This window comes from Aneurinibacillus thermoaerophilus (assembly GCF_900099925.1).
Lineage (GTDB): Bacteria > Bacillota > Bacilli > Aneurinibacillales > Aneurinibacillaceae > Aneurinibacillus > Aneurinibacillus thermoaerophilus.
The window spans coordinates 57,096-114,766 of sequence record NZ_FNDE01000007.1 but is presented as its reverse complement, the minus strand read 5'-3'; the positions used below and the strand labels follow the sequence as shown (position 1 = coordinate 114,766).

The window sequence follows — 57,671 nt, the reverse complement described above, 5'->3', positions numbered from 1 at the left end:
CATATTCCCCCCCGGTCATCGCCGCGACAAGGGTATCGATCGCCACCTGTCCGAAATCGTTTTCCGCGCTTCCTGCGCGTTTTAAACTATACGCCTCATCAATAAACAACACCCCGCCAACCGCGCGCTGCACCGCTTCCATTACTTTCTGCTCCGTATGCCCTACATAAGAACCCACCAACTGGGAACGATCCACCTCAATAACGGAAGAGCGTTCCAGAAGCCCAAGTTCATGGTAAATTTCTGCCAAAAGACGGGCTATCGTCGTCTTGCCCGTGCCTGGATTTCCCATGAGAATCGCGTGCAGTCCAATCTCGTCCTGCATCTTGAATCCAAGCTCTCGGCGCTTTGTTAAATAAAGCAAAAAATAATACAAATCATGAATCCGCTTTTTGATATCTTTCATACCGACAAGCGCATCCAGACGTTCCAATGCGGAAGGCGACTGTTTCGCTTCCCTTCGGTAGCCGACCATCGCCGTGTTCCAGTCTTCGAAATAAGCGTTTAGTCTCTCAAGCGCTTCGTTAAACTCCCGCAACATCTCTTCGGGCGCATACAAGCCACTAATGGACTGATGGTAGGCCATAGCGCACGCTTCCACTTCGCGCACCAATTCCGACAGTCCAGCCAGCCAGGCGGATGCTTCCTCCCATACAATATCTTTTGCAGCAAGATGTTTCTCCGTTGCTTTCCCTTCTGCAATCCACCGCTCGGCCAGCTTGATTTTTTCCCCGGTAAGACGCTCAATACCCTGAAGAACTTCAAGTGTTTTCTGTTTACGACGCTCGGACGGATCTACCTGGCGCAGCGGAAAAAAGGAAATATCGTCAAACAGAGAAGCAAGTTCGGCAAGCAGCACAAGCTTCATGTATTTCCATGCCTTTTCCAATTCTGGTGCCAAATCAACCGCCCGACGCAACCAGCTTTCCGCTCCTTTTCCTTCTGGCTGGCTATTCCACTGTAAAATCCCAAGGCATGTGTACAACATCGCTTCCCACGGACGAAGCTGCTCCTCATCCATTTGCTCTTTCCACCGAGACAGCTGGGCATACAATTCAGCAGCACGCGCTTCAAAGCGTTGTGGAGCTTGTTCGATTTCATGAAACAGCCCCCCGACCGCTTCCGTCCATTCATCAAACTGCAATATCCGGTTCATACACACCCCTCTTCTCTATTCCAGCAAAGGATTGTGAAACTCAAATCCATACTCTCCTAAATATTTATTATGCGATAACGTTCCTCCCTCGAAATACCAAGCATCGCTTGCCCGGATAAAGAATCGAATACCTCCCACCTCAAACACAGCATCTCCTGCCTTCATTTCATTCTGCGAGCTTTTTTCGATAGCATAAAACAGTCCACCCGCACCAGGACCACCAGTACGTACATACAACCGGTAGCAATCCCCTTCCCGAAATCCCGCATATTTTTTGTAGGCCTGTACCGCTTCCGGTGTAATCGTAAAATTCATTCTTCCGCCTCCTGGGTTTCAAATTGACAACAAATGTAGAAAAAACCGTTCCTAAATAACGGAACGGTTTCCTTATAAGATCATATATCGGCTATAAGAAGTGCTGTAAGCCAGGTTTTGTACTTCCCGTACTCATCACGGCAGCCAGCCTGGTACATGGAAGCGACAGTCATCTATCTACGAGACTCCTGTCCCGTCTATCCTCCGGTTCATTTCCCTTCGGATAGTGCCCCTACCAAAATTTGGGTTGCTCGCTTGCGGGGTTTACCTCGTTCCACCCCTACTGTTTCCAGTAGAGCTACGTCACTGTGGCACTTTCAGGCTATTCTCGGCATATTCCAAAAGGAACGTAGCCGATTTCACCGCCGTCAGCCGCTTGCGCGACTGCCCTGCCTTGCGGCAGGCACAAACACTCCGAGCCTCTCAGCCCGGGCGAGCCTGGACTTTCCTCTATCCATGCAAAAGCATGAACAGCGACTGTCCGCACTTCTTATGTTATACATTTATCAACAATATATTAAAAACCAATTCATTCGTTACATGTTATAAAAAAAATGGTGCGGATGAAGGGACTTGAACCCCCACGGTGTTGCCACCACTAGAACCTGAATCTAGCGCGTCTGCCGATTCCGCCACATCCGCATAAAAATGGTGAGCCATACTGGACTCGAACCAGTGACACCCTGATTAAAAGTCAGGTGCTCTACCAACTGAGCTAATGGCTCCTTGCTGGCGTCCCAGGAGAGATTCGAACTCCCGACCGACGGCTTAGAAGGCCGTTGCTCTATCCAGCTGAGCTACTGGGACATGATTTCGTGTCTTCTTATATAGCAGCGACAGAATTTATAATATCACATAAGGCTTCTAATGCGCAAGATTATTTTTTGGAAAAACAGAAAAAATGTTTTAGAAAAAACGGCAGGGCGAAAGCAGCGCCCTACCTATTCTTGCGCATGCAGGCCCGGAGACAACCAGCCCGACGCAGATTCATAAACGTGCCAGTATCGCTCCCACTTGATGATAAATTTCTCCATCATCTCAATCCACTTGAGCAACCGCTCCCGCTCGCGGGCCAGTTCGGCAATTCCTTGCATGTCACTTTCCTGAAAGCAGAGCCGAACTTCTTCTTCTATCCACTTCACCTGCATCCGCTTGCTCTCCACCACCAAGCGTAAGCGCTCAAAGCGACGATGCAGGCCGTCAAGCTCTTCAATCGCTTCCATTGATACGGTCATCCTTATTTCTCATTATTTGTTTACGATTTCAATAACTTTTTCAAGCGCAGCAACAATCGCTTCACATTTTTCTTTTTCCGCCACAAGTTGAGAAATGGCGGACATGTTGTTGCTCTTGAAATGCTCAAGCACTTCTTCCTCCATTTCTTTAATACGGAGTTCTAACTTCTCAGTCGAATCCTGGGCATTTACCAATACATCTTCAAATACGCTTGCTGTTTTCAATTCATTTGCCATTGTTACAGCAACCTCCTCTTCCCTTTGAATATTCTCATTCACAATGACATCTTCTTGTTCTTGCTCCTGCAGCACATTCACCTGTACTTCTTCCGCTTCAGGCTGTGGCTCGCTTTCTCTTTCATAACTGACGATAACCAAACCTTCAACTATGTGAAAACGTGGGTCTCCCTCCGGTACAAATACGTATTCGCGGCGCGACAGATTCAATTCATGCTCCATCATTAGCAGCAGTTGCGCCAAAGGCAGTTGTTTAACCTGTTTGTCCACAAGGAAACGGTAAATGTGGTCATTGGCTATCTCCCAGCGGGCCAAATACCACAAGTCTGATCCGATAAAACGGACAAACCGAGGGTCTTTGTACAGAGGAAGCTTGTTTTCAGCGTAGCTGTAGGAAATTATGTTATGCCAGCGCAGCTTTTTTAAACATTGTTCTGCCGTCAAAGGCCCTTTGTTTTCAAGGAAATAACGCACCAGCTCTTCGGCGATATGATCGCGGAACGGCGCATCCATCTCGACCACCGCGTGAGAACTTCCCACATGAAAAGGCGAAGCTTCTTCAGCAAGCGCTTCCTCAATCACTTCGCCCGGCGATTGGCCTGTGCGTTGTAAGCTTATGCCGTATGTATTCTGCAGGCGACTTTCTAATTCCTGCCTAGAAAGCGAGCGCTCTCCATTACGGAATACCTTTTTTAACATGCTGCTTGCTGTATATACTAACTCACTCATTTTAAGACCCCTTTGCACATGTCTTATCGTGTATTATCATACCATGTTCCACCTCTGCATGGGCGGTAATTTTAGTCTTTTGCCCATTTTTCCTACGGTTTTGTTTCTATAAGACCAGAATATTTCTTTCCCACGATTCTTCACTGTTAAGCGCCACCATATCAAAACCACCTTGTCCATTCTTATAAAAATACATTTTATCCAATTTACATCCTAGACATATCAAAGACAAGAGTGTATATTTATTATTATAAATTCGATAATTATACATATTCTTAATTACATATACACAATATTCTCATGGAGGGATAGCTATGTTAATCCGAAAGGCAAAAATACAAGACCTTGACGGGATGATGGCTTTAATTAACGAGTACGCACAGCAAGGGCTAATGCTGCCCCGTTCAAAGCTATCACTCTGTGAAACGTTGCATTGCTTTTCCGTTGTCATTGACGATATAGGGGAAGTTGGCGAACCAGGTGAAGTTGTGGGTGTGGGCGGTCTTCACATTCTGTGGGAAGATTTAGCTGAAGTACGCTCGCTCGCCATTTCAGAAAAAGCAAAAGGAAAAGGTCTTGGAAAGAAATTGGTGAACCATCTCATAGATGAAGCGAGAGAACTTGGTCTCCGTCGTGTCATGTCATTGACATATCAGCAGGAGTTCTTTGAGAAGTGTAAGTTTTACGTCGTAAAAAAAGAAACACTGCCACACAAAGTATGGAAAGACTGCATTAATTGCTCAAAATTTCCAAGCTGCGATGAGATTGCGATGATAAGAGAACTTGCTCCCACACCGGTCGGGGTAAAATGAGAGCGAAGCATGAAATGATGTTCCCAAAACAAGCTCTGGCATAAAAACAATAAGGGAAGGAGGTAAGCCCCTTTTCTTCCCTTATTCTCACTTTCCATCCTCCGTTTCCTGTCCCATGATATCTTTCTTCTATTTTCGCTTTTTCAACACGTTTTTTATCATTTCAAATCGGCTTTTGCCGACGAGCGAATCGGCTTTGCTTAGTACATCACGAATAATACCGACAACGTTTTTATCTCCGTTCCAGTGTTCGTGAATAATCTCTTCGTCCACATCTACCAACATTTTGTTCAGCGCCAGAACAGCGAAAATAATATCGTCAATAAAACCACCGGGGCCAGCGATAAATTCCGGAATAATATCAAGCGGTGACATAAAGTACACAAGCGCGGCCAACGCGATCGATTTCGAGCGCAGCGGCACGCGTCTATCTTTGGCCAGCCGGGCAAGCAAAACGAATAAATCTGGAGCAAGCAGCAAGTACGGTGCGATTTTTTCCGCCCGGGTATCCCCGATTTTTTCACGCATATATTTTTCAATTCTTCCGCGTAACTGATCGTAATATCGTTCATGCTCACGATTCAGTACGATCAATTCACCACCTGTATGAACTTCCGTTTCTCCGCTCTCAGAAGATGGCTCCACTTCTTCCATCGATTTCATCCAGTCGAATTCCAAAGCCTCAGGTGCAAGTTCCGGCGGTACTGTGATTTCCAGATGAAGCACCCCTTCTTCAAAAATCAGTTTGTCCACCTTAATATCCTGCAATACCGGATACATGTTTACCAATGGGGCCAGTTGGATAGTAACCCGATTATCCGAAACGTGAACCTCCCGTTTGTTTCCCAACGCGTTCATTAATAATGTTTTACCCGTTACGTTCTTGGCCAGAAACATTTCCGTTTCGTGCGACAGCTTTTGCGTAAGTGATACTTTTTCTCTTTGTACATCTTCTGTATAAATAAATGACACATACCGGCCGGATAGATCAAAACGGAACGCATCGAGTTTAAGCGTATACAGGACAGGAAGCCACTCCCCTCTTGTCCGTACCTGAGCATTTACAACTGCGTATCCTTCATACGAATGAAACGAGTTTATATACATGTTTGACAGGAGTTGATTAAGCCGTGGCACTACTACAGCATTAAGGATTTGTTCGTTTATCTTCATTCGTCTCTCGACTCCTTTTCTGGATTCGCTGCTATACATTATCTTACCCTTCTATACGGACAATGGAACGCGGCAGTTTCATGAAGAAAAAAGCAGGTGCCACCCTACAAAAAAAACATTCCGACTTTTATCCGGAATGTTTTTTCCCAGCTCATTTATTTAAACCCTCGCTCGTACTGACGCGGCCCTTCATATTCACGGTTCCGTTGTTTCGCGGCTTGCAATACCCAATACGGATTACGTAAGAGCACACGTCCCAAAAAAACAAGATCCGCCCTTTCGTTGCCAATAATTTCATTAGCCAGCGAAGGATCATCGATCAATCCAACGCACCCTGTCGCGATGCCGGCTTGTTTACGGATTGCTTCCGCGTATGATACTTGATAACCCGGAAAAATTTTCTTTGGTACAACAGGTAGGATGGCGCCAGACGAGCAATCGATCAGATCAACACCTGCTTCTTTAGCCATTCCGGCGATTTTGATACTGTCTTCAATCGTTAATCCGCCCTCCACGTGATCAACCGCCGAAATACGCAAATAAAGCGGATTTTCCTCCGGCCACTCCTGCTTTACCGCTTCGATCACCCGCTTCAAGAAAAGAAAACGTCCCTCCAAACTTCCACCATAACGATCAGTCCGTTTGTTGGCAAGCGGTGACAAAAATTCATTAATTAAATAACCGTGCGCGCCGTGAATTTCCACAATGTCAAATCCCGCCTCACGCGCGCGCCGGGCCGCCTGCCGCCAGGCGTCTAACACTTTTTCAATTTCTTCTTCGCTCAGTTCTTGCGGCACAGGCGAATTCTCGTCAAACGGAACTGCGCTCGGCGCCACAATCGCATCTTTCACCTGCGCTTTGCGTCCGGCGTGCGCCAATTGAATCGCAGCCGCTGCTCCCTGCGCCTTCACGAAGTGTACAATTCGGCGCAACGGTTTGATATGCTCATCACTCCAAATTCCAAGATCCTGATGGCTAATGCGGCCTCTGCTCTCTACCGCCGTTGCCTCCAGCATCACCAGGCCAACCCCACCGACCGCACGCGTACCGTAATGTACATAATGCCAATCGGTCGCTTTACCGTCATCACCTGCCGTATACATGCACATTGGTGACATAACAATACGATTACGCAATGTTACATTTTTTTGTGTGAATGGAGTAAAAATTGACAATGTCTCACGCCTCCTTTATTTATCAACATATACGCCTTCTTACATTATAAATGATACTATAAAAATCAAAGAAATACTAACATTCCATGTGTTTTTTCGCTATAATAATACATAATACCCTAATGATCGGCTAAGCATTTTGCATAAGAAACGGAGAATCTCTATGCTAAAAAAACTTTACCGGAAAATGAGATATCAATATTTAAAATTGCTTCGCTCCAAAGGAGCGCCTTCGATTGTGGCCCGCAGCTTTTCGCTCGGTATTTTCATCGAGTTTATCACGCTGCCAACACTTGGCTCAGCATTCTTGCTCCTTTATCCGCTTAACTTGTTAATTCGCGGCAATTTCGCTGCTTCGCTTATCGGGTTCGTGATGGGTAAATTCATTTTGCCGCTGTTTTTCGTGCTTAATATGAGCGTAGGCAATCTGTTGGTCGGAAACAAATTTGGGCAGGACGTAAGCGAACAAATGAGCCATATGGGTTTTATGATGCTTTGGCAATTTATAAAAGAAAAAGGAATTGCATTTTTTGTCGGCAGCGCCGCTAACGGTTCGATCGTCGCGATCATTTGCTATGTTCTGGTGTTCTACGCGCTCCAATTATATCGAAAGAAACGGCAAGGTCGGCGCCTTGCTCTGCAACTTGAAAAAGACGTCAAATAAAAAATCCCCGGATTTATCGGGGATTTTTTATTACGTTATGCGAACCACTAAGCAAGTATCGCCCTATCACTGGCAAACTTTTCGCCGCACAAACGCTGAAATTCAGCCAGCAATCGTTCGACTGTCAAATTTTTCTTCTCCTCTGACGGAACATCAAGAATAATGGAGCCTTTGTCCATCATAATCAGCCGATTTCCCAAATCGAGCGCCTGCTGCATATTATGCGTAACCATTAGTGTTGTTAGCTTCTGCCTGGTCACAATTTCTTCTGTTAATTCGGTAATTCGCTGCGCACGAGCGGGATCAAGCGCCGCCGTATGCTCGTCAAGCAAAAGCACTTTCGGCTTTGTAAACGTTGCCATGAGCAAGCTCAGCGCCTGACGCTCCCCACCAGACAATAGCCCGACTTTCGCACTCAACCGGTTTTCAAGTCCAAGATGAAGCGTCTCCAGGTAAGTCCGGAACTCATCGCGCCGTTTGGCTGTCACCCCTTTGCGCAACGTGCGGCGTTTGTCACGCGCATACGCCAGTGCTAGATTCTCTTCGATCGTCATCGAAGGGGCTGTACCGGCCATCGGGTCTTGGAATACGCGGCCAATCATCGGCGCCCGTTTATATTCCGGAAGATGAGTAACATCTACTGCATCGATCTCTACCGTGCCGTAATCCGGTTTTAACACGCCTGAGATAATGTTCATTAGCGTGGATTTTCCCGCACCATTACTGCCAATAATCGTCACAAAGTCACCTGGCTTTAGGTGAAGATTGACATAGTTCAGCGCCACTTTTTCATCAACGGTCCCTTCATTAAACACAACATAGAGATCCTTTAACTTAAGCATGCTTCTTCACCTCGCCTCCTTCAAGCACTGCCGGCCGCTGGCCATGGTTTTTCGCACGCGCAGCACGGCGCTTACGTTCCTTATAATTTGCAGATATGCGCGGCATGATAAGTGCAATAATAACGATTAAAGACGTCATCAACTTCATATCAGACGGGTCGAGACCAATTTGCATCGCCAGCGCCACAACCATCCGGTAAATAATCGCTCCCCCAATAACCGCAAATGTAGCCCAGACAATGGTGCGGTTACCAAAAATCGCTTCTCCAATAATAACGGACGCAAGGCCAATAATAATCATCCCGATTCCCATCGATACGTCGGCGAATCCCTGATACTGGGCGTACAGCGCTCCAGCGAGCGCCACCATCCCATTGGAGAGACTTAATCCGATGATGATCATGCTATCCGTGTTCGCAGAAAAGCTTCGAATCATGCGCTGGTTGTTGCCTGTCGCGCGGATGGCAAGACCTACTTCCGTATGCAGAAACCAATCGTTAATAAACTTAATAATGAGAGCGATCACTGCAACAGCAAACAGTTGTCCATAATCTCCCAGTATAGAGAGCGCGTCCTTGATTTGGGTCAACAGCGTTTCTTCGCCGAGCAAAGGCACATTCGCTTTGCCCATAATGCGCAAATTGATAGAGTACAACGCAATCATCGAAAGAATTCCTGACAGAAGGGCGTTGATTTTTCCCTTCGTATGTAAAATTCCAGTCATTGCGCCAACAAGCAAACCAGCAGCCACGGCAGATACCGTGGACAAAAACGGGGCAAATCCCGCCGTTATCATCGTCGCGCCGATTGCGCCCCCGGTGGCGAAACTCCCATCCACCGTCAGATCAGGAAAATCCAAAATCCGAAACGTCAAGTATACGCCAAGCGCCATAATAGCAAAAATAAAGCCTGACTCAATCGATCCTAATAACGCTGCTACGTTCATGACGTCCTCCTTTCACACCTGCTCCTCTTTTATCATTCTTTATTATCGTTACGCACGGGATGCGGTTTCCGGAAAGGAACCGGCTCATCGATTCCTTTCACCGGAGGACCTGCTTTCATGCGGTCGCATTATTTTGCTTCTGTTTTTTCAAGCATTTCTGGCTTCCACTTATCCATTGCTTCTTTCGGCAGTTTCTCAAAATCGATTCCCTGTTCTTTTGCCGCTTCTTTGTTAAACACAAGATTCAACTTGCTTGGGTAGCCAACAGGCAAATCTCCCGGCTTTGCTCCTTCTTTCAAGATTTTAACCGCCATCAAGCCGGTTTCGTATCCGATATCGGAATACTCAAATCCGACGCCAGCAAAACCCCCATTGCGCACGGATTCAAGTTCTCCCACAAATAGGGGAATGTCGTTTTTATTCGCAACGCTCACGATTGATTTCAGTGCCGCCACCGCGGTGTTATCCTGCGGTACATATATGGCATCCACCTTACCCACAAGCGACTCTGCTGCCTGCTTTATTTCACTCGTATTGGTCGCGGTAGCTTCCACCGGGGTAAGCTGAAGTTTGCCCAACTCTTCCTTTGCCACTTTCACGTTCGCCACGGAATTCGCTTCTCCGCTATTATAGATAATGCCAACTTTTTTCGCCTGCGGGAAGAAATCTTTAATGGCTTTCATTGTGTTCGGAATTACATCCGGCGGCGTGTCAGAAAAACCGGTGATATTTTTGCCCGGCTTCTCGAGATTATCCACCAGCTTGGCGCTTAACGGATCGGAAACAGCTGTAAAAAGAATCGGCGTATCTTTTATGTTTTGCAACATCGCCTGCGCATTCGGCGTCGCGATGGCAAGAATCAAATCTTTTTTATCAGCGGCAAATGTTTGTGCGATCGTATTGACATTTGTCTGATCAGCCTGCGCGTTTTGATAATCAATTTCCAGGTTCTTTCCTTCTTCTAAACCGTTATCTTTCAACGCTTTAATGAAACCTTCCCGCGCCGCATCCAATGCCGGATGCTCAACATACTGTGAAACACCTATTTTGAATTTCTTATCGGCGCTCGCTCCAGCTTCCGTCCCGGCTTTCTTCTCTGTTTCTTCTGCTTGCTGGTTAACGCTTTGTCCTCCGCAAGCGCTCAGCAACACTAGCATCGTCACAAAAAGCAATGCCAGCCATCGCCTTTTTCTCACCATACACATTCCCCCTACATCTTTAATTTTTTTCTTTATTATAAAAATTTAATATATTCATTATAACACGATCTATTTTACTTTAAAGCAAAAAATTAAGCGAAATATTCTTTTTTTTTAAAAGAATCAGATTAAATTACTTGAATTTTCTGCTTTAACGCGTCTAATGAAAAAAGCAAAAAAAGAGCTATTACTTGATAAACAAACCAATAATAGCTCCTTTCTTTATCCTATTCATCATATTAATGAAGGATAAAAACAATATCCGCTCATAGACTTAACGAAACGATAGCTTGTTGTGGGCGGCAACAAGCAACGTTGCCATATCGTCCGGCAACGGAGCCTCAAACGATAGCATCCTTTTATCGCGCGGATGCGGAAAGGACAACATGCGAGCATGCAGCGCCTGGCGACCAATTAGCATCCTTTCTCCACCGTATAAATCATCACCAAGCAATGGATGTCCCATATAACTCATATGAACACGAATTTGATGCGTGCGACCCGTATCCAATTTCAAACGTAAGTGAGTAAATGTTGCGTACCTTCCTAGCACTGTATAATGGGTACGCGCCCACTGTCCATCCTCATGCACGATTCGCTCCATCAGCGAATCTGCTTTGCGCCGGATTGGAGCGTCAATTGTCCCTGTATCCTCCCTCACTTGTCCATGCACGAAAGCTTCATAGTAGCGGATAATGCCTCCCGCGCGCTGCACGGCAGCTAGCTGCTGGTGTGAATATTGATTTTTCGCGATTAGCACAAGACCTGATGTGTCTTTATCAAGACGATTAACCGGGCGGAATTTACGTGAAATTCCCTGCCGCTGCCAATGGTAGACTACACCATTCGCCAACGTGCCATTCGGATGAAGCATCGTTGGATGTACGCAAAGATTCGGCGCTTTATCCACCACAAGAATATAATCGTCTTCATAAATAGTGAAAAATGGGATCGGCTCAGGCTCAACATTTTCAGATTTTTCTTCAGGTAAATATAGTTCTACCGTGTCCCCCGGAGCAAGCGGATGATCTAGATAGGTTGGAACACCGTTCAAGCGAATCCCTTTGGCGCGCTTCAGTTCGACGAGCAAACTGCGGGAGATGCCGTGTTCTTCGCGCAAAAAGCTGCGCACGTTTCTTTTTTCCTGTTCTCCTCTATCTGCTTTCCACGGTACAGTAAACCGAATCACTTGTTGTATGTCATGGTTCTCATTCATTTCTTTCATCCTCCAAGCCTCACCTCATAATCGTTTCCGCTTTTTCTGCTTTGCAAGAAAATTATCCATTTTGGTGTTTTCATGTGTTTGAATATTCATTCATGTGTTATTATTAATTATAGTTATCAAATTTAACATAGCTTTTTACTTTAAGAAAAATAAAAATTTCAATGTAGGAGAGGGAGATTGAATGGCTCAGATCAAAACGTTCAAAAAAGTACTGGTGGCCAACCGCGGCGAGATTGCCATCCGAATTTTCCGAGCCTGCACGGAGCTTGGCATTCGCACAGTTGCCGTGTATTCCGAGCAAGACAATATTGCTCTGCATCGTTTTAAAGCTGACGAAGCGTATGTCATCGGAGAAGGCAAAGGCCCAATCGAAGCCTATCTGGACATTGAGGGCATCATCGAAATCGCCAAACGCCACGACGTCGATGCCATTCATCCGGGTTACGGCTTCCTGTCGGAAAACGAACAATTCGCCCGACGTTGTGAAGAAGAAGGCATCACGTTCATTGGTCCGACATCTGAACACATCCGCATGTTCGGCGATAAAGTGACCGCCCGCCAAATGGCGATCGAAGCTGGCATTCCGGTCATCCCCGGCACCCCGGAACCAGTACGCACGCTCGAAGAAGCGCTTCGTTTCGTCAAAGAGCATGGCTATCCCATTATCATCAAAGCGTCGTCCGGGGGCGGCGGTCGCGGCATGCGCATCGTTCGCAAGCAGGATGAACTGCAAAGCGCCCTCGACCGCGCCCGTTCCGAAGCGAAGTCCGCGTTCGGCAACCCGGCTGTTTATCTTGAAAAATATCTTGAACACCCGAAACATATCGAAGTACAGATCTTGGCTGACCGGTATGGGCACGCCGTCCACCTGTTCGAGCGCGACTGTTCCATCCAGCGCCGGCACCAAAAGGTGGTCGAAGTCGCCCCAAGCCTGTCCTTGACTGAGCGACAGCGGGAAGACATCTGCAATGCAGCCCTGCGCTTGGCCAAGACGTCCCGTTACATCAATGCCGGTACGGTCGAATTTCTGGTCACACCCGATGGGAATTTCTATTTTATCGAAGTGAATCCGCGCATTCAAGTCGAGCACACGATTACAGAGATGATCACCGGAATTGATATCGTGCAATCGCAAATCCGCATCGCGGAAGGATATGCGTTAGAAGATCCGGAAGTCGGCATTCCATCTCAGTCGAGCGTACAAATGCGTGGGTACGCCATTCAATCGCGTGTGACAACAGAAGATCCGGAAAACAACTTTCTACCGGATACTGGCCGCCTGCTCGCATACCGTTCGGCCAGCGGGTTCGGCGTTCGTCTGGACGCAGGAATCGGCGCGCCTGGCGCCACCATCACACCATACTACGATTCTCTGCTCGTGAAAGTGTCGACACATGCGCTCACATTTGAACGCGCTGCGCGAAAAATGCTGCGCACGCTCAAGGAATTCCGGATTCGCGGGGTAAAGACTAACATCCCGTTCTTAGAAAACGTCATGCAACACCCGGATTTCCTGCGCGGCACATACGACACCTCTTTTATTGATACGAAGCCGGAATTGTTCGAGTTTCCAAAACGAAAAGACCGCGGCACCAAGCTGCTTACCTATATCGGCCAGACGATTGTCAACGGGCACCCAGGCTTGGCGAAGATGGACAAAAAACCAACATTTCCGAAAGCGCGTATCCCGGAAACTTCATATTGGCAGGAATACCCAGTAGGCACCAAACAAATTCTGGACGAGCACGGACCGGAAGGCGTAGTGAAATGGATTCAGCAACAGAAAAAACTGCTGCTCACTGATACGACGTTTCGTGATGCGCACCAGTCGCTGCTCGCAACCCGTGTCCGCACATACGACTTGCTACAAATCGCCGAAGCGACCGGCAAGCTTGCGCCCGATTTGTTCTCGCTGGAAATGTGGGGTGGCGCGACGTTTGATACGAGCATGCGCTTTTTGAATGAGGATCCATGGGAACGTTTACTCAAACTGCGTGAAAAAATCCCGAATCTTCTGTTCCAGATGCTGTTCCGCGGTGCCAACGCTGTTGGCTACACGAACTATCCGGACAACGTTATCCAGAAGTTTATTGAAACTGCGGCACGTGCCGGCATTGACGTGTTCCGCATTTTCGACAGTCTCAACTGGGTGGAAGGGATGCGCCTGGCGATCGAAACGGTGCGCGAAACAGGCAAAATCGCGGAAGCGGCCATTTGCTATACCGGCGATATTTTGAACCCGAAACGTGATAAATATAATCTGAAGTACTACGTGAATCTAGCAAAAGAACTGGAAAAAGCCGGGGCTCACATCCTGGCAATTAAAGATATGGCTGGTCTTCTGAAACCATATGCCGCGTACGAATTGATCAAAGCGTTGAAACAAGAAATCGGCATTCCGATTCACCTGCATACGCATGATACTAGCGGCAACGCGGGCGCGATGCTGCTGAAAGCCTCCGAAGCCGGTGTCGACATTGTCGATGTGGCGCTAAGTTCCATGTCCGGTCTAACCTCACAGCCGAGCCTGAACGCCATTGCATACGCGCTCGAACACCATGAGCGGACGCCTGGTCTTTGTCACGAAAACTATCAGAAGCTCGCCGATTACTGGGAAGATGTACGCAAGTACTATGTTGGATTTGAAACGGAGATGAAAGCAAGCAACGCCGAAGTATACAAGCATGAAATGCCGGGCGGTCAGTACACCAATCTGGAACAACAGGCGAAAGCCGTCGGGCTTGGCGACCGCTGGGGCGAAGTGAAAGAGATGTACGCCACGGTCAACCGTATGTTCGGGGATATCGTCAAGGTAACGCCGTCTTCCAAAGTAGTGGGCGATATGGCATTGTTCATGGTGCAAAACAACCTGAACGAACAGAATGTATACGAAAAAGGCGAAACCATTGACTTTCCTGAATCAGTCATTACGTTCTTCCAGGGTTATCTCGGCCAGCCGTACGGCGGATTTCCCGAGGAGTTGCAGCGCATCATCCTGAAAGGCCGCGAAGCTTTCACCACCCGTCCAGGCGAATTGCTGCCATCCGCTGATTTTGACGAGATTAGAGCGATGCTGGAAGAAAAGCTGGAGCGCTCGGTAACCGACTATGATTTAATGTCGTACGTGATGTATCCGCAAGTCTTCCTTGATATGCAAAAACGCCAGCAAGAATTCGGTGACGTGTCTGTGCTGGATACACCAACCTTCTTCTATGGTCTACGCCTGGGTGAAGAAATCGCCGTCGACATTGAACAAGGAAAAACGCTGATAGTGAAGCTTGTATCCATCGGAGAAGTCAGACCGGACGGTATGCGTACCATCTACTACGAGTTAAACGGCCAGCCGCGCGAAATTAATGTGCGCGACGCATCGGCAAAAGTGACCACAGTCCAGCGTGCCAAGGCTGATCCGTCCGAACTAGGACAAATCGGCGCTTCCATGCCAGGCAAAGTGCTGAAAATCATGGTGGAGCAAGGCGACAAAGTGAAAAAAGGTGAACATGTCATCGTCACCGAAGCAATGAAGATGGAAACGACCATGCAGGCACCGTTCGATGGCGTAGTCAAAGAGATCCATGTTAAAGAAGGCGATTCGATCGAAACGGGCGATTTGCTGCTCGTCATTGTTAAAAAATAAAAAAGTTTTCTCCTACAAAAAAGAGCACTGTCACGTGCTCTTTTTGCTCTTTTTTCTTTAATGCAATTCCTCCATAATTTCATTGCCGCTTTTATCACCGCTATTGCACTTTTTTTCCGAATCCTTATTCCGAATCATTCCTTGAATTTTTTCCACAACAGCTGGCGCCAAATCCATCATTCGCTCATAAAGATGGGCCTGTCCTTGCAGCGTGATAGAACGAATCCCTTGTTTTCCGACAACCAGAAATGCTACAGGAGTAATGGAAATTCCACCACCGCTTCCTCCCCCGAATGGAAGCTCTCCTTTTTTTCCACTGTTTCCATGCTGACGCGTCACATCGCTCTCATAACTTCGACGTCCACTTTCACTGGTTTCCTGTTGTGTCTCAAACTCGCTACCTCCAGCCGCAAATCCGAATCCCACCTTAGAGACAGGAATAATTACACTTCCATCCGGTGTTTCCACCGGATCTCCAATAATGGTATTAACATCTACCATTTCTTTAATATTTTCCATCGCCGTTTTCATCAAGCCTTGAATCGGATGTTCTCCCATACACGTTCACGTCCTTTCCGGATATAATTTATCATAATTCGGATAACCGCAATGATAGCATGTCCGATTCGCAACCGGAGTATGCAAAGCAAGTAAATATCCAACATTTCGCGCTGAAAATCTGGAATGACGTACAACCGCGGTCTGGCGCGCAAAGAAATATAATGGGAAAGAAGCGCTATCAGCGCACTTTTTACCGTCCAAACCACACCAACAACCGCACCGGTAGCCGACGCTTCTCCGAGCCCAATATTTGTTTTCCATATTAATTCCTCGCCCCGAACATTTTCTAACGTTCGGCGCAAAATCTGGTTCAAATCGTATACATTCCGCAGCAAACGCGCAAATTTCCACTGCCACACCTGAATGGTACGCGGTGTAATCCATGTTTTCTTTGCCCGTTTCGGAGCTTGCTGCCCGACCTCCACTCTTTCCGAAACTTTGATCCCTTCAGAAATGCTTCGGATCTGAAGCTGATTCACTGTAAAGCGATATTTCAACAACCTTTTAAGCACCGATATTTCAATATCAATTCGGTCATTCTCGTTTGTACGTTCATATACGATTTTAATTCGGACAGACATAAACCAAATCAACAATATAAAAATTGCTATACCGCTTAAAAAAACAAGCCAGCCCATAGTCCGCTCCACCTTTCCACAGGTAGTATGGGCTGATTTTCCTTTCCTCATACAACTATCGGTGCTTGTGCTTGTATTATTTTTTAGCAACTTTTGCACAAAAAATGAGTCAAAACAATAGAAGAGATTACAGAAGACGGTGACGAAATAATGAAGAAAAACTGGATCATACTTGCTGCCAGCGCAGCTGTTGCTGTAGGTAGTCTGCTTGCGGGAGGGGGTTCTGCGGCAGCCGCTGCTCCGTTTTCGGACGTAAATGGACACTGGGCCGAAGCGCAAATTCTTTCCCTCACCAGTCAAGGGGTCATTAGCGGCATAAACAATCACACATTTGCCCCGGATCGCCCTTTGACCCGCGGACAATTTGTAGTCATGCTGGCAAAAATTCTTAAAAACGATCTGAAAACAACAGGATACAGACACGAAGTAAAAAACTATTTTACAGATGTGAAGGCTTCCGATTATTACGCGGACGAATTGGTTCGCCTGTGCAAAGCCAACATCATAGACAACAGGGGAAGTTTTCGCGGCGGGCGAAACATTACACGCCAGGAAATGGCGCACTATCTCGTAAATGCATACCGCTATCTCTACAAACAAGACTTATCTTCCCACATTAATACAAGTCGTATTCCTTTCAAAGATGCAAAGGATATTGCTCCGGGATATAGAGCCGATGTCGTCATCGCCGATAAAATTAACCTCATCTACGGGCGCGATAACGGTAAATTCGATCCACGCGCCACCCTTACCCGGGGTGAAGCCGCTTACGTCATTTACCGTTTCGGTCAAATTGTTCCGTACGAAGACGTCGGCGTACGTTCAGGCTCTCGGTTGACCACCATTCAGGACGCGTACTATAAAAACGGCAATCTATACATTACATTTACATACGATCTGCCCAGTGCAGGATATAACGGACAAATTATTGTCGTAACCCGTTCCGGGCAGCAAATTAATATTGATGTAGATCAAGTAAAACTGGACGATAGCTCTTCTGTCTCCGGATTTAAACAGACCCGTACCATCGTGGTAAAAGAAAGCAATATCAAAACTATCATTGTCCGTGTTAACGGACGAGAAATAACAAGGTTCAACGTATAACGCCAAAACGGAGCGTGACACATTACTCCCGCTCCGTTTTTGATTAAACTGCTTATTTATTTTTTCCTTTGTGGCGTAAGAAAAATGCCTTCCGGATCCACAGCTTCGTAAAGAATGCGTAACTCTTCATACGTCGGTGGTTCCGTTTCCCCTTTGCAACGAGAAAAGTCCAATTCAAAACCTGTGTTCTCCTGCAATTGCTCCTGTGAAACGCCCGGGTGGATCGTATCCACATACATCATTCCCGTTTCCTCGTTAAAACGAAATACCGCCATATTGGTAATCACTGCGCTCGGACCGCCCAAAAACTTTTTGCCATATACCTGCCTACGGGGTACCAGCGTTCCTTCCGGCCATTTCTTCACCATCCAACCTGGGGATGTGATATAGTCTACTCGTTCTTTAAAACGGCGTTTTTCCTGTACCATAATAAATACGGTACGTTTGGCGAGCGAGTTGATATCCGGGTTGCCCCCACTGCCAGGAAAACGCATAGTAGGATTTGTATAATCGCCAACAACCGTAGTATTTACATTGCCATATTTGTCAATTTCCGCTCCGCCGAGATACGCAAGATCGATTTTTCCTCTTTGCAATTGGTTAAATACATCAAATAGACCGGAGGCGACTGCAGCCTTCGTCACACAACGCGGATCACCTACGGATGACGGCAGTGAATCACTTCTGGAATCTATCGTACCCGCTTCATAAATAAGCTTGCAATTTGGCGCATTTAGCCGTTGGGCCAGCATAATCGCTAACATTGGCAGCCCAGTACCAGCGAATACAACTTCTTCGTCCTTTACCTCGCGAGCCGCCGCTACCGCCAACATGTCTATGATTGAATATTCGCCAAGTTTTGCGTACGTTTTGTGCGTCATCTTACCGTTCCCCCCGTTTCACTTTTGTGCTATATTTCCGGTACGAATTCGCCCGCAGCTTTTCCAGACGTGATACCCCTAACTTATTCAGATATTCTGCATGGCTTCTTACACCAAACACCCATTCGTCAGCCCATGCTTTGAATCCTTCATCCGTTTTTGAAGCGGCTGCGAATTCGCGAATAAAAGCGCCGTCTGCGTCATAATAACCGTACGCTCCTGTCGGATGCGCGCTCCATGGAAGTTCTACAATCGCATCCACTAAATAACCTGGAATCAAATTGCGTTCCGGCTCTTCGCGCAAATATGATTCAGGCACGATTTCTTCCGCCAGTACAATCACTAAATCGGACGCTTTAATGGCCTGCTCGTCCGAGTACGTCTGCCCGGAAATCCTAATGGTTCCTTCTTCTCCCACCTGTTGAGCATGCACAATGCAAACGTGCGGCTGTACAGCAGGCACATGGATAAGTTCTCCCTCGTTGTAAAATGGATCCTGCGCAAAATCGAATTTTTTCGCTGGAATTTTTTCGTTAGAACCATCGCGTAAGCCCGCTTTTTCCAGCATATCGTATTCCGGATTTAAAATATCGGTACCACGCGACGCCCAGGTCGGCAGATAAGGAATGCCCATCGCACCCACAGTCATCCGGTACAGCATATGCTGGTGACTATAATCTTCCACTATGACTGAGCGCTCTTTCAGTTTTCGGTCAAGACAATATGGGATTTTTCCGTATAGTTCATGTCCAATCCAGCACGACTCCCAGATAGAAACCGCTCCTGCCCCCACAAGTACTTCCGCGTGGGTGCCAGAATTAACTTCCACAAGGTGTAGGCCCTTTTTTTCCTGACGCAACATCTCATAAACGGCAGCCATGGGACGACGCCAGATAACGAAGCCACTAAAAGTAATCATATCGTTGTCATTAATCATTTGTATCGCTTCCTGTAAAGAACAGCGCTTATCCACCATGTTTGGCTCCTCCTTCACTCCTATTTATTTATATGTTTTCAATTATTATTTTTAAATAAATTCAGAAAAATGTCTATGATGCATGTTTTTGTTTTTTCGTCAACTATTTATCTTTATGAACGAACGCTTGCCTCCTTTTAACACAAACAATCTTCGAGCCTTAGCCCGAAGATTGTTGTTATTATTGCGTCTGAGCAGCTTTGCGTGCTTTCTCCGCCTGACGCAGTTCAACACGGCGGATTTTGCCGGATGTTGTCTTCGGCAGGTCGGATACAAACTCGATTTCCCGTGGATATTTGTACGGGGCAGTCACGCTCTTCACATGCTCTTGCAACTCTTTCACAAGAGCATCAGAAGCGGCGTTCGGGTCACGCAAAATCACGAATGCTTTTACGATGCTGCCGCGCACCGGATCCGGGCTTGCGACAACCGCGCACTCTTTTACGGCCGAATGTTTCACCAGCGCGTCTTCCACCTCAAATGGTCCAATCGTATAACCGGAGCTAATAATAATATCATCGGAACGACCTTCAAACCAGTAGTAACCGTCTTCATCTTCTCTTGCCTGGTCGCCTGTCAGGTACCATTCGCCACGAAATGCGGCCGCCGTACGCTCCGGATCATTGAGATAGCCTTTGAACAATGCCGGCACACTGCGATGCACTGCAATATCGCCCACCTGTCCGCACGGCACTGGGTTACCTTCCTCATCAATAATCGCAATCCGGTTTCCAGGAGTTGGCTTACCCATGGAGCCAGGTTTGACTTCCATTCCCTTCAGCGTCCCAATAAGCAACGTGTTTTCGGTTTGACCGTAGCCGTCACGCACCGTAACATTAAAATATTTTTTAAATGTGTCAATCACTTCGCGGTTTAGCGGTTCACCCGCGCTGACCGTGCTGCGAAGATGCTCTAAGTTATACTTTTCAAGTCCTTCTTCCTTTGCCATAATGCGATACTCAGTCGGCGTGCAGCACAATACGTTTACTTTGTATTTCTCAAGCAAGGAGAGATATTTCTTCGGTTCAAACCTGCCCATATACACAAACCCTGCCGCACCGGAACCGAGTACGGAAATAAACGGACTCCAATTCCACTTTGCCCAACCAGGACTGGCTGTTGCCCAGACAACATCGTTTTCCTGAACATCAAGCCATAGCTTAGCCGCAATCGCTTGATGGGCATACGCCCAGCTATGAGTGTGAATAACTCCTTTCGGATTACCGGTGGTGCCTGAGGTATAGTTTAAAAATGCAATATCGTCCGCACGCGTATTTTCAACCTTGAATTCTTCGCTCTGACCCTCAATCACTTTATCAAAAGAAATCCATCCTTCTCTCTCGCCACCGCACACAATAAACGTATCCATCGTGCGGCAATCTGAACGCACTTCATCAATGCGTTCCGTAAGTTCGTGATAGGCGATTACCGCTTTAACGCCAGCGTGCGTCGCACGGTAGAGAATGTCTTTCGGCATTAGCATTTCCGAGCTCGGAAGCACGATAGCGCCAATTTTTAGCACCGCCATATAGCTAATATACGCATGCTCAATACGTGGAAGAATAATCATGACTTTATCGCCCTTACTAATGCCTAACTCTACCAATCCATTCGCCAACCGATTGGAAAGTCGACATAATTCAGAATACGTAAATTGTTTTGTCTTCCCTTCTTCATTCTCCCACAGCAATGCCAGCTTACTCGGGTCTTTCGCATGCCGCTCGATGTCATTCACCATGTTATAGTACTCGGGTGCATGCAACTGTAATTCGGCCATTCTCCATCTCCTCCAAATTTTGTTTACTTTTGTAAGAGTGGTAAACATTCTTACTTCCTTTGAAAACGTTTACCGTAAGTTAATTATTCTATCTTTTTTGTTATTTTCCTTCTTTATTTTCCTAAATTATTAGAAAAAATGTGGTATTCAAAATTTAGATATAAGTTCGCATCCAAAAAATAAAGAAAGCCCCCAGGCACTCCCCACCCGTCCTTCTTCCAGAAATAAAGAAGGTCGGCGAATTTTCGCCGACCCTTTAAGCCAATTATGAAAGTTATGCACGGCCGCCAAGCTGTTGTTCAGCCATTTGAACAAGACGCTTCGTAATCTCGCCACCTACAGAACCGTTTTGACGAGCGGTTGTATCCGGTCCAAGCGTTACGCCGAACTCAGAAGCGATTTCATACTTCATTTGGTCCAGAGCGTTTTGAGCTTGAGGCACAACCAGATTGTTAGAGCTACGATTGTTGTTTTGTGCCATGTTGTTTCACCTCCTTGTGTGGTGTATCTATAGAATGTCACCACAAAGGAGGTTGCATACAGTTGAAAGAAAGGTAAATGTTGGAGCACACAACACATCAAATAATTGACTGATACAGCCGCTTCCGCCACCAGATCCCTAACCCGAGTATGACAGCAGTCAACAACAAAGGAAACAGCCAATCCAAATAATAATATACAGGAGCGATACGGTGCTGTACCGCTTCTTCTGATATAATCATCGTACCCGCCGTATAGCTAAGAATCCCGGCGCCGATATAAATCAATAACGGAACCTGATCCATCAAAGCAGCCACAGCGTTACTACCGACCATGAGTAACGGAATGCTCAGCCCCAAACCAAATAGTAACAGCATAAAGTCACCATGTGCAGCCCCTCCAACCGCCAGCACGTTGTCCAGGCTCATAACAAAATCGGCTATAATAATCGTCTGCACGGCGGTAAATAATGTATGTCCTGCTTTGATATCGGAAGTTTCTTCTCCATCACCAATCAGCAATTTAAATGCAATCCAAGCGAGCACAACGCCCCCAATTGCCTTCAGATATGGAATCAGCAGCACCCAGGTGGCAAGAGCCGTCAGAACAATGCGCAGCCCCACCGCGCCAGCCGTCCCAAAAATAACTGCTTTTTTCCGTTGAGGGGGCGGCAGTTTCCTGCTTGCCATACCGATAACAACCGCATTGTCTCCACTCAGTACAATATCGATAATAATAATATTAACAAACCTTATCCAAAACGAGACATCCATAACTCCTGTCCACCACCTTCTAGCACCCAATATATTCGGCAGACAGACAGGCTATGCCACGAAAGTAGGTAAAGTAGATAATGATGTGAAAGGAGAACCTATTTAAGATTTGCTTTCTTTATTTGCCCTTTTCTCACCGCATCCGGCTCCTTTTGCCTAAGAATGCCTAATCCAAATGCGGTGCACATTAAATTCGATGAACCCGTCTTTTTTCAATTGACTAATAATACGGCTAACCGTTTCCCGGGTCGTTCCCACCATATCAGCCAAATCCTGGTGGGTTAGCTCCATCTCCAGCGAATAACCACCCGCTTCTTCCTTGCCCTTTGACCTTGCCAGTGACAATAAGGTATTTATGATTTTTTCCTTCATGTCCCTGCTGAGAACATCAGAAAGGCGCCGCTGTAACTCAAGAATCTTAGCCTCCAACACTTGCAACAAACGAAGACAAAGAGACGGATTGCTAGTCAAAAGTGCTGTCAATTCTTTCACATTAATAAAATAAAGAGAAGCATCTTCAAGCGCTTCCGCCGTCGCTGGGTACACTCCTCCCCCAAACACGCCAACGTGTGGAAACATATCGCCTGTATGCAGTACATTCACGATTTGTTCCCTGCCATCTTCAGTTATCTTATAGACTTTGACCGTGCCTTGTTTCAGCAGATAAATGGCGGTACAAGACTTGCCTTCATAAAACAGGATGTCGCGCTTCTTTACTCTCTTATGCAACATCAAGCCAGCAATTTCTTTCCGCTCCTGCTCCGTAAGTGAAGCGAATAGGGGAACTGTGCCAAGAAAATCGCACAAAGCTTGAGCCTTCACTATTTTCCCCTCTTTTCTATCCTTAAGGAAAAATAAGGTGCCTCCCCAAAAGCGGCACCGGCTTTCCTAACGCAACAAATTAATAAACTCGCGCATGAACCCTGGCAAATCCGGCCAAGCATGACCAGACACAAGGTTTCCTTGCGTATGTAGCGTTTCTTCAATATAAGTTGCACCGCAAGCAACGACATCAGGCTTGCAAGCTGAGTAGGCTGTATATTCCCTTCCTTTCATTAAATCGGGTACAACCGAAAGCACTTGAGCCGCATGACAAATGGCACCTACCGGTTTATTGGCCTCAAAGAAGTGGCGCACAATTCGCGGTAAGTGCTCATTTAGACGAATATATTCAGGTGCTCGTCCGCCCGGAATAATCAACCCATCGTATGCGGCCGGGTCCACATCGGCAAATGCCACATGAGATTCTAAGCCATATGCCGGTTTTTCGACGTATGTCTCCATCCCTTCCACAAAATCATGGCTTACCGTTTGCAATCTCTTTACAGAAGGCGAAGCAATCGTCACTTCAAAGCCTTCTTCCAGGCAACGATAATACGGATAAAACACCTCTAGTGCCTCAACGGCATCCCCTGTTACGATTAGTACACGCTTGCTCATACAATCACCTCAAATCATATTTATGGCATTTCCAAAACCAATGCCTTATTTACCTGATAATTTTATTGATTCGACGCTGCACGCGGAATTCCTTCCCTCTCCCCGCTTATTACTCACCGTGCACCTTCACACAAAAAAGCATAAAATAGAACAAAAGGAGGAGGTTGTATGAGACTATTTACCGCGATTCAATTTAATGAAGAAACCATCCAAGAACTTTTGCGACTACAACGCGAACTAAAACGAAATGTCAAATGCCGAAAATGGCAAACGCCGCATCATATGCATTTGACCCTGCATTTTCTCGGCGAGCTTTCCAGACAACAGTCCGAACTTGTGCAGCAGGAAATGGAAGCCGTAGCCACCACATCTCCAGCCTTTTCTTTGCGCCTAGCCAAAATTGGAGCATTCCCTAATCTAACCTGGCCCCGCGTACTTTGGGCCGGGGTGCAGGAACAGACCCCCGGGTTATATGATTTGCAAAAAACATTGGCGGCGCGTTTGGCTCATCTCGGCCTTTATAAGGAAGAAAAGCGCTATCGCCCGCACATTACTTTAGCACGCGAACCAGATGCTGCTTCCTTTCCTCTTCCCATGGAAAAACTGCCTTGTGTACAAGCTATTGCTTGGACTGTGCAAGAAATTGTATTGTTTCATTCCACGCTGACACCGCAAGGTCCGATTTACCACATACTAGGAACGTATCCCTTAACAGGTATGCAATCATAAAAATAGTAAAGGGAACCTTCCGTATCATCCAGTCCTATTGCTGAATTTATTATGAGCGTTTTATTGCCTCTGCATACAAAAATGAGAAAAATGCACAAACGTTGCCTATCTTTCTCTTCCTCCGTGCCACACGCTCCACACGGAAAAAGCAACGTCTGGCAGACGCCTCGCGAAAAAAAACCCCCTATGCGGGGGCAATTCCGTTTTTTATGTAAATACAACAGTCTTGTTCTTATCTACAAGAATACGGTCTTCGATGTGCCATTTTACGGCACGGGCAAGAACGATGCGTTCGATGTGACGGCCTTCTTTCTTCAAGTCGTTCACATTGTCGCGATGGCTGACGCGGCTTACATCCTGCTCGATAATCGGTCCTGCATCAAGTTCTTCTGTTACATAATGCGCGGTCGCGCCGATAATTTTTACCCCGCGCTTGTACGCTTGATCATACGGCTTGCCACCGATAAATGCCGGCAAGAAGGAATGGTGAATATTAATAATTCGATTGCGGAAATGCTCCACCAAATACGAAGACAAAATCTGCATATAGCGTGCCAGCACGATGAAATCAACGTTTCCTTCCATTAATTCGCGCTGTTTTTTCTCCACTTCCGGCTTCGTCTCTGGCGTTACCGGCAAATAGTGATATGGAATCCCCAGCGACTCAACAAGTTCCCGCGAATCTTCATGGTTGCTGATTACCATTGTAATCTCAGCGTTCAGATCGCCTGCCTGCCAATTCCAAAGCAATTCACGCAAGCAATGATCCTCTTTAGATACAAAGATCACCATTTTTTTAGGACGATTGGCCAGCGTAATTTTCCAATTCATGCTAAATTGATCCGCCACCGTCGTAAACGCGCGGCGCAACTCGTCAACCGTTTCTTCAAGACCTTCCTTAAAAAATTCAATTCGCATAAAAAACATGCCGCCTTCCGGATCCTGCGTATACTGATCCGATTGTAAAATATTGGCGCCATTTTCATGTAAAAACTTAGAAACCGCCGCAACAATCCCCGGCCGATCCGGACACGAAATCAATATCCGGCCCACTCCTCTGTACTTCTCCTGGAACATCGTTTTTACTTTCTGTGCTACCATCTCTGTTTATCCTCCACCACTTATGTATGAATTTTATTTTCTGACTATTATACATCATTCCAAAAGCTAGGCAAAGAAAAAAGGCGGAGGCCCGCCCTTTCCAATCTTTTCATTCTTTCTCCAGCAAACGGAAGAACCGTTCTTCCTGTACGCCATTGTCTTTTTCAAAAATACCGCGGCGGGCAATGGTTCTTGTCTTGCTGCCCGGCTTTTTCACCCCGCGCATGCTCATGCACAGATGTTCGGCTTCCACCACAGCGATCGCGCCCACCGGTTCAATCACTTTTTCAAGCGTGTCCACAATTTGATTCGTAATCCGCTCCTGTACCTGCGGACGGCGTGCCAAAATCTCAACAAGACGAGCAAATTTGCTCAAGCCGACAATACGACCGTTTGGGATATAACCGATATGAACCTTTCCGAAGAAAGGAACAAAATGATGTTCGCATACACTATAAAACGGAATATCCTGCACGATCACAATATCATTTGTTCCTTCAGCTGGAAATGTCTTTCCAAGCACTTCAGCCGGATCTTCGTGAAGCCCGCTAAAAATCTCCCGATACATTTTGGCAATGCGCTTCGGTGTCTCTTGCAATCCTTCCCGTTCTGGATCTTCACCAATCAAACTGATAATATCATAAAAGTGCTTTTCAATCGGATCTGTGAAAGTTCTACTGGACTTAACTGCTTCTGCGCGCATGGCGTTCATCTCCTTGACTCATATATAGAACAGATTGAGCAGTGCCAGCGTCTGTTCTCATAGAAACACCGTATAATATTCATCTAAGAATTGCAAGCTGAAAATGTTCTCCTTCAACATGGGGATAGGCAAAGGTACATCTTATCAAAGGCACGCCTTCCATTAAAGCAAAGCATATTTTCGTCGAAAACGCAGCAAAATTTTCGTCCAGCTTGTCCCAAACACGGCAAGAAAAAACACATTGGACAAAGCATGTGCAAGATCGAAATAGAAACTCTGCGCATAAGCGACGACAACCAATTGCCAGCTGAATGCATCCGGCAGGGCAATCAAATACCATATGTTCATGATCCACCCAAACAAAAATCCCCATACGAAACCAAATGCCAGCAACCCTAGTCGCTTTTTCATCCACCACGTATCTTTGAACCAACCTGCCGTCACACCAATCATGCCCCAACAAAACATTTGCCATGGCGTCCACGGCCCCTGACCAAGAAAAACGTTAGAAATAAGAGCGGCAACCGCGCCAATGACAAATCCGGCCTCCGCACCGAAAACGAGGGCAGATACGATAATGACAAACGAAGTCGGCTGTACGCTCGGTAAAGGCGCAAAAGGGACGCGCCCAACGGCGGCGATAGCCGCTAATACGGCAAGCAGTACCAATTCCCGCGCTTCAATATGCCTCCGTTCAAACTTAGCAAAAAACGGAAGCAAAGTGACTCCAATGAATACGAAACTAAGCAATAAGTAGTGTTCGTCCGTAAACGCGGACGAAAGCGCAAGAATGGTCAAAAGGAGAACGAGACTAACCAAAATTAACCGATGAGAACGCGCCATCTGTCCATCACATCCTCATAGGTTAACGCCTCCGGCCAATACTGCCGCACTACGCGATTAATAGCGGTCGTATAAAAATAATTTTCACTGAAAAAAACAGAAGGTTCAGCTTCTGTCGTAATCGCCCCATCAAACAGCAGAGCGCAGCGGGAAGCATGGCGCGCCGCAAATTCGATATCGTGCGTAACCATTACGACCGTCATACCCTGCGCACGCAGCGTATCAAGCAGCTCAGCAAAACGCTCTTTGACCAATGGGTCCATTCCTTTCGTCGGCTCATCTACAAGCAGGATGTGTGGCCGTGATAGCAGTATCAACGCAAGGGCAACCTTTTGCTGCTGTCCCCCGCTTAAATCATGTGGATGTTTTTTCAGTACATTTTCTATTTCTAAAAGCGATAAGAGATAAGAGATTTCTTCCTCAGGTCTCTCGCTCCCCACATAATCCGCCATATACCACAACTCTTCTTCCACAGTATCATGAAGAAAATACAGGAGAGGATTTTGCGCCAAATATCCAATCATGCGATAGCGCTCCGCTTCTTTTATCTTATGAACTGAGCGGCCCCTTAGCCATATGCTACCGCGCTGCGGTACAAGCATCCCGCCCATCACTTGCAGCAGCGTCGATTTTCCCGTGCCATTCCCGCCCAAAATAGCAAGAAGCTCTTTTTCATATACAGTAAGTGTAAGCTTTTGCAAAACCGGAGGTAATTCCTGTTTATACTGAAAAGCAATATCGTGACACTCCAGGAATATATTTGAGTTACAATCAGCAACATGTGAAGCGGAAGAAGACAAAGTTGGCCTCCTTTCCGTTTCATTCATCACCGCTTGCAACCACCGTTTTCCCTCACGTACCGTTAAGGGGATCGAAGAGGATAAATCATTGCTTTGAGCGCTTAAATACAAACGGGCAACAGAAGGCAAGTAAGAAAAATACGCAGTATCCTGCCGCACTGCGATTTCCCGGCTCATTTCTTCGGGTGTTCCCTGATATTTCATTCGCCCGTGCTGTAGCATCAACACCCGATCTGCAAGCGGCAATACTTCTTCTAACCGATGTTCACACATAATGACAGTAAGCGAAAATTCATCGTTTATTTGACGAATCATTTGCAGAAACTCGCGGGATGCAACCGGATCAAGCTGGGCCGTCGGCTCATCCAGCAACAAAACACGCGGCTGTAATAAAAGGACGGACGCCAGATTTATCATTTGCTGTTGTCCACCGGAAAGTTCATGTACCGGCATATATAATAAACGTTCCAAACCAAAAAACTGCACGATTTCAGCAAGGCGCTTACGCATTACCGGAACCGAATATCCTAAATTCTCCATCGAAAAGGCAAGCTCATGCCAAACCGTATCCATCACCATTTGATTTTCTGGATTTTGCAAAACCATTCCAATTTCAGCTGCAGCTGTCATGTCATCTTGTTCCACTAATGATTTTCCATTGTATAAAATTTCTCCTGTTCGTGTTCCTACGGGCATTAGCTCCTTTTTAAAATGACGCAGTAAAGTTGTTTTCCCGCAACCGGATGGCCCGCACAGCACAATAAACTCCCCTTCCGCAACGGTAAACGAAATATCGGAAAGAGCGGCTATCTCTTCATCTGGATAGCAAAAAGTCAAGTTTTTCACTTCAAACGTTGCCACACTTTTCTCTCCTTTCCTTCTATCCACAGCGGAATGAGCAAATATATGCAAAAAACAACATAGATGACCGTTTCTGCGGGGGTCAACAGAAGATGGCCAAGTCGCGGATAAATGGGCAATACACCATAACCTATTCCCCATCCTGCTATACAAACGATACCAGTGACACCAAGCGCAAGCAGAACCGTCCAGTCCCTGCGTTCCATACGATAAGGAAAATAAAAACTGCGCTTTGCAGTGCCATATCCGCGCCCCTTCATGGAATCGGCCGTTTGCAATGCCTCTTCCAACGACCAGATTAATAGTATGTGCAGCAGCTTCATTCCATCGCGCGCCCGTTTTGCCAGAGATCCATGGTAGATAGAAACTCCCTTTGTCCGCTGAACCAGGGCAATCTGATACAGCCTGCGCCTAAGCAACGGAACGAAGCGAATCGCCATCATCGCTAACAAAGTCGTTTTCGGAGCAAAACGGGAGAAAAGATACATGAGCTTATCTGTCGTAATAACATAATGATAAGATAAAAACGCTAATAAGATGACCAACACCGACAGCATCATCGTACATCCATATACTACCGCCTCCAATGTAATCGGTCGCTCAAGAAAATAAAACAAAATGTGCACACCACGTTGTGAAAAAAGCGGATTTAATACAATCAAAGCTCCGCCAAGCACCAAATATAGCGAAAACAAGCGGCGTAATTGTTGACTCCGCTTATGCAAGACGTTCAACACAAGAAGCAACACCAGAGCGGTGAGTAAAAAAATGGGGTGAAAGAAAAGCATGGCAAATACAATGACCCCTGTATAATAAAAAAAACACGGAACGGGGTGGAAAGAGGCAAAGCCGCCGTTCATTCCAGTTTCGCCCCTAAATCCCGTCCTAAATCAACGGTATATAGCCACTCAATTTTGTCGCCGGCTTTAACCGGAAAAATACCGGCGCTTTTATTCGGAAAGACCCCGTTTACCCGGTACATCCAACCGCTTTTGCTTCCCCTGTCAAATTCGTATAGATTGTCAATTCCTTCTACGTAGGCGGTCGCTTTCACGCCCCGATATTCCATCTGAATCTTTTTCTCTCGCGTAACCCGTTTGAGCACGTCAAGTACAGTATCGCCTTCCTGAATTTCAACTTCGGTTGGCGAAAGTATCGTTCCCCGTTCCTTATCCGCTACAATAGAAAAGGAGACCATTTTTTTAGCGGGGGAGGTTTCGCTAGCCTGTTGTGCCTTTTTCGTTTTCGCATGATCGACCGTCGCTTTCGCAGCCGCTTGAACCGGTACTGTCCGTTCTGCCGCTGCGACTGCTTTCGTTGTTTCTCTTTCCTGTTTCTGAGAAGAAGCATTATTTTTTTCTTTTTCCTGTTTTTGCGGTATCGGTTTTGATTGTGATGGATGGTTCATTGCCGCAGGTTGAGCCGTTTGGGCCTGGGATTCGGATAAAGCGGGAGCCGACGCCTGTGCGGTCGGCATTTGCTCGGCCTGTTTTTGCTCTGCCTGCTGTGTTAACGCAGATGTTTCCACCGCCTTTCCGGTATTGGCTGGCGTATTGGCCGGTGCTGTGCTACAACCAACAAGCAAGCTCAGCACGATAAGAACCCGAGCCAGAAAATAGAGTTGTGTGTTTCCTTTTTTAAGCATAAAGCGCCCTCCCTTGAAACATTTATTTATTCATTTTTTCATATAATTTAATGGCAACAACAGCCGCCATTTCCCGTGTAACGGGAACGTCCGGATAAAAAGCGTCGTCCGCTCCAACCATAATCTTTTGCTCGCGAACCGCCTGTATATATGGCAAAGTCTTCCTGAACGCCCGGTCATTGTCCCGGAAGCTCGCCTGTTTCAAAGCGGGAGACAGCCCAAATGCTTTTGCAATCATAACCGCCATTTCCTGACGGGAAACAATTTGTTCAGGTTGGAAAGAAGAAGGGGTAACCCCTTGAACAATTCCTTTTTCTCTTGCTTTCATAACATAACCGTAATACCAATTTTCCGGTGTAACATCCATAAAAACTTGTTTTGCCTCAACCGCAGGCATTTCATTACGCAATTTCATCAATAACACCGTCAACTGCGCCCGTGTCATGGCCTGTTTCGGAGCAAAACGTTGTTCCACCTCGCTAACGCTTTCCATCAGGCCCTTCTCATACGCTTGATACACAGCCGCCATCGCCCAGTCAGAGATCGCCCCCTCGTCTACAAAACGCATTGGCGTTGTATCTGTGTCAAAGGTAGCCTGGGCTTGTGTTTCCGTTATTTGATAAAGCTTTTCTTTTCCTGTTAGGAACCGATCATACGCTACTAGCGCCATAAGCGCCTGCTCAGTTGCCATTTTATTGGCCGGCTGGCCGATAACATGGGCGTATCCGCCATCCGCTTGTTTAAAGCGGAATAAACTGGTCACGACATCTCCTTCCTCTTTCACAAATCTTGCATCTTTCGGATCGATTCCAACTGAAGCAAGGGCAATGATAACCTGGGAGACACTTTCGCTATTTTCATCGCCGAACAGTTTATAGCCGCCATTTTTGAGCTGAACCTCAGAAAGCCATTGTACCGCTTTGTCAACCGCCTGTTTTACGTCTTTTTTCTCTAAATATGAAGACAAGGCAGTAATGGCCATCGCTGTAATATCGACATTGCTTTCCTCTCCTTTTACAAGCGGAAAACCACCATTTGGATTCTGCTGCTGCACCAACCAGTCGATCAACGTATTTCTTGTCCATCTGGCATGATTAGGAATTTCGTATTTACCGCTATCAAAAGCTAACAGCGCGAAAATCGGCCCATTTGTTCCCTGAATGGTCATATGCTCATGATTGTAAATTTTCTCGATTAAATTGTAACCGCCGATGCTGGCTGGATTCCCTCCTGCTGCTTTCACGGCTAGGGCAATGCGCTCATAATCGGTTACTTTGCGAAATTGTCCATTTTTCTCTCTAAGCATTTTTTCGATGGAGGCAAGATAGCCCGGAGGGAGCTTGCGGCCAGCGCGGGCCAGCGCGAACGCTTCCCATTCAGTAAGATTACCATCGCTTGCGTTTGCGAGAATTCGTTTACAAAGAGATTCAATCTCCACATCCAACGATGGAATGGACTGTGCTGTCTTCTCTACTTTGCTGCGATCGATCACCGCAAATTTTGTGAAATGATCCACTTTTCCGATAATAATACCTGTTTTCGCATCCAATACTGCGGGGATCGGAATCCACTCATTTTTCTGCTCGTCCAGCCATGCCAATACAAGAGCGTGTAATTGCTCCGTTTCGATAGGAATTTTTATCATAATGTATATCGATTTGTTAAACTTCGTACCATCCGGCCCGAAATCATATATCCCAGAGACAAGCTCCGGACGTTGAACCATCTGTTCGGTAATCGTGAGCGAAGTTGTTTTGGATAAAGCTTGCGCTGGAACGATGAGTTGTACTTCATCCATATTATCTTTAATTACGCTTTCGACAGCGGCTGAAACGGACTGTTGTAACGATACCGTATGATTAGCCAACGATTGCTTTATCTGCTCCGCTTGCCTGGCATCCATTCTTTCGGCAGCATTTAGCACAACCGTCGTTGTGGCCACTTTGCTTATCGGCTGTGTATTATTCGGCGTAAGACCAATACGGTTAAGTTCATTTTCAACATGCGCCGGAATGGAAAATGTTCCATCTTTGTACGTATCCTCAAGAAAATACGCACCTAAATCCTTGCCGAGATCAAGCGTATAGCGCCAGGCTACAACATCCCCATCTTCTAACATATAAATGCCTGCACTGTAATTGGGAAACCAGCCGTTAACCGAATACATCCAACCGCTCTGCGGACCGCGATCAAACTCCCCCAGCCCATCAATGGCTTCTACGTACAGCGTCGCCCCGGAACCGCGAGATTCTACTTTATTGCCTAACATACGCCGGAGAACGGTATAGGCTGTGTCCCCCTCCTTCAGCTCTACCGACTGAGCAGGCAAAATGACGCCGCGCTGACTATCCCCGATTACGGATAGCGTAATTGTTTTTTTTACAGGAACAGGTGTATTCGGGGGCGTTCCTCCTTCAGGCGGTGTTGATCCATCGGGAAGCGGCGACCCTGGTTCCGTTGGAGGTTTTTCCGATGTTGGTGGTGAAGGCTGAGCCGCGAAGCGATAAAGCGGAGATTTCCCCTTCGTAAATAAATCATATGCTACCAGCGCCTGCAACGCTTGTTCCGTAGCCATCCTATCCGTTTTTCCGCCCGCTACATGGACAAAGCCTCCGTCCGACTGCCGGTATGAAAGCAAATGATGCAACAAATTTTTTCCTGATTTTGTGAAAGCGGCTGAAGTCGGGTCTATGCCATTCGCGGTTAAAGCGATAATCACCTGGGCTGTAGTCTCGCTCGGCTCCGTTACGTCCCCCAAAAAACGAAATGTGTATCCGCCCGTTTCATTTTGTTGAGCCGATAAATAAGCAACCGCCTTATCAACAACCGTTTGCACTTCAGGACGGTTTTTGTATGGCGCAAGAGAGGTCAGCGCCATCGCCGTTATATCGAGATTGCTTTCGGCTCCGGGCGAAAGCGGCCAACTTCCGTCCGCATATTGATGTTGCACAATGTAAGCAATAAGCTTCTCGCGATTCCATTGCGCATCTTCAGGCGTTTTGTAATCTCCGCAGTCAAGGGCGATTAAAGCAAAAATCGGTCCGTTGAGCCCTTGGTTTGTCATGCGAGAATTGTTGTAAATTTTTTCGATGAAGTTATAGCCGGCGATTGCGGTCGGATCACCGCCTACCGCTTTGACCGCTAAAGCAATTCGTTCATAGTCGGTTACTTTACGGTACTGTCCTTTTGCGGCCGCGACCTCCCGTTCTATGCTTTCGAGATAGCTTGCCGGAACCGCTTGTCCAGCGCGCGCAAGCCCGATTGCTTCCCATTCAGATAGTTGATTATGGCTCAGGGCATACTGACTCGCTGTCTGAATCGCCTCTTCAATGCCAACAGAATGGCCAGTAGACTGCTCTTGTACGGTTACTGTATCAGGAGTTACTGTAGTATCGCTCCCCAAATCTCCTCTTATTTTTGGTACAATAGAAGCATAAGCCGGCTTCGGTTGAAACCAAGAAAACCCTAACACTGTAGAAATAAAAAGAAAGAAGATCGTGAATAAAGCAAAATACTTTTTCCATGTATTTCTGAAACCCATTTTCTCATTACCCCCTTCGCTCTTAAAGAAATGTCAATGCACAATAACAAACAAAGCCACCCTTATACAAGGGTGGCCTCACATACAATGAAATGTTGCAATAACAAACAATGGAACAATACAAGAAAAAAAGCATACAAAAGCCCAGCTGTATTGTACACTGTTGTCGTTTCTTTATTCTCACCCCCCGAAGAATCAGAAACATCTTAGAGAAAGGCAGGTCTCCTGGCTCATGGATCATCGCTTCTCCATACCTTCCCATTTCATCACAGAAACAGTGGCGTATATTGCTGGAGTCACTCCCCATTTACAGTGGCGGGACCGCGTCGGATTTGCACCGTTCTTCCCTTTTAAGCAAAAAGCACACAGGCAATTTGCACCTTTCCCCGCTCTTTATTCAATTTTTATTCTTATGATACTGTCTCGACGCTTTTTTGTCTATAATATTTTAACATTTCAAGAAAAAATTTGTATAGAATGCATATTTTCTCAACATGAACAGCGAAACGATACGAAGGAAGTCTTTATACGCAGTTTTTCATCCCGAACACAAGACGCTGCAAGGCTTCCGCCACGCCGCTTTCATTATTAGAGGCGACGATCAGGTCGGCTTTTTCTTTTACGTCCTCCGGTGCGTTAGCCACAGCTACTCCAATTCCCGCCATAGTAATCATATCAAGGTCGTTATAATAATTACCGATAGCGATCGTATCGGCCAGCGAAATATTTAAATATTCGGCAAGGTTACTTAGCGCCGCGCCTTTGGAAGTCGCTTTATCAATAATATCGATATAAGACGGACCACTGCGGAGCGTCCGCACCGGCAAATTCATCGCAGCAAATTCATCGTACGCTTTGTTAAGCTGTTCATCGGTGCCAAATAAAGTGAATTTAACCAGCTTATCCTCCACGGTTAACATATCCTGAATGAGTTTTGGCTGTGCGAGGTATTTTGCGTACATCCGTTGCACGTCTTCGCGCTCCATGCTTTCCGTATACATATCAAATGCGGTGCAAAAGTCCATGTGAATATTTTCCCTGCGACAGTACTCCACCACACCTCTCAATGATTGCATAGAAAAACCGTTTTCCTGCAGAATTTCTTTCGTTTTGGAGTGTGTAGTAACCGCGCCGTTATGACAAATAAAATAACCGTGAATGCCGATTTCTTCAAGAATCGGAAGCACGCTGACAGGCGCGCGCCCGGAACAAAGCACAATTTGTACTCCTTCCTCTTCCGCTGCTCGCAACGCCTTTTTGTTTTTTTCTGTAATCCGGTAGTCGTCTGTAAGTAGCGTTCCGTCGATGTCAATTGCAGCTAGTTTGTATGCCATATATTTCACCATCCAGAATCTTTTCTTTATAATAATGATGCATAGACATCGGGATTCGCCGTATATCTTAACCGTTCGCCTTTTACGCCTAGAAGCACATTTTCCGCCGCTACCATCGCCATGCGGAGACGTGTCTGTACAGTTGCACTTCCAATATGAGGCAATGCTACGACATTATCGAGCGAAAGTAAGGGATGCGAAGGAGGAATTGGTTCTTTTTCAAACACATCAAGCCCTGCTGCCCAAATTTCTTTATTAACCAGCGCCCGATAAAGCGCGTCCTCGTCCACGTTCGTGCCGCGGGATACGTTAATAAATGTAGCCGTCCGTTTCATGCGAGCAAACTGTGCTGCCCCCATCATATAGTACGTTTCTTTTGTGGCTGGCGTTAGCAATACCACATGGTCGGATTCATCCAGCAATTCCTCCAGCGAACAATATACGGCGCCGAGCTTTTCTTCTGCTTCCAGGCGCCGTGTCCGGTTGTGGTACAAAATACGCATATCAAACGCCTTGGCACGACGGGCGACCCCTTCCCCAATGCGGCCCATTCCGATAATGCCAAGGGTCGAACCATACACCTCCTGCCCTGCCATAAACATCGGCGACCAATTCTTCCATTTCCCTTCTTTAATGCAAGCCATTCCTTCACCCAAGCGGCGCGCGGTAGCCATCAATAAGGCAAAAGCTAAATCCGCCGTCGCTTCCGTAAGCACGTCCGGCGTATGTCCAACACGTATGCCGCGCTTCGTCGCTTCGGCAATGTCGATATTATCATAACCCACCGCCATCGTGCTGATGACCCGCAGATGCGGAGCGGCATCCATTACTTCTGTATCAATCCGATCGGCCAGCATAGAATACAAGCCGTGGGCATCTTTTATTTCTTTAAGTAGCAATTCGCGCGGCATTACCTTGTCTTCTTTTTCCCAAACATACAAAGACGCCGTGCGCTCCAGAAGCTCCAATGCCTGTTGCGGAATTTTCCTTGTTACAACGATTTTCGGTTTCATCAATGCTCCCGCTCCCTCCCCTTTTATTCTTTATCTCATCATATCATAGATTTTCCGACGCATTTTCATAAAGAATCGCTTTTTGCATAAATTCATGTGCAGTAGACACGTAAACCATGTACAATAGGCAAAGAAGAACAATTTAAGGCAAGGAGAACGCATGATATGCACAGCAATTTACGAAGTTTTATCGAAATGCTGCGAAGGGAAAAAGACATCGTGGAAATTTCCACGCCGGTTGACCCGTATCTGGAACTTCCGGAAATTCACCGGCGCATTATCGCTGAAGGTGGACCCGCGTTGCTGTTCACCAACCCGAAAGGCAGCTCATTTCCCGTCATCACGAACCTGTTCGGAACGGAGCGACGCGTAGAACTTGCATTCGGACCACGTCCGGAAAATTTAGTGAAACAATTAATTGGTGCAATGGATAAGCTATTTCCGCCGAAACTGAGTGTGCTTTGGCAATACCGGGCTCCGTTGCTTGATGTGGCCAAAACCGGGTTACGCACGGTTCCCAACAGCAAAGCCCCGGTGCTGGAAGTCGAAGAAAAAGAAGTAGATCTACACAAACTTCCCGTGCTTACAGGCTGGCAACTCGACGGTGGGCCGTTCTTTACGTTACCGCTCGTTTATACCGAACACCCGGAAACAAAAGAGCACAACCTCGGCATGTACCGCATGCAAGTACAGAAAAAAAACCAAACTGGTATGCACTGGCAAATCCATAAAGGCGGAGGGTTTCACCATCATGAAGCGGAAATCCGCAATCAGGCTTTACCTGTAACTGTTTTTCTCGGTGGACCACCAGCGCTCATCGTCACGGCGATTGCGCCACTGCCGGAAATGCTACCGGAATTAATTTTCACCTCCTTCCTGATGGGCGACAAGCTGGACGTCACACAAATCGACCACCATGCGCATAAACTAATCGCTCAAGCAGAGTTCGCATTCTGCGGTGAAGTGCCGCCGCACGTGCGCCATCCGGAAGGGCCGTTTGGCGACCACTATGGCTATTACTCGTGGACACATGATTTCCCTGTGTTCAATATAAAAAAAATGTACCGCCGCAAAGACGCGATCTATCCGGCGACAGTAGTCGGCAAACCGCGCCAAGAAGACTACTTCATTGGCGAATATTTGCAGCGTCTGCTGTCACCGATTTTTCCAGTCGTTATGCCAGGCGTCAAAGATCTGTGGACATACGGAGAAACAGGCTTTCACTCCCTAGCCGGGGCCATTGTGCGTGAAAGCTACTACCGGGAAGCGATGGCTCACGCGTTCCGCATCATGGGCGAAGGCCAGTTGACGCTGACAAAGTTTTTGATGCTGACTGACGTACCGTGTAATCTGCAAAACTTCCCGCAATTCTTGGAGACGATTCTCTCGCGTTTCAATCCGCAGCGCGATCTGTTAATTGTACACGACACGTCCATGGATACGCTTGATTATACAGGCCGTAAATTCAATCACGGCAGCAAGGCGATCATGCTCGGCATCGGCGAACCTATCCGCGAACTCCAGCGAGAATACCGTGGGGAGCCATTGCCCGGGATCAACAAAGCCAAGGCTTACTGCGGAGGGTGTCTTGTCGTATCAGGTGCCAGCTTCGACGCGGATGAACAGCTGCCCGCCAAGCTGGTAGAACATGCGCAGCATAAACTACATGACTGGCCGCTTGTCTTCCTTGTTGACGATGTGGATGAAATCATAGACCAGACGACGTTTCTATGGACAACATTTACCCGTTTTGACCCGGCGCATGACGTATACGCAAAAACAAAGCTTAGCCACAATAAAGTGCAATTTGAAGGGCCTATTATTATCGATGCTCGCATGAAGCCATTCTATCCAGACGAACTCGTGCCGCGTGAAGATATTACCCAGCTTGTCAATCGTCGCTGGAACGAATATTTTCCGCGCAAAAATTTTTGAAACCTTTTTGCGGCCATCCCGTATAGAGTATATGTAATCATTATGGATCTTTTAGAGAGGGGGATAATACAATGAAAAAGTTTCTTATGTTGTTTATGGCTGTCGCGTTAGTTTTTAGTGCAGGCACTTTTATAAACGCTGATTACGCCAGCGCAAAAGGAAAGAAATCGTATAACTCGGGTACGAAAAACTTCCAGCCGAAACAGGATCAAAACTCCAATATTTCTAAACCTAATTCTAATAACGTAAACAGCCCGGCGAAAAATACGGCACCGACAAAAGCGCCAACTCCGCAAAAAAGCGGCGGATTTATGAAAGGGCTTCTGTTTGGCGGTTTGGCGGGCTTCCTGCTCGGCGGATTGCTCGGAAACTTGGGCGGATTAGGCGCCATTCTCGGCCTGCTAATCAACGTGCTGTTCGTGGTTATGGTCATTGTACTGATCCGCAAAATCTACGTACACTTTAAAAACAAACAAAAAGAGAAGGAAGCTCATATATGGAGAAATTAAAGCTATCCGAGCAGGAGATCGTAAACGCGCTTTGCCTTTATATTGCGGACAAGAAACAGATCAGCCCGCACGATGTAAGCATTGAACTCATGTGGGATGATGAGTATGGTTTTTCTGCTTCCGCTACTGAAAACGGCCATACACAAATCCTGATTCAAGCAAACATGATTGAAGCGATCCGTTTCTATTTGCATCATGAACTGAATCGCGATCCGTTCGCAGCCAGCCTAGAACTCGAATTGGATGATGAGGAAGGCATTATCGCGTTTGCAACATACCGTTCATAATAAAACACGCGTTTTATACTATTGATTGTAAAAACAGGGTGTGGAAACACTTTCTGTGTTTCCACACCCTGTCTCTATTTTTTCATTCATTGCTTCCTAATGTCTAGCCTCCGCGTCATCGTAGTGTGCTTTTCCTTTCTTATATCATTCCGCACGTTGCTGTAATCTCATATCAAGCGTACGTGACAAGGTTTTCGGATTTATTTCAGCGATATATGCTGGCTTTTCAGCTGATTCCAAATGTTCCGGGTATCCGTAGGCACCGTGTTCGCTCAAATCCAGACCGACTATCTCTTCTTCCGGCGTTACGCGCAATCCTATCGTAGCTTTCAGTGCATAGAGAATAATAAAGCTTATAAGCGCAACGTATACAGCCGCGCCTAGCACACCGATTATTTGCACATAAAATTGGTGAAAGCTGCCGCCATAGAATAATCCAGCCTGACCAATTCCGGTGTACTCGACAAGACGAGGAGACGCGAAGAAGCCGGTGGAAAGCGTGCCCCAGATGCCCGCCACACCATGCACAGAAAAAGCAAATACCGGATCATCCACCCCTTTACGTTCGAAATAAAGAGATGTAAAAAACGTCAGGACGCTGGCTATCGCGCCGATAATGACCGCCGCCCATGGTTCCACGAACGCGCATGCCGCGGTAATAGCCACCAGCGCCGCTAACACACCGTTCAACATGCTCGGAATATCCGCTTTCCCCAATACCGCTCGCGCTATGAGCATGGCCGCAATGGCTCCCGCGGCTGTCGCAAGGTTAGTTGTCAGCGCAATATACCCGAAGAACCCGTCTTTTACCGACATGGTCGAGCCAGCATTAAAGCCGAACCAGCCAATCCAGAGAATAATAACACCCAATACGGAATACACCTGGTTATGTCCCGGAAGAAGATTCGGTTTTCCATCTTTTGTGTATTTGCCAATTCGCGGACCGAGCAACAATGTAGCTACCAGCGCTGCCAGCGCGCCTTGCAAATGCACAACCGTAGACCCTGCGAAATCTTGCATGCCCATTTCGCTTAACCAGCCGCCTCCCCATACCCAGTGACCGATTACCGGGTAAATAATCGTCGTGAACAAAATACCAAATACAAGATAAACGGAAAATTTAGCCCGTTCCGCAAACCCGCCCCAGGCAATCGCCAGAGATACCGCAGCAAATGCCATTTGGAATAAAAACTTCAGCGCCAACGGAATATCCGCCCACGAAAGGGAGGCAAACACTTTGTCCTCGCCTTTCGCTCCCGTTTGAAGCATCCATCCACTCCATCCGATAAAACCATTGCCTTCCCCGAATGTAACAGCAAATCCAGCAAACCAAAAGAATAAACCCGCGATTGCAAAGCTAATAATTTGCTTCCCGGCAATATGACCAGCATTTTTCATTCTGGTAGAACCTGCTTCTAAAAGCGCAAACCCCATTTGCATGGAAATGACTAAAATTGCCGCTAGAAATACGTATGATGCATCAACCCAGTTTAACAGTGTTCCTGCATTCATGTTCCCAGCCCCCTAATGTTAGTTTTTATTACATAATATTATACAAAACCACCCGTCTTGTGCAACTTATGTCATTAAATATAACATTAATTATCTTTTATTCTTACCGTTTACATAGCTTTTTTCTCTTTTTTTCGTATTTTTTCATAAATTCATAGCTTGAAAGCATATTTATGTAAAGTAATGTTATTTTACTTTACATATTTATTATTTTCCAACTTTATCATTTCCAATAAAACAAGTAGCGAGCTTTCAATCTTTTTCAGTATAATGAGTTGAATATTAACGTTTTGTAAATAGAATATTAAAAATTAAGAGGTGTAACTATGCTACAACATACAGAGGGGTTGCTTCACCGCATCACGCGCATGCCTGTTGCGCGGCGCATTTTGCTTGTTATCTGGCTGGTATTGGCAGGGATCATCGTCTGGAATATCTCAACTGTAGAAAATTGGATTATTTTCAACTGGATCTTCTTAGGATTGTTACTGCTCGATTTCAAGAAAGACCAAAAGCCAATTAACTGGCTCGCTTTCCTGCCCAAAGGCGTTCTTCTGCTGTTTATTCTTTATTACATATATCGCTATGCACCGTATATCTGGTATAAACTCGCTTCATGGGAAATGAAAAACATTAAACATATTTTCAATTGGAACCACTTGTTTCGTAGCATTCCTTTTAATGATGCGTCTTTCGTCCGCATCTACCAGCCGGAGTGGTTGACCATCTTCCTGCGTTGGGTATACGGATACGGTTTCTCGCTGGCATTATGGGTAGCTGTCATCCGTAGTTTTCTGACAAGAGATACAGGGAAAATGCTTCGCTATGTGCTCTCCAGCCATACGTTCCAGCTTCCGATTATTGTGCCATTTTACACAACCGTGCTTCTTCAAGAGGTGTGGTACGTGCTCGGTCATCCCGATGGAATGGCACGCAACTTCACGCCGGAGCAAGCAGCCGTCTGGTCACTGAATTGTTTCCCAAGCATGCATACGTCCGTTTCATTTGCCATCTTGCTTCTCGCCTTAAGGGAAAAGGGAAAAATCTTCCGCCGGCTTATGGTAACGTATTGCTCGCTTATTATTTTTTCAACCATGTACCTTGAAATTCACTGGGTCATCGATGTAATTGCTGGCATGATACTTGGTTGGGGAACGGTAAAAATAGTGGATAAACTATATGAAAAATGGGGAGAACGCGCGGTTAAAGAGAAAGGCGCTACAGTCGAAGCAACAGTATTAAAACGTGACTTACAAAATAATTAAAGATGAGTACCATTTTTCACCCTGAAACTCCTCCAATCCCTATCTTCTTCCCATAAGCTTGGTTGCCTTTTTTGCTTACGAAACAGATTCGTTTCCAATCCCCCCTCCTGGCGGTGTGCTTCCTTGCGAAAAAGTCAACCAAGCTTTTCCTAATTTATTCTCCGATTCCATCCTTCTCCGGAATGCTCTTTCAATAAATTTCTGACTTTACGATACGCTGAAATCCACTGCTGCAGCGCCAATGCTGTAACTCCAAAGCAAAAATATGATTCCAGCGTATGAGCGGCCAACCATAACGTCAAGCCGCTTCCCCACGCAACGATCGTAAAAACAAGTGTCGCCCTCTGCTTCGTTCTGTAATGTTCAAGCCAGCACGCGATGTCTGCCTGCTTTCGTTCCCGATACTCTTTTTCTATCGACGAATCAATCCAACGGTTTATCTGACGAGGTAAAGCGACCATTTCCCGGGCAACATCCCGGAGTAATTGGCCGAGCAGACGACGGTTATCCAGCCACATCTCCTGTTGATTAAGCCATTCCGAAACGACCGGACGCCCCACTTCTATAAAGTCAATATCCGGCTTAATCGTCGTGAGCACGCCGACAATTGTGCTGAATGCTCGTCCAAGAAACGCATATTCCGCAGGAAGCTGAACCGGTTGTAACCGCACAAATTCCTGAATCTTAAGCTGAATTTCTTCCAGTAATTCGTCATCCAAGACCTCAAACACCCGGTTAAAATACATTTCAAGTCCACGTTGCAAGGCGAGCTTCACCTGTTCTTTGTCAGCATGTGGTGCCAAAAAATGCAAAGCATCAAGCGCCTGTACCATCAAATCGTAATCCTTAAGCACCACAGCCTGAATCAGAGTTTGAATATGCTTGCGCGATTCCTGCCTAATTTCCCCTACCATTCCGAAATCAAGCAATACAATCGTGCCGTCAGGTCGGATAAAAATGTTTCCCGGATGCAAATCAGCATGAAAAAAGCCGTGAATAAGCACCTGTTGCAAAAACATGTTTGTCAAGCGCTGCACGATATCATCACGATCAATTCGATGCGCTTCCAAAAATGCGTGATCGGTAACTTTCGCTCCTTCCACCCATTCCATCACAAGAATCCGCCTCGTTATCCATTCTTCGTAATAGTGAGGCACCTGCACTTTATCGTCCCTTTCATACATTTGGGCAAAGCGTTTGGCATAGGCGTGTTCTTTACGAAAATCCAATTCGCGGGAAACAGTGCGCTCCAATTCGCGGTACAATGCGTCCAAATCCATTGTTTTTCCAAGGCGGGTAAATCGCTTTGCCAGACGAACAACGACTCTGGCAGCCGCTAAATCGGCATCGATAATTTTTTCGATGCCAGCGCGTTGTACTTTGATCGCCACTCGCTTTCCATTTTTTAAATACCCTTCGTACACTTCACCGATCGAAGCAGAAGCAACCGGCTTTGCTGACAGATTAGCAAACAGGTGATCAATCGGCTGATTGAGCTCCTTTTCAATAATCGCCCGGCTTTTCTCCCACGGCACCGGGGGCACGCGGTCTGTCAAATCCGCCAGTTCTACGGTAAACGCGCGTGGCATAATATCGGCGCGCGTGCTTAAAAATTGCCCCATTTTAATTAGCAATCCGCCAAGGCGAAGCGCCGTCCGTTTATACTCACGAGCCTGCTTTGCAACGAGCGCTTCCCACCGCTCCTGAATATCCGCTCGCTCCCCGTTCCGGTGTGTGCGTTGAAACCACCACACCTGAAGAAAAAAGCGCACTGTCATCGATACAATAACAAAAATACGATAGTAACGATTATGAATCATACCAAATCTCCTGCTTTCTTCTTCTCCCTGAAATTATACATCTCGGTACTTATACTTTTCCACGCTTTCTGGCAGATTATATCAAGAAGGAAAAGGATCATCACAAATAAAAGAGGAGGAAAATAGGAAACAGGATTACCTTCATATCAAAGCGTTTAATAAATCCTTCTTCGATTTTCAATATAGTTTGAAATAAGAAGCAATGCTGATTCATCCCCAATATTCCGAACAATATGCGGTACACAAGCACACCAAGAAAAAGAGTCCCCTTCTTCTACAACGGCAACATCTTCTCCATGCTGCACTTCCAATTTTCCGCGCAATACAAGATGGCACTCTTCCCCTTCATGAGCATTCGGCTCATTCTCTTTTGGAAATCCGACCGGAATCTCGACAAGCGACAAACGTAATCCTCCTTCCTCAGCAACATGTTCAATAACTAACCCGTCTTTTCCGTATATGCTACGTTCTCGTTCGTTGTGCCGAACCACCTTCATCCGATTTTCCTTTTCAAGTAGCAGGTAAGGAAGCGGAACATTTAAAAACTTGGCAATGGTGGCTAATGTTTCAATGGAAGGGGAGGCTTTATTATTTTCGACTTGGCTCATAAACCCTTTTGATAGCCCGGTTCCTTCGCATAATTGTGCAATCGTAATCCCTTTTCTTTGACGTATTTCACGAATCGTTGCACCAATATTCATCTGCTATTACTCCTTATATCCATTACTTTTGATGTTTTGACATTTATTATGATGGGGTTACCTGATTCTTCCCTGAAACCACCAAAGGATATCCATGTATCAAGTTATATTTATATACTTTTATCTTAACAGACTTTAGTAACTTATATTAATTTTAATTTTATTTGACAAAAACCTATCGTATTTATATCATTAGTTTATCAAAAGAAAACTTTTTTTTATATAACCAAAAACGAAAGGAGTTATATATGAGCAATCGGCAACAAGTTGCGAATTTATTGATTCAAGTCATTTTAGGGATTATTTTTCTTGCTCATGGCATGATGAAATTCCAATCGGGGTTAGACGGAATCGCACAATGGTTCGCAAGCATTGGACTACCGGGGATGCTTGCTTACATTGTCGCTTTTATTGAAGTGATAGGCGGAATATTTCTCATTATTGGTTTAGGCGTCCCTTATATTGGCATGCTTTTCACGATTGTTATGGCAGGAGCGATCATAAAAGCAAAACTGCCATTCGGGCTGCTTGGTGATGGTACAAACAGCGGTTATGAATTCGAACTTGCACTATTAGCAATGAGTTTATATTTAGCTGTCGCTAACGTCAAAGGGTTTGTCGATCAGCGGATAGGAAAAAAACGGGGACATTCGGCAAACTTATAAAAGGATAAACGCTAAAAGAAGGCGAAAATAAGAAACAAGGCTCTTCACCACACAAAGTGCGCTTAACTTATGGTGAAGAGCCTTTTTACGATAAAATTTCTACGCTTCGACAATTTCTTTTTCCATCAGCATTAATTTTTCAGCGATGGCTTGAATATCTTCTTCAGACACATTAAACTCTTTCAAAGCAGCAGCCAAATGGTTAACGATCGCCATGAAATGCTCATGTTTAATATTCATACCTTTATGCGCTTTCCGCATACTTTTGCCGGTGTACTGATTCGGGCCGCCGGCGGCAAAAGAAATAAACAACGTTTGGTGGCGACGCTGCTTCTTCATATCCATATTTTCCTTTTTTTTCTACACTAAGCCTACCACAAAAGCCATGGTTTATGCTAACCGTTCGGTATTTGTCGGTTATTTTCACTTGACGCCGCTAGTTTTTTAAACTTCTGCAAACAAATACGCCTCTTCTGCTATGCGTTATTATATTCTTGCAAAACTAGAAGAGGCGTATCGCTTTAACAGATATATTTTATTAATGTTTTCGCTACTTATTTTTCAAACAAAGCTCGTAAATTTTCTTTATAAGGTGCGCGTACAATACCTTTCTCCGTAATAATAGCCGTAACAAGCTCATGCGGGGTCACATCAAACGCCGGATTATATACTTTAATATCATTCGGAGCGATTTGGCGTCCCATACCACGGATAATCTCATCCGCTTCCCGCTCTTCAATCGGTATCTCTTTTCCAGTCGGTGTATTTAAATCAATCGATGACAGCGGCGCAGCCACATAGAACGGAATATTGTGAGCGCGCGCCAGAACGGCAAGTCCGTAGGTGCCAATTTTGTTCGCTACATCGCCGTTAGCTGCTACACGATCCGTACCGACGATAACCGCCTGCACCCATCCGTTAGCCATAACTTTAGCTGCCATATTGTCACAAATCAGCGTCACATCAATGCCGGCTTGCTGTAGCTCGTACGCTGTCAAACGCGCTCCCTGTAGCACCGGCCGCGTTTCGTCGGCAAAAACTTTTATCTTCCAGCCTTTTTCATGTGCCAAATACATCGGAGCTGTAGCCGTGCCGTATTTGGCAGTCGCCAGCCCTCCGGCGTTGCAATGTGTTAACACGCCTATGCCATCTGAAAACAATGTCAACGCATGTTCGCCAATCGCGCGGCACACCGCTTCATCTTCCGCTTGAATCGCCTGCGCCTCCACAAGCAGCATCCGTTTCATTGCTTCCGGGGATTGTCCCTGCGCTGTCGCTATTTCCGCTATCTTGACCATACGATTTAGCGCCCAGAATAGGTTAACAGCAGTCGGGCGCGAAGTAGCTAGATAATCGGCCTGTTTCTTTACTTCAGCGAGCAACTCTTCCGCTGTCGCGGCCGGGAAATGGCGCACGGCCACGTACACACCATATGCGGCGGTAATGCCGATAGCCGGGGCGCCGCGGACTTTCAGGCGCTCGATAGCATCCCAAACCTGCTTGACATCTTTTAGCGTCAGGAACTCCGTTTGTTCCGGCAATTTTGTTTGATCCAAAAGTACAAGTTCATCATCTTCCCAGCGTACAGACCGGAGAGGTTGATACGTTTTTGTCATGATTGTTCCCCTTTCTTACGGCGTTGTTCAATGATTTTTTTGCCCGGATGGGCGCCTTTTAACCCATAAAACGAACGAGAATCTACAAGCTTATCTACCTGTTCGTCAGATAATTCCCTTACGCGCCCAAGCATGCGCGCAGTAAATAAAATCTTGGCACACATCTCCACCGATTCCATTTTAAAAAGCGCTTCCGTAAGCGTTCGTCCCATGGTAACAGCGCCATGGTTGGATAAAAGAATGGCGTCGTGCTCCTGATAATATGGACGAAGCGTGGACGGAAGTTCATCTGTACCTGGCATGCCGTACGGTGCAAGCGGAATTGTCCCCATTGTGACAATCAGCTCAGGCATCGCCAACTGGTCAAGCGGAATGCCAGCTACCGCAAATCCCGTTGCCGTCGGCGGATGAGCATGTACAACCGCCTGCACATCTGGTCTATGTTTGTAAATATCAAAATGCATTGCGCTTTCCGTAGACGGACGCCCTTCTCCTTCAATTACCTCACCTTCAAGGTTTACAAGAAGCATCGAACTCGCGCTCATAAACCCTTTGCTCACACCGCTTGGCGTAATAAGCACGTGCTTCTCATTGACCCGGACACTAATATTTCCATCATTAGCGGCCACGAATCCACTCTGGTACAAGCGGCGTCCCACCTCGACCATTTCCTCGGCCAGTTTTACTTTCTTCATCATAAAGAGCAACATGCCTCTCCCCGATGGTATAACAAAAGAGGCATACGCTCTCCACCTCCTTTTACTCAAGTACAGGTCATATTATGTATAAAAAATCAACATATGAAATGCGGAATAATCGCAACCCATTTCGGGTAGACTAGTAGAAAATAGGTGAAAATTACACTTACCTGAAAAAAGTCTTTACTACTCATCTCTCATTGTTCACTCATTGAGTATACGTTGATATAACCCGAACTGCAAGAAAGGAGAGGAAAGCAATGGAAGCTATTGACTGGAAAGATTGGGAATTTCCTAGCGTCTATGAAATCACTTTGCTACTTGCACAAGCACGCGGTGAAACAGAGTAATTTTTGTTCCAGCAAAAGAACCCGGCTATTTGTTCCGGGTTCTTTCATTTTTTCTCATTGTTCTACTTCATTTTCATGACAACAGCTTCACCTTCGACAACGGTGATGCCGTTTTGGTTCACCAAAGTAGTATGCAGTTTGATAATCTTTTTGTCATCCCTTTTCTCAACCACTTCAGCAATCACACGAACGGTATCACCAATTTTGACAGGCGCTTTAAATTTTACATTCTGTGATAAATAGATAGTATTTGTCCCCGGCAATTGCGTGCCCAATATGGTGGAAATAAAGCTAGCCGTCAACATTCCATGCGCAATTCTTTCCTTAAAAAACGTCTTCTTGGCAAACTCCTCATCCAAATGAATCGGATTTACATCGCCGGTCAACTCCGCAAAAGCCACAATATCCTCGTTCGTAATTGTTTTGCTTATTTCCGCCTTGTCCCCAATGTTAATATCCTCGTATGCTCTTTCTACTACATGCTTTGCTTTTTCATATACATCCATTTTCTTTTCCTCTTTCTTTACGTATTTCTTTTTATTTTGACATCTTTCGACAAAAAAACAAGGAAAATCCCCCGAACAACGGGGGGAAGAGAAAATATTATTTAAACATGTTAATGGTATTATTTTTGTTTGCCTCTAAAGATTCTAGCAAGCCTTTTTGGGTCATTTTTACCTGTTGCAAGAAATTATCCATTAATGCCTGCACTTCATCACGCGTTTTTTGTTGCTGAGCAAGCAAGTTTTTGAAGGAAACCTCCAACTGCTCCTGCGATTTGTTCACGACATTCAGACTGGCTTTTCCCGGTGTCCACGTGAGCTGCTGAATACGCTTTGCGATTTCATCAAGACGCTGCGCCCATTCTTCAAACGTTTTGCCCAATTGTTCACCGCCAACATTTTTCATGTTATTCTGGTAGCTTACTTTTGCATCTTCGAGGAATTTCTTCATTTCCTCTTCCACCTTTTCAAGGTTCTCTGTTGTCTTCTCCCAAATTTCCTTTTGGCGCTCAAGCGTCTGCAGCATCAAATTTTCCATCTCGCGCTGGTAGGCATATACCATCTTTACGCCGTTCATCCAGCCATCCCACATCGTATCAATCATGCTTGCGCCGCCCTGGTTAGCCGCCTGCACTGCAACAGGCTCTTTTTCTGCTTTTTTGTTGACTGCCATCTCAATTCCTCCTTAAAGAAATGAGTAAAAGAAAAGTGTATATGGTAAGTGCAGCATGCTGCAGTACCGCCGTTATTACTTTTTCTCTTCTTTTTCCGCCTTGTTTTTCTCTTTAGGGGCCAACATGAAGAATTGGGTGTACATATCAAAGAAACGATCCAGCATGGTCTGGTATTGCTCCAGCGAAGCGGCCCACGATTTTAAATACTGTTCACCAGCATCCGTCAGCGAATATACCCGTTTAGCTGGTCCTCCTGCTGACGTGTCCCATTCGGATTTCACCATTTTTTCTTTCTCCAGCTGCCGCAACGTCCGATACACGTTTCCCTGATCAATGGAGGGAAAGCCAAATTTAATCAGTTGCTGAATCAGTTCATAGCCGTGCACGTTCCAACCGCGCAGGCTTAACAGAAGGAACGGAACCATTAAATTCTTGGGCGCACTACTAATCGGCTTTTCTTCTTTGATTTGGGCTCCAGAACGAGCTTTTTCATCACTCGCAGACATGTGCATCACCTACAAATCTGTAAATATCTCTTATATGTAATTTACACCTATAAGAAATTTTTGTCAAACGTTTCCGTTAATTTTTTCATAAAGTTTTTATCATGACTAATAGAATAGGTCATAGAACCTAAACTATAAAATGAAATTTTTCCTTTCAGTTCATAAAACCTTCATAAAATCTTTAAAAAAATATCATAATTTATCGAATGTTTTCATTTGAGTTTCATTACCACCTTTACTATACTTTTACATGAAATGTATTTTTCATACATAAAAATTCCTCCTTTACATACATATAGTGAGGTGGAAAAATTTAATTCCAAAGAGGAGATGAGCAAGTGAGTAATCAAATCCCGTTCGATCTTTTTGCGATGTGGAAAGACTTGTATGACAAAACTGAATCACAATGGAGCAAAATTTTTGATGAATCCATGCGCAAAGAAGACTTCTCCGAATTTATGGGACAGTTTCTCAACATGTACCTTCAATATCAAAACATGGTAAAACAATCCACAGAGAAATACCTGGCGCAGGCTAACATGCCTTCCCGGGAAGACATTTCCAATCTTGCTTCCCTTATCGTCAATCTCGAAGCAAAAATTGACAACCTAGAAGAAATCATTGAGGAAGAGTTATCGCACCAGCTTAATAGTCTCAATATGGCTCGGGAAATTACTCAGGTAAAAAATGAAATGAAAAACCTTGATAAAAAACTAAACCAGGTAATGGATCTGCTGCAAAAACAAGCAAAGTCACCATCCCTTTCTGTTACGAAAGTCGAAGCGAGCAAAGAAACAACATCCAAAGAAAAAACGGAGCAGAAAAAAGAGTAAACGTTCTGTCCGCCCTCTTCTTGATAGGACTGCTCTTTGAATGTGCTTAATCTATTATTTTCTTTAATAAATATGACGTCAGCTAAGGGGTGTTTCATTTATGGTGAACTTAAACGGTAGAGTAGCGATTGTGACAGGTGGCTCCCGTGGGATCGGCGCAGCGATTGCCAAAGAATTGGCGGCGCATGGCGTCAAAGTTGTGATTAACTACAGCAGCAACAGGGAAGCTGCGGACACAACCGTAAAAGAAATCGAGCAAGTCGGTGGCAAAGCGTTTGCCGCACAAGCTGATGTATCCGATACGGTGCAAGCACGTGTTCTTGTGGAAGAAACCATCACCAAATATGGAAAGCTCGATATTCTGATAAATAATGCCGGGATCACCCGTGATCGTACCTTCCGCAAAATCACCGATGAAGATTGGAATAAAGTCATTCAAGTCAATCTTAACAGCGTCTACAATATGACAACGGCTGCTCTCTCTCACATCTTAGAATCTGACGCGGGACGTATTATTAACATCTCCTCTATCATTGGCCAGGCCGGTGGATTTGGTCAAACAAACTACTCTGCGGCTAAAGCTGGCATGATTGGCTTTACCAAATCGCTCGCGCTTGAGCTGGCAAAAACAGGTACCACCGTGAACGCCATCTGCCCCGGATTTATCGACACCGAAATGGTGCAGGCCATTCCGGACGAAATCCGTGCACAAATCGTGGCTAAAATCCCTGTGCGACGTTTCGGTCTTCCAGAGGAAATCGCGCGCGGCGTTATTTACTTGTGCCAAGACGGGGAATATATCACAGGACAACAATTAAACATTAACGGCGGTCTTTACATGTAGTTACATAAAAAGACAAAATATTTCACCAATATTTCGAAGGTTGGAGGGAAGAGGAAACATGGCAACTCCAGTAACAAAAAAAAGTTGGGAAGATTTGCTGGACTCCATGCCCCAGGAGATAAAGCGCACGTACCGCCGCTTTAAAAAAGCGACGGAAGTACTGACGACAGAAGCTGAACCGGAAGTAGGTCTGACTCCAAAGGAAATTATCTGGACAAAAAACAAAGCAAAGCTATACCGCTATCAGCCGGCCATACCCAAAAAACACCGCGTGCCGTTACTGATGATTTATGCACTGATCAATAAGCCATATATTCTTGATTTATCCCCTGGTAACAGCCTTATCGAATACTTGGTAAATCGCGGCTTCGACATCTATCTTATCGATTGGGGCACACCCGCGCTGGAAGATCGTAACATGAAGCTGGACGACTACATCATGGACTACATTCCGCGCGCTGTCCGTAAAGTGCTGAAAACATCTGGAGCTGACGAAATTTCCTTACTCGGTTACTGCATGGGCGGCACGATGACGTCTATTTTCGCTTCACTCCACCCTGATCTGCCGATCCGCAACATTATCTTTATGACGAGTCCGTTTGACTTCGCTGACGCTGGCTTATTTACGCACTGGCTCGATGAAAAATATTTCAATCTGGATAAAATGGTCGATACACTGGGTATCATTCCACCGGAGATGATCGACTTTGGAAATAAAATGTTGAAACCAATCGTAAACTTCTATGGGCCATATGTAAATCTCGTTGACCGGGCGGAAAATGATAATTTCGTTACCGGATGGAAATTAATGCAAAAATGGGTAAATGACGGAATACCATTTCCTGGTGAAGCGTTCCGCCAATGGATTCGTGAATTCTATCAACATAATAAACTGCTAAAAGGCGAATTGTATATCCGGGGACGCAGAGTCGATTTGAGCAATATTAAGGCAAACGTGCTAAACATTGCCGCCGAACGCGATCATATCGCACTTCCACACCAGATTGAAGCTTTAATGCCCGTTATTTCAAGCAAAGACAAAACGTATGTGGTAATGCCTACCGGTCATGTCTCCGTTTGCTTCGGCCGTCAGGCGATCAACAAGACTTATCCGACGATCGGAGACTGGCTGGAACAAAGATCAAAATAAAAAAGGCAACGCAAAAAAAGAGCAGGTTATTTCTGCTCTTTTTTTGCATATAAGAGACAAAGAAATTCAGATGATTTTCCCTGTTATTCTAATTCTAGAAGAAATTTTGATGCTCTACTTTTTCGTCTCCAAATTCAATCCATATCGTTTCTACCCCGTTAACCGCTTCTTCAATGAGACGTTCCACATCCAACGCACGCTCAAATTTTTCCGCCTGCTCCGGTTTTGGTTTCGTCACCGGAGATTTGGGCACAAAAATCGTACAGCAATCTTCATAGGGCAAAATCGATGTTTCATATGTTCCAATTCGTCTCGAAATTGCCATGATCTCTTCCTTATCCATCGCTATCAACGGACGAATAACCGGCGTATGGATCGCGCTATTAATCGTATACATACTCTCCATCGTCTGCGAAGCGACTTGGCCCAGGCTTTCTCCAGTCGCAATCGCCAGCGCTCCGTGCTTCTGCGCCAACCGTTCCGTAATGCGCATCATAAAGCGGCGCATAATCGTAATCATATAATGCTCCGGGCAGTGCTGACGAATCTGGGTTTGAATCTCCGTAAACGGCACGATATGCAATTTCATTCCGCCGCTGTACTGCGATAAAATTCGTGCCAGATCGATCACCTTTTGCTTGGCCCGTTCCGAAGTGAATGGATAGCTGTGAAAATGCACGCCTTCAATGCGTACGCCGCGCTTCATGGTCATCCAGCCCGCTACTGGACTATCAATACCACCAGAAAGCATCAACATCGCTTTTCCACTGCTTCCAGTCGGCAGCCCACCCATACCGCGGATGGTGCGACAAGAAATAAACACCCCCTCGATACGAATTTCCACAACGAGTTCGACTTCCGGATGGTGCACGTCCACTTTTATATTCTCCGTATTGCGCAGGATGTAACTACCCACCAAATGGTTCATCTCCTGGGAACGATACGGAAACTGCTTGTTTGGCCGCTTCACCGTTACTTTAAACGTACGCGGGACTGGTTCTACGTCTCTCAACACTTCCAGTGCCGCTTGCTGGATCGTTTCGAGTTCGAACGTCTTAAGAAAGCGAGTCGGGCTAAACGAATAAATTCCAAATACTTTCTTCAACTTTTCTGCTACCTGCTCATACGGTTCACCGTTTAATGCGAGATATAGCCGACCGTACACCCGCTCAACCTGTACGTTCGGGTGAGCCTGTAAGCTTTTTTTAATGTTGCGGACAAGCTGCGCTTCAAAATCGCCACGGTTACGCTTTTTGAGCGCTAGCTCGCCATAACGGATTAAAATATGTTCATACTGCATGCTTCACACCCTCATTATCTTTGCTAAATTTGGCACAATTTTTTGGATCGCCCGTATGAACACGTCCACTTCCGCTTCCGTATTATCAGGCGAGAAGCTTATGCGCAATGCGCTGCGTGCTCGCTCCTCGTCAATCCCGGCCGCAAGTAATACTCGGGACGGTTTACTGTTCTTAGAAGAACAAGCGGAACGGGTTGATACATAAATTTCTTCCTTCTCAAGTGCGTGCAATACAACCTCCGCCTTTATGCCCGGAAACGAGACATTCACAATATGCGGTGCCGCATAAGCATCGTCCTTGCCTGGGCCATTCAATTTGCAGTACTCAAGCGGCAGAAGGCCATCGATCAAGCGGGCACGCAGCTTTTTCATATGTTCATGGTTTTCCTGGAGCCTCTCATGTTGCATGCGCATCGCTTTAGCCATTGCGACGATACCTGGTACATTTTCTGTGCCGGAACGAAGTCCTCCTTCCTGTCCGCCTCCGATAATAAGCGGAGACAGCATCACGCCGCGTCGAACATACAGAAGACCGCAACCGCGCACCCCATGAAATTTGTGCGCGGACAGCGACAACAGGTCAATGCCCCATTTTCCTGGCATAAGCGGCAACTTACCAAACCCCTGTACCGCATCCACATGAAAATATGTTTTCGGATACGCGGACAAAATTCGACCGATTTCCTCGATCGGTTGCACCGTACCTAGTTCGCTGTTCACATACATTACCGAGACAAGAATCGTATCATCAGAGAGCGCGCGCTGTACATCCTCCGGCCGCACACGCCCTTTATCATCTGTCGGCAAATATGTTACTGAATATCCTAATTCCTCTAACTGTTTACATGTTTCGTACACCGAAGCGTGTTCTATGCTGCTTGTAATAATATGTTTACCGCGCGAACGATGCTGAATCGCTACACCTTTCAACGCGGCATTATTGCTCTCAGTACCACCGGATGTAAATACAATTTCCCCCGGCTGAACACCGAGACAATCCGCAGCGACTTTGCGCGCTTGATCGAGCAATTGCGCCGACTTTCCGCCGAGATGATGGAGCGAAGACGGATTGCCGAAAAATTGGCTTGCCACATCGCCAAACGCTTTTACAACGTCCGGATGAGGAAGAGTTGTTGCGCTATTATCAAAATAGATCATAATTTCCCCTTCTTACCTTTTCTCATAGTATTACCCGCACATATAGAAAAAAGCTCGAATTTTATCATAGCACATTTATTTTTGTTTAGAAAATATAGTTATTGACGAATCTATCCCTTCTCCCTGTGCATTCTTTATTTTTCTTTTTTGCAAACGATTACATTTAAAAAACCTATTTACAAATGAAACCTTGCTTGCTATTATATTTTTCAATAAATTAAAAATTCATAGTCTTCTTTTTCATAATTTTCAACAAAAGATTGCAGAAAAATTCAATATTTTTTCTGAATATTTAAATAAAGGAGAGATTAATATGACTGTAATGGTGAAAGTAGAAAAACTAAAAAAAATGGAAGCAGAGATCGCTCGACTGCAACGTGAATTAAAAGCACTTCAGGAACAACCCATTCAAGGATTCGAACGCTTGGATACCGATGTATTTCTCACCGAAGTATACAACGGCTAACGCATAAATAAAAGGCCGAAACTCATGCAGCGGAAAAGTTTCGGCCCTTTTTGGCATTTATCCTGCGAGCGGAATTTGCGGAATCTTTACCGATGTATACACCATCAAAAGACCGAGCACAATCGCCAGCCCAAAGTAAGCGAGACCGTATATCCAGCGAGTGCGCGGCGACACTTCATAATATTTGTCATCCCGAATCAAGCCCTGCTCCTCTTTATAAGGTTCCACCGTAAGCTCAACTGTCATCTTCACCTGGTCATTTGCGATTTCTGTTTTCACAAGCTGCGCATTATGCACCAGCCCGGACGTATATTCAAACGTTTTCGTTTCTTCAATTCCCGGATAGTCAATCTTCAGCATATCCCGCTTTGCCGCCATATCTCCTACATGTGTAAATGGCAGAGAACGGCAATGCTCGGCTGCCGGAATAAATAACCCTTTCTCATCAAATTGCTGTACCGGAATCCATAAAAATACATACTCTTTCCGCAACCGGGAGCCGTTTCGCTCCTTTTTCCTCTTACGTATATATTTATCGTACAACTCCCAAGCGAATAGTGCCCAGAACAATAGGAAAATAATCGCTTTCAAATACAAAATGATAATAAGTCCGCCAATTAGCCCAAACGCCCAAAGCCAACGGGAAATCGCGGTTACAATTCTCCCTCCATCGAGCGGATGAATCGGAAGCAGATTAATTAAGTTAAGAAAAAAACCGATCATTGCAATAGCATAAAGCACCGGATAACCGGTAACAATCCCCAGAAACAACGCAGCTGCCGCACCAATCGTACCCAGAAGCGGACCACCAAGTGCCACGTACGCTTCCGTTTCCGCGTCTTTTGGCTGCTTTTTCATCGTAATCAACGCCCCCAAAAACGGAATAAAAGCAGGGACGGAAACGGGTAGTTTTTTGCGTTTGGCCGCCCATACATGTCCCATTTCATGAATAAACAGCATAATAACAAGCCCGATCGCAAATGTCCACGGGTAAATCAGCATATAAGCCCCGACTGACAGCGCCATTGTCCAGATGGTTGTTCCGAACTTGCCCATTTTTAATAAGGGAAGCAAAAATTTCAGTTTGCTGCCTAAGAGCGCAAGAAATCCAATCAGTCCCCCCAGCGCACCCCATCCGCGCCTTTTCTTTTTTGTCTCCGCCAATGATTGATTGCCTCCTTACGGTTAAGTCAAGAAATTTTTCTTATTATGTCCATACGCAGGAAAACGCATAAAGTTTCAATATTATAATAATTGGAAAGTCAAAAGGCGCGGAGAAGGAAGAGACGTATTCTTTACTTCCTCTTTTCCTTATGGTAGGCATCGGGTAGGCAACGGCCGTATTTCTTAAGCGACAAAAAGCCGGATTAAGAATCCGGCTGATCTGATCAATACATTAGTAAAATACACGCAAAAACAAAGGCAAAACGACAGCAACAACAGCGAGTCCCATCGCCCATCTTCCAATTCCAGAACCACGCATTGCGGCAATGTATCCGACGATAAAACCGGATATCCCAAGCGCAACTGGCATCATAAAAAAAGCAAGCAGACTCATAATAAGTCCCAGAACGCCCAGTCCTGTTCCACCTGCTTTCTTCCGTTCGCCCGCTTCCAAATCTCCTTGCCGACTTCTCCGCCGTTTAATTATGCGGCGCGACGGAGCCGGCACATGAAATTCACTGGCTACTTCTTCCCGAAACGGGAACAAAATGATGTTATCACGGCGTTTTGTTCTTTTCATGCCCATTCTCATCTCTTTCGCTGGAATATTCGGGCTTATTATGCTTTTTGTTTCGGCTTAAACGTATGACAGCACGTCTCGCTGGAATATTGGGCTACTTCTTGTCGATCTGAAGAAATCCCAATTTCCCCAATTTCTTCCTTATAATTCGTATCTGCGTGACGGTCAATATCAACCATAATGGCTTCAGCCACACAATTATTTCCCTGTCCCCAGTACGTACAGTTTGAAACGCTGCATTTTACACCTTGTGGCATAAAAACCCCCCCTTTTGCTAAATCAAGGGAGAGCCGGCGCGTGAAAGCGAACAGCCCTTCCCTATTACATAGGGTGTGCCCTTCCGCTTCCACGCATGCGTTCATGTTTCTTCCAACTTATCTGCGCCTACTTCGCTTGCTGGTCTAAATACATAAGAGCGATACCTGCCAAAAGTTTGCTTCCGACAGAAAGCATCCGCTCATCAATAGTAAAGCGAGGGTGATGGTGGCCATACGCCGCCTCGTCTCCTTGGATACCCAGGAAAAAATACGCGCCAGGCACCTGCCGCAGATAATAAGAGAAGTCTTCTCCTGCCATGCTCGGAACAGCTG

At 45.9% G+C, this 57,671-nt stretch carries 57 protein-coding genes, 3 tRNA genes, 1 other RNA gene and 1 riboswitch (2 of these 62 cut by a window edge); of the genes, 14 read left to right on the top strand and 47 right to left on the bottom strand.

Annotated features, from left to right (window positions below):
• The 8 genes from BLR88_RS06085 to BLR88_RS06050 form a co-directional block, all read right to left on the bottom strand.
• Positions 1-1,156: the 5' end (the start) of an AAA family ATPase gene (locus tag BLR88_RS06085; RefSeq protein WP_091260179.1), read on the bottom strand. 1,193 nt of this gene lie to the left of the window's left edge; only the first 1,156 of its 2,349 coding nucleotides appear in the window; the start codon lies at positions 1,154-1,156; its stop codon lies off the left edge, out of view.
• Positions 1,157-1,171: 15 nt separating this feature from the next.
• Complete coding sequence (locus tag BLR88_RS06080; protein ID WP_057899478.1) at positions 1,172-1,471, bottom strand: iron-sulfur cluster biosynthesis family protein; 300 nt, start codon at positions 1,469-1,471, stop codon at positions 1,172-1,174.
• A 101-nt stretch (positions 1,472-1,572) separates the two neighbouring features.
• An RNA gene (rnpB, locus tag BLR88_RS06075) (RNase P RNA component class B) lies at positions 1,573-1,960 on the bottom strand.
• A gap of 66 nt (positions 1,961-2,026) precedes the next feature.
• Positions 2,027-2,113: transfer RNA gene (locus BLR88_RS06070), tRNA-Leu, on the bottom strand.
• Positions 2,114-2,120: 7 nt separating this feature from the next.
• Positions 2,121-2,196, bottom strand: a tRNA-Lys gene (locus BLR88_RS06065).
• Between the two features lie 5 nt (positions 2,197-2,201).
• Positions 2,202-2,278, bottom strand: a tRNA-Arg gene (locus BLR88_RS06060).
• Between the two features lie 134 nt (positions 2,279-2,412).
• Positions 2,413-2,706, bottom strand: coding sequence for a hypothetical protein (locus BLR88_RS06055; RefSeq protein ID WP_139184922.1), 294 nt, complete (start codon positions 2,704-2,706; stop codon positions 2,413-2,415).
• Positions 2,707-2,718: 12 nt separating this feature from the next.
• Positions 2,719-3,672 (bottom strand): hypothetical protein, encoded by a 954-nt coding sequence (locus tag BLR88_RS06050; RefSeq protein WP_057899480.1) that lies wholly within the window; start codon positions 3,670-3,672, stop codon positions 2,719-2,721.
• A gap of 314 nt (positions 3,673-3,986) precedes the next feature.
• Between BLR88_RS06050 and BLR88_RS06045 the strand changes: the two genes are divergently transcribed.
• Positions 3,987-4,484 (top strand): N-acetyltransferase, encoded by a 498-nt coding sequence (locus tag BLR88_RS06045; protein WP_057899481.1) that lies wholly within the window; start codon positions 3,987-3,989, stop codon positions 4,482-4,484.
• A gap of 129 nt (positions 4,485-4,613) precedes the next feature.
• Here the strand turns inward: BLR88_RS06045 and BLR88_RS20070 are convergent, their stop codons facing one another.
• Complete coding sequence (locus BLR88_RS20070; RefSeq protein ID WP_236781889.1) at positions 4,614-5,657, bottom strand: YkvA family protein; 1,044 nt, start codon at positions 5,655-5,657, stop codon at positions 4,614-4,616.
• Between the two features lie 155 nt (positions 5,658-5,812).
• The gene (namA, locus tag BLR88_RS06035; RefSeq protein WP_057899482.1) at positions 5,813-6,832 is read right to left on the bottom strand and encodes an NADPH dehydrogenase NamA; all 1,020 of its coding nucleotides are present in this window, start codon (positions 6,830-6,832) and stop codon (positions 5,813-5,815) included.
• A gap of 187 nt (positions 6,833-7,019) precedes the next feature.
• Between namA and BLR88_RS06030 the strand changes: the two genes are divergently transcribed.
• Positions 7,020-7,496 carry a DUF2062 domain-containing protein gene (locus BLR88_RS06030; RefSeq protein ID WP_236781890.1) on the top strand — a complete coding sequence of 159 codons (477 nt, stop codon included), beginning with the start codon at positions 7,020-7,022 and terminating at the stop codon, positions 7,494-7,496.
• Positions 7,497-7,543: 47 nt separating this feature from the next.
• Here the strand turns inward: BLR88_RS06030 and BLR88_RS06025 are convergent, their stop codons facing one another.
• The 4 genes from BLR88_RS06025 to BLR88_RS06010 form a co-directional block, all read right to left on the bottom strand.
• On the bottom strand, positions 7,544-8,338 hold the full coding sequence (locus BLR88_RS06025) for an ABC transporter ATP-binding protein (RefSeq protein WP_057899484.1): 795 nt from the start codon (positions 8,336-8,338) through the stop codon (positions 7,544-7,546).
• Entirely contained in the window at positions 8,331-9,284 is a 954-nt protein-coding gene (locus BLR88_RS06020) for an ABC transporter permease (protein WP_091260178.1), read from the bottom strand. Before BLR88_RS06020 ends, BLR88_RS06025 begins: the two co-directional genes overlap by 8 nt.
• Before the next feature lie 128 nt (positions 9,285-9,412).
• A complete protein-coding gene (locus BLR88_RS06015) occupies positions 9,413-10,483 on the bottom strand; it encodes an ABC transporter substrate-binding protein (protein WP_057899486.1) in 1,071 nt (356 codons plus the stop codon).
• Positions 10,484-10,757: 274 nt separating this feature from the next.
• Positions 10,758-11,699, bottom strand: coding sequence for an RluA family pseudouridine synthase (locus tag BLR88_RS06010; protein ID WP_091260187.1), 942 nt, complete (start codon positions 11,697-11,699; stop codon positions 10,758-10,760).
• A gap of 190 nt (positions 11,700-11,889) precedes the next feature.
• Here BLR88_RS06010 and pyc point away from each other — a divergent pair, with 190 nt between their 5' ends.
• Positions 11,890-15,345, top strand: a complete 3,456-nt coding sequence (gene pyc, locus BLR88_RS06005) for a pyruvate carboxylase (protein WP_057899487.1) — start codon at positions 11,890-11,892, stop codon at positions 15,343-15,345.
• A gap of 57 nt (positions 15,346-15,402) precedes the next feature.
• Here pyc and ytfJ read toward each other — a convergent pair whose 3' ends face one another.
• Both ytfJ and BLR88_RS05995 read right to left on the bottom strand, forming a co-directional pair.
• Positions 15,403-15,903, bottom strand: coding sequence for a GerW family sporulation protein (ytfJ, locus tag BLR88_RS06000; RefSeq protein ID WP_057899488.1), 501 nt, complete (start codon positions 15,901-15,903; stop codon positions 15,403-15,405).
• Positions 15,876-16,544, bottom strand: coding sequence for a DUF2953 domain-containing protein (locus tag BLR88_RS05995; RefSeq protein WP_057899489.1), 669 nt, complete (start codon positions 16,542-16,544; stop codon positions 15,876-15,878). The genes ytfJ and BLR88_RS05995 overlap by 28 nt, the downstream gene beginning before the upstream one ends.
• A 150-nt stretch (positions 16,545-16,694) precedes the next feature.
• Between BLR88_RS05995 and BLR88_RS05990 the strand changes: the two genes are divergently transcribed.
• Positions 16,695-17,648, top strand: a complete 954-nt coding sequence (locus tag BLR88_RS05990) for an S-layer homology domain-containing protein (RefSeq protein WP_091260176.1) — start codon at positions 16,695-16,697, stop codon at positions 17,646-17,648.
• A gap of 56 nt (positions 17,649-17,704) precedes the next feature.
• On the opposite strand, the gene BLR88_RS05985 is transcribed toward BLR88_RS05990, so the two are convergent.
• The 7 genes from BLR88_RS05985 to BLR88_RS05955 form a co-directional block, all read right to left on the bottom strand.
• Positions 17,705-18,529 carry a CoA-transferase subunit beta gene (locus BLR88_RS05985; protein WP_057899491.1) on the bottom strand — a complete coding sequence of 275 codons (825 nt, stop codon included), beginning with the start codon at positions 18,527-18,529 and terminating at the stop codon, positions 17,705-17,707.
• Between the two features lies 1 nt (position 18,530).
• Positions 18,531-19,505 (bottom strand): CoA transferase subunit A, encoded by a 975-nt coding sequence (locus BLR88_RS05980; RefSeq protein WP_091260174.1) that lies wholly within the window; start codon positions 19,503-19,505, stop codon positions 18,531-18,533.
• A 181-nt stretch (positions 19,506-19,686) separates the two neighbouring features.
• Complete coding sequence (gene mbcS, locus BLR88_RS05975; RefSeq protein ID WP_057899493.1) at positions 19,687-21,282, bottom strand: acyl-CoA synthetase MbcS; 1,596 nt, start codon at positions 21,280-21,282, stop codon at positions 19,687-19,689.
• Between the two features lie 274 nt (positions 21,283-21,556).
• Positions 21,557-21,763 carry an alpha/beta-type small acid-soluble spore protein gene (locus tag BLR88_RS05970; RefSeq protein WP_057899494.1) on the bottom strand — a complete coding sequence of 69 codons (207 nt, stop codon included), beginning with the start codon at positions 21,761-21,763 and terminating at the stop codon, positions 21,557-21,559.
• A gap of 97 nt (positions 21,764-21,860) precedes the next feature.
• A complete protein-coding gene (locus BLR88_RS05965; RefSeq protein WP_057899495.1) occupies positions 21,861-22,535 on the bottom strand; it encodes a TerC family protein in 675 nt (224 codons plus the stop codon).
• A gap of 156 nt (positions 22,536-22,691) precedes the next feature.
• Positions 22,692-23,357, bottom strand: a complete 666-nt coding sequence (locus tag BLR88_RS05960) for a Crp/Fnr family transcriptional regulator (protein WP_057899496.1) — start codon at positions 23,355-23,357, stop codon at positions 22,692-22,694.
• Between the two features lie 66 nt (positions 23,358-23,423).
• Positions 23,424-23,975, bottom strand: coding sequence for a DJ-1/PfpI family protein (locus BLR88_RS05955; protein WP_057899497.1), 552 nt, complete (start codon positions 23,973-23,975; stop codon positions 23,424-23,426).
• Positions 23,976-24,143: 168 nt separating this feature from the next.
• Here BLR88_RS05955 and thpR point away from each other — a divergent pair, with 168 nt between their 5' ends.
• Complete coding sequence (thpR, locus tag BLR88_RS05950) at positions 24,144-24,704, top strand: RNA 2',3'-cyclic phosphodiesterase (protein ID WP_091260172.1); 561 nt, start codon at positions 24,144-24,146, stop codon at positions 24,702-24,704.
• Between the two features lie 207 nt (positions 24,705-24,911).
• Here the strand turns inward: thpR and purU are convergent, their stop codons facing one another.
• The 9 genes from purU to BLR88_RS05905 form a co-directional block, all read right to left on the bottom strand.
• Positions 24,912-25,805 carry a formyltetrahydrofolate deformylase gene (gene purU, locus BLR88_RS05945; protein WP_057899499.1) on the bottom strand — a complete coding sequence of 298 codons (894 nt, stop codon included), beginning with the start codon at positions 25,803-25,805 and terminating at the stop codon, positions 24,912-24,914.
• Positions 25,806-25,914: 109 nt separating this feature from the next.
• Positions 25,915-26,508, bottom strand: a complete 594-nt coding sequence (gene folE / locus BLR88_RS05940) for a GTP cyclohydrolase I FolE (protein WP_082706064.1) — start codon at positions 26,506-26,508, stop codon at positions 25,915-25,917.
• 162 nt (positions 26,509-26,670) lie between these two features.
• Positions 26,671-27,351: an ECF transporter S component gene (locus BLR88_RS05935; RefSeq protein WP_057899501.1), complete on the bottom strand. Its 681-nt coding sequence runs from the start codon at positions 27,349-27,351 to the stop codon at positions 26,671-26,673.
• Entirely contained in the window at positions 27,330-29,012 is a 1,683-nt protein-coding gene (locus BLR88_RS05930) for an ABC transporter ATP-binding protein (RefSeq protein WP_091260170.1), read from the bottom strand. The genes BLR88_RS05935 and BLR88_RS05930 overlap by 22 nt, the downstream gene beginning before the upstream one ends.
• Complete coding sequence (locus tag BLR88_RS05925; RefSeq protein WP_091260168.1) at positions 28,994-29,872, bottom strand: energy-coupling factor transporter transmembrane component T; 879 nt, start codon at positions 29,870-29,872, stop codon at positions 28,994-28,996. Before BLR88_RS05925 ends, BLR88_RS05930 begins: the two co-directional genes overlap by 19 nt.
• On the bottom strand, positions 29,869-30,657 hold the full coding sequence (locus BLR88_RS05920) for a DUF4430 domain-containing protein (protein WP_057899504.1): 789 nt from the start codon (positions 30,655-30,657) through the stop codon (positions 29,869-29,871). Before BLR88_RS05920 ends, BLR88_RS05925 begins: the two co-directional genes overlap by 4 nt.
• Positions 30,658-30,679: 22 nt before the next feature.
• Positions 30,680-34,198, bottom strand: coding sequence for an S-layer homology domain-containing protein (locus BLR88_RS05915; protein ID WP_091260166.1), 3,519 nt, complete (start codon positions 34,196-34,198; stop codon positions 30,680-30,682).
• A 198-nt stretch (positions 34,199-34,396) separates the two neighbouring features.
• Positions 34,397-34,597: riboswitch (cobalamin riboswitch) on the bottom strand.
• A 125-nt stretch (positions 34,598-34,722) separates the two neighbouring features.
• Positions 34,723-35,532, bottom strand: a complete 810-nt coding sequence (locus BLR88_RS05910) for a Cof-type HAD-IIB family hydrolase (RefSeq protein ID WP_057899506.1) — start codon at positions 35,530-35,532, stop codon at positions 34,723-34,725.
• 26 nt (positions 35,533-35,558) lie between these two features.
• A complete protein-coding gene (locus BLR88_RS05905) occupies positions 35,559-36,545 on the bottom strand; it encodes a 2-hydroxyacid dehydrogenase (RefSeq protein WP_091260164.1) in 987 nt (328 codons plus the stop codon).
• A gap of 165 nt (positions 36,546-36,710) precedes the next feature.
• On the opposite strand from BLR88_RS05905, the gene BLR88_RS05900 reads away from it, so the two are divergent.
• The 3 genes from BLR88_RS05900 (at position 36,711) to BLR88_RS05890 (ending at position 39,276) form a co-directional block, all read left to right on the top strand.
• A complete protein-coding gene (locus BLR88_RS05900) occupies positions 36,711-38,480 on the top strand; it encodes a UbiD family decarboxylase (RefSeq protein ID WP_057899508.1) in 1,770 nt (589 codons plus the stop codon).
• 71 nt (positions 38,481-38,551) lie between these two features.
• Positions 38,552-38,989: a hypothetical protein gene (locus tag BLR88_RS05895; protein WP_057899509.1), complete on the top strand. Its 438-nt coding sequence runs from the start codon at positions 38,552-38,554 to the stop codon at positions 38,987-38,989.
• A complete protein-coding gene (locus tag BLR88_RS05890; protein WP_057899510.1) occupies positions 38,977-39,276 on the top strand; it encodes a YxcD family protein in 300 nt (99 codons plus the stop codon). The genes BLR88_RS05895 and BLR88_RS05890 overlap by 13 nt, the downstream gene beginning before the upstream one ends.
• A gap of 144 nt (positions 39,277-39,420) precedes the next feature.
• Here the strand turns inward: BLR88_RS05890 and BLR88_RS05885 are convergent, their stop codons facing one another.
• Complete coding sequence (locus BLR88_RS05885; protein ID WP_057899511.1) at positions 39,421-40,788, bottom strand: ammonium transporter; 1,368 nt, start codon at positions 40,786-40,788, stop codon at positions 39,421-39,423.
• A 326-nt stretch (positions 40,789-41,114) separates the two neighbouring features.
• Between BLR88_RS05885 and BLR88_RS05880 the strand changes: the two genes are divergently transcribed.
• On the top strand, positions 41,115-42,053 hold the full coding sequence (locus BLR88_RS05880; RefSeq protein ID WP_057899512.1) for a phosphatase PAP2 family protein: 939 nt from the start codon (positions 41,115-41,117) through the stop codon (positions 42,051-42,053).
• Between the two features lie 149 nt (positions 42,054-42,202).
• Here BLR88_RS05880 and BLR88_RS05875 read toward each other — a convergent pair whose 3' ends face one another.
• Positions 42,203-43,873 (bottom strand): ABC1 kinase family protein, encoded by a 1,671-nt coding sequence (locus BLR88_RS05875; RefSeq protein ID WP_091260162.1) that lies wholly within the window; start codon positions 43,871-43,873, stop codon positions 42,203-42,205.
• Between the two features lie 155 nt (positions 43,874-44,028).
• Positions 44,029-44,574: a helix-turn-helix domain-containing protein gene (locus BLR88_RS05870; protein WP_057899514.1), complete on the bottom strand. Its 546-nt coding sequence runs from the start codon at positions 44,572-44,574 to the stop codon at positions 44,029-44,031.
• 248 nt (positions 44,575-44,822) lie between these two features.
• On the opposite strand from BLR88_RS05870, the gene BLR88_RS05865 reads away from it, so the two are divergent.
• Positions 44,823-45,239, top strand: coding sequence for a DoxX family protein (locus BLR88_RS05865; RefSeq protein WP_057899515.1), 417 nt, complete (start codon positions 44,823-44,825; stop codon positions 45,237-45,239).
• Positions 45,240-45,338: 99 nt separating this feature from the next.
• Here BLR88_RS05865 and BLR88_RS05860 read toward each other — a convergent pair whose 3' ends face one another.
• The 6 genes from BLR88_RS05860 to phaQ form a co-directional block, all read right to left on the bottom strand.
• On the bottom strand, positions 45,339-45,578 hold the full coding sequence (locus tag BLR88_RS05860) for a group I truncated hemoglobin (protein ID WP_057899516.1): 240 nt from the start codon (positions 45,576-45,578) through the stop codon (positions 45,339-45,341).
• 215 nt (positions 45,579-45,793) lie between these two features.
• Positions 45,794-46,855, bottom strand: a complete 1,062-nt coding sequence (gene mtnA / locus BLR88_RS05855) for an S-methyl-5-thioribose-1-phosphate isomerase (protein WP_057899517.1) — start codon at positions 46,853-46,855, stop codon at positions 45,794-45,796.
• The gene (locus tag BLR88_RS05850; protein WP_204244838.1) at positions 46,852-47,553 is read right to left on the bottom strand and encodes a class II aldolase/adducin family protein; all 702 of its coding nucleotides are present in this window, start codon (positions 47,551-47,553) and stop codon (positions 46,852-46,854) included. Before BLR88_RS05850 ends, mtnA begins: the two co-directional genes overlap by 4 nt.
• A gap of 412 nt (positions 47,554-47,965) precedes the next feature.
• Positions 47,966-48,409: a MaoC family dehydratase gene (locus BLR88_RS05845; protein ID WP_057899518.1), complete on the bottom strand. Its 444-nt coding sequence runs from the start codon at positions 48,407-48,409 to the stop codon at positions 47,966-47,968.
• Between the two features lie 97 nt (positions 48,410-48,506).
• On the bottom strand, positions 48,507-49,079 hold the full coding sequence (phaP, locus tag BLR88_RS05840; protein WP_057899519.1) for a polyhydroxyalkanoic acid inclusion protein PhaP: 573 nt from the start codon (positions 49,077-49,079) through the stop codon (positions 48,507-48,509).
• 75 nt (positions 49,080-49,154) lie between these two features.
• Complete coding sequence (gene phaQ, locus BLR88_RS05835) at positions 49,155-49,586, bottom strand: poly-beta-hydroxybutyrate-responsive repressor (RefSeq protein ID WP_057899520.1); 432 nt, start codon at positions 49,584-49,586, stop codon at positions 49,155-49,157.
• Positions 49,587-49,924: 338 nt separating this feature from the next.
• Between phaQ and BLR88_RS05830 the strand changes: the two genes are divergently transcribed.
• From BLR88_RS05830 to phaC, 3 genes are all read left to right on the top strand, one after another.
• Positions 49,925-50,419, top strand: a complete 495-nt coding sequence (locus BLR88_RS05830; RefSeq protein ID WP_057899521.1) for a poly(R)-hydroxyalkanoic acid synthase subunit PhaE — start codon at positions 49,925-49,927, stop codon at positions 50,417-50,419.
• Between the two features lie 100 nt (positions 50,420-50,519).
• Complete coding sequence (gene phbB / locus BLR88_RS05825; protein WP_057899522.1) at positions 50,520-51,263, top strand: acetoacetyl-CoA reductase; 744 nt, start codon at positions 50,520-50,522, stop codon at positions 51,261-51,263.
• Positions 51,264-51,321: 58 nt separating this feature from the next.
• Positions 51,322-52,413 carry a class III poly(R)-hydroxyalkanoic acid synthase subunit PhaC gene (gene phaC / locus BLR88_RS05820; RefSeq protein WP_057899523.1) on the top strand — a complete coding sequence of 364 codons (1,092 nt, stop codon included), beginning with the start codon at positions 51,322-51,324 and terminating at the stop codon, positions 52,411-52,413.
• 94 nt (positions 52,414-52,507) lie between these two features.
• Here phaC and thiI read toward each other — a convergent pair whose 3' ends face one another.
• Together thiI and BLR88_RS05810 are read right to left on the bottom strand one after the other, a co-directional pair.
• On the bottom strand, positions 52,508-53,713 hold the full coding sequence (gene thiI, locus BLR88_RS05815) for a tRNA uracil 4-sulfurtransferase ThiI (protein ID WP_057899524.1): 1,206 nt from the start codon (positions 53,711-53,713) through the stop codon (positions 52,508-52,510).
• A 3-nt stretch (positions 53,714-53,716) separates the two neighbouring features.
• Complete coding sequence (locus BLR88_RS05810; RefSeq protein ID WP_057899525.1) at positions 53,717-54,871, bottom strand: cysteine desulfurase family protein; 1,155 nt, start codon at positions 54,869-54,871, stop codon at positions 53,717-53,719.
• A 313-nt stretch (positions 54,872-55,184) separates the two neighbouring features.
• On the opposite strand from BLR88_RS05810, the gene BLR88_RS19420 reads away from it, so the two are divergent.
• On the top strand, positions 55,185-55,337 hold the full coding sequence (locus BLR88_RS19420; RefSeq protein WP_156424079.1) for a hypothetical protein: 153 nt from the start codon (positions 55,185-55,187) through the stop codon (positions 55,335-55,337).
• A 57-nt stretch (positions 55,338-55,394) separates the two neighbouring features.
• Here BLR88_RS19420 and BLR88_RS05805 read toward each other — a convergent pair whose 3' ends face one another.
• The 4 genes from BLR88_RS05805 to BLR88_RS05790 all read right to left on the bottom strand — a co-directional run.
• Positions 55,395-56,501: a site-2 protease family protein gene (locus BLR88_RS05805; RefSeq protein ID WP_057899526.1), complete on the bottom strand. Its 1,107-nt coding sequence runs from the start codon at positions 56,499-56,501 to the stop codon at positions 55,395-55,397.
• Between the two features lie 232 nt (positions 56,502-56,733).
• Positions 56,734-57,081: a DUF4190 domain-containing protein gene (locus BLR88_RS05800; RefSeq protein WP_139184921.1), complete on the bottom strand. Its 348-nt coding sequence runs from the start codon at positions 57,079-57,081 to the stop codon at positions 56,734-56,736.
• 38 nt (positions 57,082-57,119) lie between these two features.
• Complete coding sequence (locus BLR88_RS05795) at positions 57,120-57,338, bottom strand: DUF1540 domain-containing protein (protein ID WP_057899528.1); 219 nt, start codon at positions 57,336-57,338, stop codon at positions 57,120-57,122.
• A gap of 127 nt (positions 57,339-57,465) precedes the next feature.
• Positions 57,466-57,671: the 3' portion of a M20 metallopeptidase family protein gene (locus BLR88_RS05790; protein ID WP_236781891.1), read on the bottom strand. The gene runs 1,003 nt beyond the window's last position; 206 of the gene's 1,209 nt are visible here — the last part of the coding sequence; its start codon lies beyond the right edge, outside the window — the gene reads right to left on this strand; the stop codon is at positions 57,466-57,468.

Excerpts from the sequence above, each read along its gene's own strand:
- mtnA (WP_057899517.1), bottom strand. The coding sequence starts at position 46,855 with ATGACAAAAACGTATCAACCTCTCCGGTCTGTACGCTGGGAAGATGAT.
- BLR88_RS05915 (WP_091260166.1), bottom strand. The coding sequence starts at position 34,198 with ATGGGTTTCAGAAATACATGGAAAAAGTATTTTGCTTTATTCACGATC.
- BLR88_RS06050 (WP_057899480.1), bottom strand. The coding sequence starts at position 3,672 with ATGAGTGAGTTAGTATATACAGCAAGCAGCATGTTAAAAAAGGTATTC.
- BLR88_RS05870 (WP_057899514.1), bottom strand. The coding sequence starts at position 44,574 with ATGAATATTGGTGCAACGATTCGTGAAATACGTCAAAGAAAAGGGATT.
- purU (WP_057899499.1), bottom strand. The coding sequence starts at position 25,805 with ATGGTAGCACAGAAAGTAAAAACGATGTTCCAGGAGAAGTACAGAGGA.
- BLR88_RS05985 (WP_057899491.1), bottom strand. The coding sequence starts at position 18,529 with ATGACGCACAAAACGTACGCAAAACTTGGCGAATATTCAATCATAGAC.
- BLR88_RS19420 (WP_156424079.1), top strand. The coding sequence starts at position 55,185 with ATGACTGTAATGGTGAAAGTAGAAAAACTAAAAAAAATGGAAGCAGAG.
- BLR88_RS05905 (WP_091260164.1), bottom strand. The coding sequence starts at position 36,545 with ATGAAACCGAAAATCGTTGTAACAAGGAAAATTCCGCAACAGGCATTG.
- BLR88_RS06015 (WP_057899486.1), bottom strand. The coding sequence starts at position 10,483 with ATGGTGAGAAAAAGGCGATGGCTGGCATTGCTTTTTGTGACGATGCTA.
- BLR88_RS06030 (WP_236781890.1), top strand. The coding sequence starts at position 7,020 with ATGAGATATCAATATTTAAAATTGCTTCGCTCCAAAGGAGCGCCTTCG.
- BLR88_RS05935 (WP_057899501.1), bottom strand. The coding sequence starts at position 27,351 with ATGGCGCGTTCTCATCGGTTAATTTTGGTTAGTCTCGTTCTCCTTTTG.
- BLR88_RS05885 (WP_057899511.1), bottom strand. The coding sequence starts at position 40,788 with ATGAATGCAGGAACACTGTTAAACTGGGTTGATGCATCATACGTATTT.
- ytfJ (WP_057899488.1), bottom strand. The coding sequence starts at position 15,903 with ATGGGAGAACATCCGATTCAAGGCTTGATGAAAACGGCGATGGAAAAT.
- BLR88_RS05795 (WP_057899528.1), bottom strand. The coding sequence starts at position 57,338 with ATGCCACAAGGTGTAAAATGCAGCGTTTCAAACTGTACGTACTGGGGA.
- phbB (WP_057899522.1), top strand. The coding sequence starts at position 50,520 with ATGGTGAACTTAAACGGTAGAGTAGCGATTGTGACAGGTGGCTCCCGT.
- BLR88_RS05920 (WP_057899504.1), bottom strand. The coding sequence starts at position 30,657 with ATGCTTAAAAAAGGAAACACACAACTCTATTTTCTGGCTCGGGTTCTT.
- BLR88_RS05845 (WP_057899518.1), bottom strand. The coding sequence starts at position 48,409 with ATGGATGTATATGAAAAAGCAAAGCATGTAGTAGAAAGAGCATACGAG.
- thpR (WP_091260172.1), top strand. The coding sequence starts at position 24,144 with ATGAGACTATTTACCGCGATTCAATTTAATGAAGAAACCATCCAAGAA.
- BLR88_RS06020 (WP_091260178.1), bottom strand. The coding sequence starts at position 9,284 with ATGAACGTAGCAGCGTTATTAGGATCGATTGAGTCAGGCTTTATTTTT.
- phaQ (WP_057899520.1), bottom strand. The coding sequence starts at position 49,586 with ATGTCTGCGAGTGATGAAAAAGCTCGTTCTGGAGCCCAAATCAAAGAA.
- BLR88_RS05980 (WP_091260174.1), bottom strand. The coding sequence starts at position 19,505 with ATGGTGGATAAGCGCTGTTCTTTACAGGAAGCGATACAAATGATTAAT.
- BLR88_RS06080 (WP_057899478.1), bottom strand. The coding sequence starts at position 1,471 with ATGAATTTTACGATTACACCGGAAGCGGTACAGGCCTACAAAAAATAT.
- BLR88_RS06045 (WP_057899481.1), top strand. The coding sequence starts at position 3,987 with ATGTTAATCCGAAAGGCAAAAATACAAGACCTTGACGGGATGATGGCT.
- BLR88_RS05970 (WP_057899494.1), bottom strand. The coding sequence starts at position 21,763 with ATGGCACAAAACAACAATCGTAGCTCTAACAATCTGGTTGTGCCTCAA.
- BLR88_RS05965 (WP_057899495.1), bottom strand. The coding sequence starts at position 22,535 with ATGGATGTCTCGTTTTGGATAAGGTTTGTTAATATTATTATTATCGAT.
- BLR88_RS05900 (WP_057899508.1), top strand. The coding sequence starts at position 36,711 with ATGCACAGCAATTTACGAAGTTTTATCGAAATGCTGCGAAGGGAAAAA.
- BLR88_RS05890 (WP_057899510.1), top strand. The coding sequence starts at position 38,977 with ATGGAGAAATTAAAGCTATCCGAGCAGGAGATCGTAAACGCGCTTTGC.
- mbcS (WP_057899493.1), bottom strand. The coding sequence starts at position 21,282 with ATGGCCGAATTACAGTTGCATGCACCCGAGTACTATAACATGGTGAAT.
- BLR88_RS05875 (WP_091260162.1), bottom strand. The coding sequence starts at position 43,873 with ATGATTCATAATCGTTACTATCGTATTTTTGTTATTGTATCGATGACA.
- BLR88_RS05860 (WP_057899516.1), bottom strand. The coding sequence starts at position 45,578 with ATGAAGAAGCAGCGTCGCCACCAAACGTTGTTTATTTCTTTTGCCGCC.
- BLR88_RS05800 (WP_139184921.1), bottom strand. The coding sequence starts at position 57,081 with ATGAAAAGAACAAAACGCCGTGATAACATCATTTTGTTCCCGTTTCGG.
- BLR88_RS05850 (WP_204244838.1), bottom strand. The coding sequence starts at position 47,553 with ATGATGAAGAAAGTAAAACTGGCCGAGGAAATGGTCGAGGTGGGACGC.
- BLR88_RS05865 (WP_057899515.1), top strand. The coding sequence starts at position 44,823 with ATGAGCAATCGGCAACAAGTTGCGAATTTATTGATTCAAGTCATTTTA.
- folE (WP_082706064.1), bottom strand. The coding sequence starts at position 26,508 with ATGCGCGCAGAAGCAGTTAAGTCCAGTAGAACTTTCACAGATCCGATT.
- pyc (WP_057899487.1), top strand. The coding sequence starts at position 11,890 with ATGGCTCAGATCAAAACGTTCAAAAAAGTACTGGTGGCCAACCGCGGC.
- BLR88_RS06055 (WP_139184922.1), bottom strand. The coding sequence starts at position 2,706 with ATGACCGTATCAATGGAAGCGATTGAAGAGCTTGACGGCCTGCATCGT.
- BLR88_RS05995 (WP_057899489.1), bottom strand. The coding sequence starts at position 16,544 with ATGGGCTGGCTTGTTTTTTTAAGCGGTATAGCAATTTTTATATTGTTG.
- BLR88_RS05895 (WP_057899509.1), top strand. The coding sequence starts at position 38,552 with ATGAAAAAGTTTCTTATGTTGTTTATGGCTGTCGCGTTAGTTTTTAGT.
- phaP (WP_057899519.1), bottom strand. The coding sequence starts at position 49,079 with ATGGCAGTCAACAAAAAAGCAGAAAAAGAGCCTGTTGCAGTGCAGGCG.
- BLR88_RS05880 (WP_057899512.1), top strand. The coding sequence starts at position 41,115 with ATGCTACAACATACAGAGGGGTTGCTTCACCGCATCACGCGCATGCCT.
- BLR88_RS06025 (WP_057899484.1), bottom strand. The coding sequence starts at position 8,338 with ATGCTTAAGTTAAAGGATCTCTATGTTGTGTTTAATGAAGGGACCGTT.
- BLR88_RS20070 (WP_236781889.1), bottom strand. The coding sequence starts at position 5,657 with ATGAAGATAAACGAACAAATCCTTAATGCTGTAGTAGTGCCACGGCTT.
- BLR88_RS06010 (WP_091260187.1), bottom strand. The coding sequence starts at position 11,699 with ATGAATGAGAACCATGACATACAACAAGTGATTCGGTTTACTGTACCG.
- BLR88_RS05810 (WP_057899525.1), bottom strand. The coding sequence starts at position 54,871 with ATGATCTATTTTGATAATAGCGCAACAACTCTTCCTCATCCGGACGTT.
- BLR88_RS05910 (WP_057899506.1), bottom strand. The coding sequence starts at position 35,532 with ATGGCATACAAACTAGCTGCAATTGACATCGACGGAACGCTACTTACA.
- BLR88_RS05955 (WP_057899497.1), bottom strand. The coding sequence starts at position 23,975 with ATGAGCAAGCGTGTACTAATCGTAACAGGGGATGCCGTTGAGGCACTA.
- thiI (WP_057899524.1), bottom strand. The coding sequence starts at position 53,713 with ATGCAGTATGAACATATTTTAATCCGTTATGGCGAGCTAGCGCTCAAA.
- BLR88_RS05990 (WP_091260176.1), top strand. The coding sequence starts at position 16,695 with ATGAAGAAAAACTGGATCATACTTGCTGCCAGCGCAGCTGTTGCTGTA.
- phaC (WP_057899523.1), top strand. The coding sequence starts at position 51,322 with ATGGCAACTCCAGTAACAAAAAAAAGTTGGGAAGATTTGCTGGACTCC.
- BLR88_RS05925 (WP_091260168.1), bottom strand. The coding sequence starts at position 29,872 with ATGAACGGCGGCTTTGCCTCTTTCCACCCCGTTCCGTGTTTTTTTTAT.